This window comes from Paracoccus aerius (genome assembly GCF_014656455.1).
In the GTDB taxonomy this organism is placed as follows: domain Bacteria; phylum Pseudomonadota; class Alphaproteobacteria; order Rhodobacterales; family Rhodobacteraceae; genus Paracoccus; species Paracoccus aerius.
This window is the reverse complement of the sequence record NZ_BNCL01000020.1, coordinates 1-56,123: the sequence shown is the minus strand read 5'-3', so window position 1 is coordinate 56,123 and position 56,123 is coordinate 1. Positions and strand designations below refer to the sequence as shown.

Sequence of the window (56,123 nt, the reverse complement as noted above, 5' to 3'; positions counted from 1 at the left end):
TCCGGACGTCCTGATCCTTGACGAGGCGACGAATGCGCTGGATGCGATCACGGAACGCGCCGTCCGGCAAGTTTTGGAACAGGCGAACCGCCCGCGTGTGGTCATCGTCATCGCGCATCGGCGGGAAACCATCGGCTTTGCCGACCGGGTTCTGGTCCTTCGGGACGGGGTCCTGGTCCAGGAAGGGCGGCCACGGGATCTGGCGGCCGCGTCCGGGCTTTATGCTGAACTTTACGGGGGCGGCGCATGACGCGGACCTGGACATCGCGGGATCTGCGGGCGCCGTGGGCGATCATCGACCGCGAGATGACGCAGCCCTTGACGCCGCTGGACCTGGGCAAGGCCCATGGCGCCTATCTGCTGCTGCGTCACCAGGGACGTCCGGCGGGCCGGTTGCTGATCGGACGCTCTGCCTTCGGCAGCGGGATATCGGCTTCGCAGCTTGCGCCCCTTGTCCGCAAGGCAGGGGCATCGCTTGCCGCGGCTTACGCAGTCTATGACGCCCTGACCGCCCGATCCGGCGCACCCGCGCTGCCCCCGCTGACCATTGCAATCTGCACGCGCGACCGGCCGGCCCTTCTGCGTCGGACCTTGGCGGCCCTTGTTGCCTTGCGGGACGGCCGGTCGGGCGACGCCACGCCGTTCGACATCCTTGTCGTGGACAACGCCCCTCCTGATTCCTCGACCCGCATGGTCGTCGCTGGCTTTCCGGGCGTGCGCTATGCGATGGAACCGGTGCCAGGGCTGAACTTCGGTCGCAACCGGGCCTTGCGAGAAACCGACCGGGCCTATCTGGGCTTCATCGACGATGATGCCGTCCCGGACGGGGGCTGGCTGGACGGCCTTGCCGAAAGCCTCCGCAACCAGCCAGAGGCGGGCGCCTTCACCGGACCGGTGCTGCCACTGGCCCTGGAAACCGAGGCCCAGGTGCGCTTCGAGGCTGCGGGGGGATTCGGCGAAGGGATCGACTGGCAAAGCTATCGACAAGAGCGGTGGGACGATCCCTATTACCCTGCCGGCGCGGGAAGGCTGGGAACCGGCACCAACATGATCTTCAGCACCGAATGGTTGCGGTCCCTTGGCGGCTTTGACGAAGCCCTTGATACCGGCCCCCCGCTTCCGGGCGGCGGCGACCTGGACATCCTGTTCCGCCTGGTTCGGGCGGGCGTCCCGGTCGCCTACTCGCCCCGGCAGGCGGTCCATCACGAACACCGCCGCGACATCCCGGGGCTGCGCCGGCAGTTCCGGTCCTGGGGTCTGTCGATGGGCGCGCTGTCGCGCAAGAACAGGCGCCTCGATCCCGAAACGGCCGCGGCGCATCGTCGTGTCCTGGCATGGCTTCTGGTCCGGCGTTACGGACCGATGCTTGCGCGATATCCTTTGGGACGCGCCGCGCTTCCTCCGGGGATGGTCCTGGCCGAGCTTGGCGGCCTCGTCCAGGGGCTGGCCGGGGAATACGACCGTTCACGGCATCGCGTTGCCCTTCGTCGTCAGGAACATGGCAGATGAGACCCCCTGCACCTTGGGCGATCCTTCACATCGACCTTGAGCAGCTTCCCAAGCGTCTGGAGGCACCCGCCGGCGCCCGCGGGGTCGTCCTCTACTTCCGTCTTCGGGGCATGGTGCTGGGCCTTGCGCACGAACTGCCGAACGCCTTCCCCATGGCAAGGGGCGATCTTGCGCGCCGCGCCGCGCTGGCCACGGGCGACACCGTGGCCCTGTTGCTGGGCAGCGGGCTGCGTCCGATCCCGCCCTGTGAGGCTGGCAGGTACTGGACCTTATCCCCGGTTCCTGATGCCACGTCGCTGGATCGTCTGGCGCGTCTCATCACTGCCAGGCGCGCCGTGACAAGCAACCTAGAGGCAAGCATCGTGATCTGCACGCGCCGCCGGGCCGCGGATCTCGACGGCTGCCTGGCCAGCCTGTTGGGGGAAATCGCGAAAGGTCGCGATATTGTCGTTGTCGACAACGGTCCCGACCCCGAGACCGAGGCCGTCACGCGCAGGAATCCGGGCGTCCGCTATGTCCAGGAACCGCGGCCGGGGCTGAGCCGCGCGCGCAATGCGGGCATTGCCGTCGCGCGGGGCGATGTGGCCGTCTTCGTCGATGACGACGTGCGGCCCGAGCCGGGCTGGATCGAGCCGCTGCTGGCGGGTTTCGCCCCGGGGGTCGATGTCGTCTGCGGCCTGGTCCTTCCTGAAACCCTGGGGGCCGAGGCGCAGATCGCCTTCCAATATGATCTGGGCTTCGGGGGCATGGGGCATCTTCCCCTGATGTTCGACAGGGAATTTCTGGACAAGACCGCAGGCAGTCCTCCTGTCTGGGATATCGGCGCGGGTGCGAACATGGCCGTCCGCCGCCGCCGGGTGCTGGAACTGGGCGGCTTTGACGAGAGGGTCGGACCCGGGGCGGCGGGCGGCTGCGGGGATGACAGCGAATACTGGCACCGCGTGCTGCACGCCGGGGGCAGGATCGTCTATGAGCCAAGGTCCGTCGTCCGCCACCGGCACCGTGACAACTGGACCGACCTGAAGCGGCAAGCCTATGGCTATGGCTTTGGGCACATCGTCGCCCTTTTCGCGCAATATGGACGACAGCGGGACCGCCGCGACCTTCGCCGGGCGCTGCTGACCATGCCGCTGTGGCTTCTGGGGCGCGCGCTCAAGGCTCCTGTCCGCAGGCTTGCCGGCAAGCCGGACCGGCTGGCGGGATCGTGGCTGCGCGGCTATGCTGGCGCCTTGGCCCATCTGCCGCTGGCCTTTCGTGCGCCACCTGTATCGGACCACAGCTTGAAGGCAGGTGCCGACGATGTCTGACCCGGCCTATGACGCCATCTTCTACGCCGATCTTCACGAAGGAGCCCGCCGTTCCGCACGGCGCGTGCTGCCATTCGTTTTTGATCGCCTCCAACCGCGCACCGTGGTCGATTTCGGCTGCGGTTCAGGTGCATGGCTTGCCGAGGCGGAAGCCCTGGGCGCCGTCAGTCTCGGCCTCGACGGGCCTTGGGTGCCGCATGACGCGCTTGGGATTGCCGCGGATCGGTTCCAGGAAGCGGATCTGTCCAAGCCGATCGATCTGGGCCAGAGCTTCGATCTTGCCCTGTGCCTCGAGGTTGCCGAGCATCTGCCGGCCGAGGCCGCGGCGACGCTGGTTGGAACGCTGACCCGTCATGCGCCCGCCATTCTGTTTTCGGCTGCCATTCCGGGGCAGGGCGGGACAGGTCACCTCAACGAGGCCTGGCCGCAGGTTTGGTGCGATCTTTTCGCGGCTGCCGGCTTTGACTGCCTGGATGTGCTGCGCCGGGAAGTCTGGAACGATCCGCTGATCGAGCCATGGTATCGCCAGAACCTGCTTCTGTTTATGCGGCGCGACGGCAAACGGGGCGCCGACAAGGACATGGGTCGGACAGCGGTCCTGGCGCTGATCCATCCCGACATCTGGAGCGCCCGTGTTCAGGCTGATGAGATGCGCAAGGCAAGACTTGAGGCCGCCGAAGCCGAGGTCATTCGTCTTGGACAGGCCTGGCAAGCCTTGTCCGACGAGAAAGCGAAAGCAATCACCCATCTGGAAGCCGAACTGGCAGCAAGCCAAAGGGCCATGAACCGGATCCTCGGTTCCCGAAGCTGGCGCATGACCCGGCCCCTTCGCCGGCTGGTCAAGATCCTGCAGGGTGGGAACCATGGCAGAGGATAACCCGGACATGCGACCGCTCGTCTCTGTCATCATACCGGCCTACAATGCTGCGGACACGATCTTGGCCACCCTTGCTTCGGTCCAGGCACAAACCTACGCGCCCATCGAGATCCTGGTCGTCGATGACGGCTCGACCGATACGACCCGGCTGATCGTGGAAAGGATGGCTGCAAGGGAACCGCGCTTGCGGGTCATCTGCCAGCAAAATGCCGGCGTCGCGAGGGCGCGGAACCGGGGCCTTGCAGAGGCGCGGGGGGACTGGATCGCCACCCTGGACGCCGACGACATCTGGCATCCGGAAAAACTGGAACGCCAGATGGCGGTCGCGGTGACATCGCCCCTTGCCCCCGCCCTGGTCTATTCCTGGTGTCGCAGCATCGACGCCGAGGATCGTGTCATTGCCGATCAGGGTCAGCCGATGCACCGGGGCAAGGCCTTCGAACATCTTCTAGCGATCAACTTCATCAACAATGGCAGCAATGCCCTTGTCCGGACGGACGCCGCCCGGGCCGTCGGGGGCTTCGAGGAGGCCTTCCAGGCGTTCCGCGCTTTCGGAGCGGAGGATTTTGCCTTCTACCTTGCCATCGCGGAACGCTGGCCCGTCGCGCCCGCGCCGGGCTTTCTTGTGGGCTACCGCATCACGGGAAACAGCATGTCGGCCAATCCGGAACGGATGCGGATGTCGATCGAACTGGTGCTATTCCGCGTCGAGCAGCAACGACCCGATATATCGCCTTCGCTGATGGCGCTGTCCCGGACGTTCTTTGACACCTACGCGGCCTTGCTGGCGCTTCGATCAAGATTGTATGGCCCATTTGCGGCCTACCTGATCAAGGCAATGATACGCCGCCCAGGGATCACGTTTCTTTTCTGCATCTGCTACATCTTCTGGCGACATTCGGGAAAGCGTGCTGTCCGCAAAGGACGCCGCCCTTTCTTCTCGCTCCCCATCACCGAGCCGAGCCATCAACCCCCGTTCCGCGAGGCGTTTGAACGATATCGGACCTCTCGCGTAGCCTCTGCCATTGGATCCGGTGACCGTAAACGATGAGGCGGCTTCTTGCGGAAGCCGGGATCTCCAGTCCGACCCGCCAAGAAAAGTCCAGTGTCGCGCCCCCTGGGGGAAGACTAGGTTGTTCCCTCCGCGGATCGGCCCCGCCTCTCGGACCAACGGGACGTTTCTATTCCTCGACCTGGCGCAAGATCCGGCTCCACGAAACCATGCCTGCATCGTCGGGCAGATCCAGTATTGCCTTGTGCTGAGGTGCACAGGGCGTGTCCTTGGGCGCATGTCCGAACAGGGTGCGAAATGCGCGTGTCATCTGGCTTTGGCTTGAATAGCCGTATTTGTAGGAAAGCTGGCCAAGATGGTGGGGTCCCGGCTCGCAAAGTTCGCGCCTGATTGCCCTTAGTCTTCGTTCCCTGATGACCGCAGCAACGCCGTCGAAGGGCTCGAACAGGCGATAAAGCGAGGCGCGGGACAGGCCGAAGTCACGGCACAGCCGCTCTGAATTCAGCGTTGGGTCAAGCAGATGCTCGTTGATGTGTCGCAGAATGCGCCGACGCATCGCCAGTTCGATGGCGGGACGTCCCGCATCATCCAGTGGACCCGAGGCAGCCATTGCCCCCACCATCTGCAGGGTTGCCTCTGCGACACGAGCCGCATCGGCTACCGTCAGCGAAGGAAGCTCTCGCTCGAATGCCCGCAGATGGTCCGCAACAAGCTGGGCCAAGGGGCCGCGGGGCACGAACCCATGCAGTCGTCTCGCGTTTGGAAGAAGAGCATCCAGCCGATCCCGCCCGATCACGATCTGGGCAAAGGCGCCGGAACTGCCATGCATCTCATGAACGCGGGTAAGATCCGAGAAGGCGACCTGGCCCGAGGAGATGCTTTGGTATTGCCCATCCGAATGAAACCTGACCATCGTGGATTTCAGGGGGATCATCAGCCGGTAGCTGTCCGCCTGATGCTGGCGCAGCTTGCGCTGATCCCGCACGAGAATCCGCTCGGTCCCGAAGCCCGAGAAGAAGGCGAACGGGCCCGGCAGAAAGGCCCGAAGTGTCATCTGGAAGTCTTGCCCGGATTCCTCTGGCACGTGCAGGTCATGGACTTGCCGCAAGGTCTCTCGCGCGGCATCAAGTCCGTCCTTGGGCTTCAAACCTTCCGTCGTGAAAAGATCGAAAGGCAAAGCCGAGCCTTCGACCTGACTGAAGGGTTTGTCTTCATGCATGGGGGCTTACAATCGAAACAAGACGCTGCATGGATGGACCGCCGTGGATCCAGTCTCACTGCCGACCAGATATACCAAACTGGCGCAGTTTCCGTCATTCTTTCTTCTGTGCGGGCGTTCAGCGCGGGTTCACGGCTGAAAGAGTGGCCCACCCGTCATGGCTTCAGACTTCATCGCCCCGGCAGGCGAGATCCCTCGGCAGGCTTCACGGCGTTTCCGGGCATGGTCGGCGAGCCGGTCTCAGGGATGGTGGTCTTTCATGGAACCTGGTCCACCTGCGAAAGCACCAAAGATCCGGCTGTCCACATCCTGCTGCTAACTCCGCCGCAGGACGAAGGTGATCTGACACGCTGCCGATGTGGAAGTGCGGCTGGAAAGCCGCCCGGCTACCAGTTGGCGATCGTCCCGTCCGGCAGCACCGCATCCAGGGCGGGCACGATCTCTTGCTCGAAGGGGTGACGCGCGGCGGCGGCCTCGTTGATCTCGATGCCCAAGCCGGGGCCGCCTGGGATCGTCCAGCAACCGTCCTGAAGCCGCATCGGGTGATCGAAGATCTCGTCGAACCACGGCACGAGGCCCACGGCCTCTTCCTGGATCAGGAAGTTCGGGGTCGCCACGTCGAAATGCAGCGCCACGGTGCCGGCCACCGGCCCCATCGGGTTGTGCGGAGCGATGCCCATCTGCCCGGCTTCGGCGATGGCGGCGATACGGCGACCGCCGGTCAGTCCGCCGCAATGGCTGAGATCGGGCTGGACATGGGTGACGGCGCGCAGTTCGGCCAGTTCGGCGAATTCGCGTGGCGTGAACAGCCGCTCGCCCGTGGCTAGCGGGCAGGAAACGCGGCGGGACAGGTCCGCCATTGCGGCGGCGTTGCCGGGCTGGATCGGCTCCTCGACGAACAGGGGGCGGATGGGGGCAATGACTTCGATGAACGCGCGCGCGGCCTCGACGGAAGCCGGGCGGCCGTGGAAATCGGTCATGATCGCCACATCCGGGCCGACCCGCTCGCGCACGGCATGGGCGGCCTTTTCGACATGGAGGATGTCGCGCAGGTCGGCTTCATGGCCGCAATAGGGCACGAAACCCAGCTTGACGGCGTTGTAGCCCATCTCGACCGTTTCCTGCACCGCGTCGCAGAAGGCGCCGATATCCTCGGTCCCGACCTGCGCGCCGATCTTCGCGCGGCGCAAATGGGTGTAGACCCGCACCCGGTCGCGCACCTGCCCGCCCAGAAGCTGCCAGACCGGCACGCCCAGATCCTTGGCCTTGATGTCCCACAGTGCCTGGTCGATGGCCGACACCGCCGACAGCCCGATCGCGCCCAGCGGCCAGAAGCTGAAGCGCGTCATCTTGGCATAGACGTGCTCGATCCGGCGCGGGTCCTCGCCGATGACGAAGGGGGCAAGGTCCTCGACGGCGCCGCAGACGGCGCGGGTCTTCCATTCCAGCGTCGCCTCGCCCCAGCCATGAAGTCCCGGCTGGTCGGTCTGGACCTTCACGAAGACCCAGTTGCGGTGGATCGCGTTCACGACCGTGGTGGTGATGCCGGTGATCTTCATTGGGGTCGTTCCGTCAGTTGAGAAGGCTGGGGATGTAGGACGAGATGCCGGGCACGAGGCAGATGATCGCGATCGCGATCAGTTGCGCGACCAGGAAGGGCAGCAGCGCCCGCATCAGCGGCACCAGCCCGATCCGCCCGACGCGCATCACCACGAACAGCACGACGCCTACCGGCGGCGTGACCAGACCGACGGCCAGGGTCAGGATCATGACCATCGCGGCCTGCAGCGGGTCGATGCCAAGGTCGCGGACCACCGGCATCAACAGCGGCGCAAAGATCAGGATCGCCGCGCCAATATCAAGGAACGTGCCGAGGATCAGCATCAAGAGGGCGATGCCGAAGAGGAACAGGATCGGGCTGTCCTGGAAGATGCCGGCCGCGTCGGCCCCCCAGGAAGCGATCCCCAGAAGGTTCAGCGCATAGGACAGGATCGTCGCGGCGGCGACCAGCAGGTAGATGCTGGCCGAGGTGCGCGCGGCCCGCAGGAAGGCCAGCCACAGGCCCTGCAGCGTCATGGCGCGGAAGACGACAACCGACAGGAAGATGGCATAGACCACGGCGATGCCGCCGCCCTCGGTCGCGGTGTAGATGCCCGCAAGCATGCCGCCGACGATGATGACCGGCAGGGTGATGACGGCCAGCGCCTCGATCACCATCTTCAGCACGCTTTCGCCGTTCGGGACAGCGCTGCGGCGCGAGCGGGGGCGGGGCAGCCGGCCGCGAAACGCGTCAATGGCGACCACGGCGGCGCAGGCGCCCGCCATCAGCAGCCCCGGCCCGATCCCGGCCAGGAACAGGTCGATCACCGAAAGGCCCGTGACCGCGGCCATGATGATCGCCAGCCCCGAGGGCGGGATGATCGGCCCGACGATGGACGAGGCGGCGGTGACGGCGGCCGAATATTCCTTGGTATAACCTTCTTTCGGCATCTCCTCGATGAAGACGCGGCCAAGCGCGGCGGCATCGGCCACGGCCGAGCCCGAGATGCCGGCGAACATGACCGAGGCGCCGATATTGGCGTAAGCGGTCCCGCCCCGCATCCAGCCGGTGGCAATGGACGCGATCGAGATCAGCCGCGCGGTGATGCCGCCCTGGCTCATGATCTCGGCCGCCAGGATGTAGAAGGGCACCGCCAGGAAGACGAAGCTGTCCACCCCGGTGAAAAGTCGCGTCGCGGTGACGCTGAGGGGGATGCCCGTCAGCCAGACGCCCAGGATTCCGGCAAGGCCAAGCGCGAAGGCGACCGGCACGCCGATGAACAGAAGGCCAAGGCCAAGTCCGCCGACCCAGATCATTGCACGCCCCTTTCGCGGTCGCTGCCGACGGTCCTGACATCGCCGCCCCCGGTCTGATCGCCCTCGGGCTCGAAGCCCGACAGCCAGCTCAGCGCGATCTGCACCAGCATCAGCGCCGCGCCGACGGGCAGCGCCAGATAGGGAACGATCATGGAAATGCCGGATGCTGGCGCAACCTGGGACGCGTTCCGCATCGCCAGGGGCCAGCCATAGATCAGGATGACCACGCAGAAGATCGCGGCCACGGAATAAAGCGCCGACTTGACCAGCGGCACGCGGTCCGGCCTCACAAGCGTCTCGAGCGCCTCGATGCCCATATGCTCGACCCGGAAGATGCAGGCGACGCTGCCCAGCATCATCAGCCAGATCATCGAGTATCGCATCACCTCCTCGGTCCAGCTGAAGCCGGTGCTGAACAGGTATCGACCGCCGACCTGCGTCAGGTTCAGGGCCGTCACCGCGATCAGCAGAAGCGCGGCGATGATTTCGGTGCTGCAGGCCAGAAGCCGCGCGGCCAGGGTGGCTGCCTGCGTCATGGGGTCATCTTCGGAATGGGAAATGGGTCTCTGCCCGGCCGCGAGTGGCGGAGCCGGGCAGGGGGGAAGGTCACTCGGCGGCCGTCGTCTCGCCGCCGTAGAGGGTCGCCTTCGCGTCCTCGACGGTCGCCAGCAAATCGTCCACCAGTTCGTCCCCGACATTGCCGCGGATGAAGGACAAGACCGGCGGTTGCGCGATCTCGCGGAAGGCGGCCTTCTGCTCGGGGGTCGAGACGTGGATCTCCATGCCCAGTTCCTCGGACAGCTGCCGGCTGAAGCGCCAGTCGCCCTCGGTCTTCTGCAGGTTCTCGGTCCAGGCCATCAGCTTGGCCGCGTCCTTTATGACCTGCTGGTGGCCGGGTTCGAGCGACTGGAACCACTTTTCGTTGGCAATGATGACATGCAGCCCCAGCGTGTGTTCGTTCAGCGTGTAATAGCGCTGCACCTCGCCATGCCCGCCGGTATAGACGACGGCCGGGGGGTTCTCTTGCCCGTCGACGATGCCCTGCCGCAGCGCCATCACCACCTCGGCGCCGCTGATCGGCACCGCAGTCGCGCCCAATGCGCCCACCATTTCCATGTAGACCGGGCTTTCCATCGTGCGGATCTTCAGGCCCGCCATGTCGGCCGGCTCGATGATCGGGCGCACGTTGTTCGTGAAGGACCGGAACCCGTTCTGCGAAAAGGCAAGTGCGCGAATGCCGGTCTGCGCCAGGATGTCGTCGCGCATCCGGTCGGCGAAGTCGCTTTCCATCACTCGCCAGGCCACGGGCGCGGATTCAAACAGGTAGGGAATCGACCAGACCTGCATCGGCGGATAGAAGCCCGCCATCGCGCCGTCTGCCGGGAAGCTCAGTTCCAGGCTACCCTGCTGGACCATCTCGATCATCTCGCGCTCGCCGCCCAGCTGGTTGTTGGGGAACAGGCGCACGGTGATCTCGCCGTTGGTCTTGAACTCGACATATTCCTTGAATCGCACCAAGGCGTTGTATTCGGGCGAATCGCCCTCGGGCATGCCGATCCCGAACTTGATCTCCATCGCATCGGCCTCTGCCAGGCCGAAGACGCTGACGCTTGCGGCCAGTGCCGCCGCATAGAACGCGGTTCTGATTGTCATCCTGTCATCCTCCCTTGGGGCTCGGTTGATCCGGTTCTGGGTCCTCCACCCGCACCGGCCGTTGCCATGGCAGCCCACACGGGGCTACATAAGTCAGATGATGACGCGCTCTAGATCAGATGTAAAGACAGATTTGATGGACATCTCACAACGGGCCACTGGCGGGTCACGCCGCGTGCTGGACCTGAAGATCCCCAGCGAATTCGCCTCGTCCTTGCCGACGGGGGCGGCAAAGCAGGCGGTGGAGGCGCTTGGCAGGCGGATCGCGAGCGACATCTACCGCGAAGGCGAGGTCATGCCGACCGAGGGAGAGTTGGCCGAAAGCCTCGGCGTCAGCCGCGCCACCGTGCGGGACGCGGTGAAGGTCCTGTCGGGCAAGCGGCTTCTGCGGACCGCGCGGCGCTATGGCACCCGCGTGCGCCCGGTGGACGAGTGGAACCTGATCGACGCCGACGTGGTGGCCTGGCACGCGCCCGACCATCCCCGCATCCGCCGCATCTTCGCCGAAACGACCGAGCTGCGCACGATCATCGAGCCGGCCGCCGCCGCGCTTGCGGCCGAGCGGGCCTCGGCCCGCCAGATCGAGACGCTGCTGGCTGCCGCCCAGGCCATGCACCCGGCCGAGGAGGACGTCGAGGCGCTGTTCGCCGCCGACTGCCAGTTCCACGTCACGCTGTTCGACATGACCGGCAACGACGTGATGCGGCAGATGCGCCAGCTTATCCTGACAATGCTGCGCGTTTCCTACGAATTGGGCGTTGCCGACGAGCGCAACGAAAGGGTCAGCCGCGAAGGCCATATCGCGGTCGCCGAAGCGATCAGTGCGCGCGACCCCCACGCAGCCCGCGCGGCCATGGCCGCCATGCTTGAACTGAACCGCAACGTCGCCGAACGGCAGCGCCCACCGCTTTGAGGACTTTCATGGGTCCAGGATGTAACATTTCTGCCTGTGATCTTAGGGGCGCCGTGGATGGCTCCATCGCGGCAAGGCCTGTTCTGCCTGAGGCCACCAAAGCTTGCCGGTCAAGTTGAACATCAGGCCGCGGCTGGACCCCGATGATGCGGCCCTTGATCCACTCGCCGATCGCCCGGCCAAGGTCGCGAGAGTAGCAACAGGGGACGAGGTGGTATTCGGCGCGGTGCAGGTCCGGTGCTCTGGGTCCCGGCAAGCCACGTCTTCCCCCATCACCGGCTTCTCAAGGACGGCAATTGCGGACGAAAAACAGGGTCCCTGCTTTGCTTCTGGTTAGGCCGAAGTGTTGACACGATGCCGCGGAATGATCTGGGATATCTTCCCGACCCTGCCGCGTTGTCGGCTGAAATCCCTCCACGGCCCGAAGGGTATCCCATCTTCAACCTTTACGACCTGACCACCAACCAGCAGGCAATCCGCGATGTGGCGCGGGCGATGACAGACAGCCTTCCGTATTTGGCAGATCCTTTGCCTACTACCTGACCGATCTGCACGGGAAAGTTGGCAGGTTGTCCTGACCCTTGAGATCACGAGGCCATGATCGTCCGGACGAGGATGGCGCAACGGCCATTCTTCTCTGATCTTCCAGCACGGCCGACATACCAATGCCCAATCTGGGCACGCGACGCTTCGCTTGTTCGCCACAGCAGCACTGGGACCACCTTGACGTTACAACTGCCTGGCGAGCCTTCGTCCCTAGGCAAGAAGCCCGGCAGCCTTGAGAAACGACACTACCTTTTCGATCCGCTTCTCAAGTGGCGGGTGCAGGGGATCATCATCGTCTGGCAGATCTCCCAGCAAAGCACGCATCTGGTGGGGCACGAAAACGAGGTCGAGAAAGTAGCCTGCAACGAGACGAGCGCGATCCATGTCCTTCGGGTCGTCAGGATTGGCGATTGCAATCGAAACCGCGTGCAACGCTGCCTCGCGTCCCATTCGGTCGACTTCCCTGATGAGAGCGCCATGCCGAGGCGCCTCTGCGATATAGAGGCGCATGAGACCCAAAGGCACTGGCTGCATGGCGCCTTTGATCACCGCCCGCCCAACCTGGCTCAGGCGCTCTGCTGGCGAGGCTGCATTGGCGGCTATCTCGATCGGCGGCATTGCCGCAGCGACATTCGCTCGAATAACCGCGACGAAAAGCTCGGACTTATCCGCATAGCGCGCGTAAAGGGTTGGCTTGCTCACCGCTGCCGCCGTTGCGACAGCCTCTAGACTGGTCCCGTCAACACCGCGTTCGATGAACAGCGCTGCGGCAGCGGACAGGATGCGCGCATCTATCTCTGCCACGCGCTCATGCGAGGGCCGGCCGCTGCGACTCGTGGTAGGTTTCCGTTCGCGTGACATTACTGCCTCACACCCCTGAGCTTGACCAAAAATAAATACACGATACCGTTTAATTAAATCATGGCTGTGCCATATGCTTCCCAAGTCACGCGCACAAGGGCACCCCATCATGTCAGACGCAGTCAGATCATTCACCCTCGACATTCCTCAGCACCAGATCAAGGATCTCGGCGAGCGCCTGTCCCGCACCCGGTGGCCCGACCGGAGTCCCATCGAGGACGGACGCCAAGGCCCGCCTTTGGAAAAGCTGCGTGCCTTGGTCACACGCTGGCAGGACGGCTATGACTGGCGACGCTGCGAAGCCCTTCTGAATGGATGGAACCAGCACATCACGCAGATCGACGGCATCGACATCCACTTCCTGCACGTCCGTTCGGCGCACCCAAAGGCCATGCCGCTTCTCCTGACACATGGCTGGCCGGGTTCGGTTCTGGAATTCCGGCATGTCATCGATCCGTTGGTCAACCCGACTGCCCATGGCGGGACCGAGGGGGACGCGTTCCATCTTGTCATTCCGTCCCTGCCCGGCTTCGGCTTTTCAGGCAAGCCGACCGAGCCTGGCTGGACAGCCGCGCGCATTGCGGCTGCATGGGCGACGCTGATGACCAGGCTAGGATATGATCGCTGGGGAGCGCAGGGTGGCGACTGGGGCGCGATGGTCACCATGATCCTCGGGCACATGGCACCTGAATCGCTCGCCGGCATCCACCTTAACTTCGTCCCCTTCCAGCCCAGTCAGGCCGAGATTGCAAATGCCGATGCCGAGGAGCGGCAGATGCTTTCGGATGCGGCAGGCTATGATGCGGAATATTCCGCCTACATGAAACTCCAGGCCACGCGGCCGCAGTCGGTGGCTTTCGCCCTTGCGGACTCGCCCGTAGGTCTGGCGGCATGGATCTATGCGCTGTTCCAGGATGTCTCCGACAGCGGCGGCGACCCCGAAAGCGTCTTTGGCCTTGACGAGATGATCGACGACATCATGCTCTACTGGCTGCCCAACGCAGGGCCAAGTTCAGCGCGGCTTTACTGGGAAGGAATGAACGCCTTGCGGGCAGGCGGGATGCCGCAGGGCGCCATGAGGATCCCGGCTGGCATCTCGATGTTCCGTGGCGAGCAGGTTCGTCTTTCGCGCCGGTGGGCCGAGGCCCGGTTCGAACGTCTTGTCCACTTTGCCGAACATGCCCGAGGCGGGCATTTCGCAGCCCTCGAGCGCCCCGACGCGTTTGTCAAGGACTTGCGGTCAACCTTTGAAGTCTTGCGGTAAGGATCGACCTGCCCCCCCCCGAAGTTTCCTCGCCGGGATGTAGAGTCTGCCCCGTCTGAAGGAGGAAACCAGATGGGGAAGAGGGTTCCACCAAGGCGCAGCTTATCGAAATGATCAAAGAACAGTGGGCTGGTTTGCCCACTGCTGATCTTGCCGCGAACACGGGTCCAGCCCCGCAACCTTCTACAAGCTGAAGGCCAAATATGGCGGGATAGACCTGTCCGATGCCGTTCTCGATAACGTGGTGCTGACGGATTTTCCGGGATTGAAGCCACGGAAACGCCACTGATCCAAGGACCGTTGCTGGGCCCTGACGAAGCCAATGCAGCGGCGGGGCGCCGTTGCGCGGGCAGTGCGCGACCAGCCGATCCCACGACGCGGGGTCAGCGTCCTGATCGGTGCCGGTCCGAGGGTGGTGCAGCGCGAACGGCCGCCCGACACCCGAGGATCCGCAAGGAAATGCGCAAGATCGCCGATAAGCGTCGCCGCTTTTGCTATGGGCGCATGGGCATCATGCTTGAATGCAAGGGCATGGTGATGAACGAAAAGAAGCTCGACCGGGTTTGCTGCGAGGAAGGTCTGTTGGTGCCTGAAGTAGGCCAACGAAAACGGCCTGGAATGGCATTACATCGATCCCGGAAAGCCGCCGCAGGACGGCTACATCGAGTCATTCAACGGCAGCCCGGACGACAAGCGCCTGGACAAAGAGATCTTTGACAGCCTGCCGATGCCCGCCGCAATCCGGCGCCACGACCATGACCAGGTCAGGACGCAGTCTTCACTGGCATTAAGACACCTGCAGAACCGCGCCGCGCGCGAGCCGTGTGATGGCAAAGCACCCGGCGCGCTTGCCACACCCCAAACCAAAACCTATCAGCCCAAAGGGCTCTCAATGAACGTGTGACGACTGTGCGGCAGAGCACAGCACACAGGCAGATATTCAAAACCTAAAGATCATAAGTTTATTACTAAAAGCCATTGATCCTTATCTGAAGTCGATGGATGATAAAGAACAGGGGGGAAGGCAAGGATGCAGGAAAGTCTGAGAAGCGGTGCCAAGATCGCCGTGATCGGCGGTGGGCTGATCGGCACGAGTTGGGCTGCGCTGTTCCTTTCCTTCGGTTACGACGTCTCGTTGTTCGAACCAAACCCGGATTTGCGGTCATCCCTCGTCGACAAGCTGCGAAATCCGATGGCGCAGGTCGCTGAACTCTTTCCCGGCCTTCCTGCGGCTGGCCGGCTGGACCTGCCCGCGACACTCGAGGACACGGTGCGGCAGGCGGCCTGGGTTCAAGAGAACGCACCGGAAAGGACCTTGCTGAAGCGCAGCATCTATGCGGTGGTCGAAGATGTGGCACCGGCAGGCGTCACTGTCGCCTCCAGCACCTCGTCGCTGGTGTGGTCGGACCTGTCGGCCGGGATGGCCGACCCGTCGCGACTGATCACAGCCCATCCCTTCAACCCGCCGCATCTGATGCCGCTGGTCGAGCTTTTCGGTCACGACGTCGATCGCGTTCAGGCCGCAGCCGCGTTCTACCGCAGCCTGGGCCGGCATCCGGTCTTCCTGCGGCGCGAGGCCGTGGGCCATATCGCCAACCGCCTGTCCTCGGCCTTGTGGCGCGAGGCGGTCAACATGGTGGCCGAAGGCATCGCCGACGTCGACCAGATCGATGCCGCGCTTGTCCAAGGCCCCGGCCTGCGATGGTCCGTGGTGGGGGCGCACATGGCGTATCACCTGGGCGGCGGGGCGGGCGGGATCGGACACTATCTGGACCATCTGGGGCCCAGCCAGGAACGGCGTTGGCAGGATCTGGGGCAGCCGCGGCTGGACGCCGCCACCCGCGACAAGTTGGTGGAAGGCATCGCGGCCGAAGCCGGGGGCCGCAGCATCGCCGACCTGGAGGCCGAACGCGACGCAGGCCTGATCGCGGTCCAGCGGGCTTTGCACCGACGACGGGCCTGACCCGGTGCGTTTCTCGGGATGTTCGACTATCGGTTGGCCGGATAGACCGCCCGATCGACCAGGCGTTCTTCCGGCAGTGGCTGACCTCGGCAAGGTGACGCGGACATGAGCAAGGCGAATTCCCCGACCCCGCTTTATCATCGGATTTATGCGGTCATGCGAGAGCGGATCGTGAACGGCTATTATCCCGACGGCATCCCCGTGCCCAGCGAGGCCGAGCTGTCCGTCAGCTTCGGCGTCAGCCGCATCACCATGCGAAAGGCGATGGAGATGCTGTCGGCCGAAGGGCTGATCACCCGGATGCGCGGTCGCGGCACCTTTGTCACCGACCGCGCGCAGAAATCGGCCCTGACCCGGGCGGTGGTGTCCAACATCAACGGGCTGTTCAGCTATCTCAACACGGTGGGCCAAAGCACGCGGCTGAAGGTCGTCAGCCTCGACCGGGGCGAGGCGCCGCCCCGGATCTGCGCGCAGATGGGCATCGCGCCCACGGCCGAGCTGGTCAGATCGGTCCGGGTCCGCGATCTGGACAAGCGGCCCTATTCGCTGTCGATGGCCTATCTGCTGCCCGAGGTGGGCGCGGGGCTGACGCGCGACGATCTGGCGACGACGAACATGATCGACCTCGTGCAACGCGAAGGGGCGGTGGTCGAGCAGGTCGAACAGGTGTTGACCGCGACGCTTGCCGATGAATACGCGGCCCAGCTTTTGCAGGTGCCCATCGGCGCGCCGCTGATGCGTGTGAACCGCTTTTTCTTCAACGACCGGATGGTGGCCTTCTATGCCGCCGAGATCCTGTATTGCGCCGACCGCTATGAATACCGCGTCTCGCTGAAGCGCGAGCAGGGCAAGGATTTCCTGCTGGACGGTTCTCAGCCGGGCTAGGGCGCGAAGCCCCGGCCCAGCACGCGGCCGAGCTGCTGCGGCAAATCGGGGGGCGGCCTGTCCAGCAGGGCGACGATCCGGTGGAACGGATCGTCGTCGCCCCAGGCGGCCTGCATCAGCACCGCGGCCTTTGCTTGCACTTCGGCCCGGGTCAGCGGGCGGGCACTGTCGCCTTTGGGGGCCCTGACTTCGGCCTGCGCCTGGCTGCCGTCGGTCAGGTCAAGCGTGACGCGGGCCGGGCGGTTTTCGGGATAAAGCGCATCCAGTCGGGGATCCGTGACCAGCCGGACACGCGCCGCCATGGCTTGAACCTCGGGGCGTGCAAGCCGGTCAGGCGAGAAGCCGTCATGGCGCAGCGGGCCGAGGCACAGGGACAATGCTGCCGCATGACGAAAGCTGAACCGCGCGGCAAGATCGGTACGGGGGTCGGGGGAATCGTATTGCAGCGCCGTGGAATAGACTTCGATCGTGACGGCTGCGATCCGGTCGGGGTCCATCCCCTCGGGCCTGTCGCGCAGCGCCTCGATGCAGTCGAGCATCGACCCCAGATGGGCGCAGACCGGATGCCATTTCAGATAGGCCGAAAGTATCTCGGACCGTGACCAGCACCCGTCCGGGCCGATGCCTTGCGTCAGCAGGGCAGGGTCGAACCCTTCCCCGGCGCGCGGCCCGAAGAAGCGTTCCAGGGTTGCGGGTGACGGCGACAGACCGGCAAGCGCTGCGCGGGCGGCGGTGATGCCGTTCTGCGCACCAAGGCCAACGAACAGGTGATGCACCCCCGCGCCTTCAATGCAGGTGTCGCGAAACGGGAACAGCGCCACGGCGGCGGCATTGCCGATGGCGGCTTCGACCAGCTGGGCGCGTGCCGGATGTTCAAGGCCTCGTCCCAGAATGAACGCGGCGGCGACAGCCGCGCCGATGCAGCCGAAGGTGCCCGTGTCGTGCAGCAGCGGCTGCATCCCGCCAAGCGCCGCGCCGATGCGGGCCGAAACCTCGTAGCCCGCCACGACGGCGTTCAGGAACTCGCCGGTCGTGGCACCCGTTTCCTCGGCCACGGCAAGGGCGGCAGGCAGGACATGGCTCATCGGATGACCGCGTGCGCGGCGGTGGCCGTCCTGAAGCTGCAGCACCGTCATCGCCATGCCGTTGGCAAGGGCGGCGGTTCCTGCCGACGCACCCTGCGCAAATCCCATGACGGAGGCCGGCCCGACGCCGCCGGCAGCCACCAAGGCGCTGCGCGCGACGCTGACCGAGGGATGCGCGGCCCCTGCCGCCATGACGGCAAGGGTGTCGAGGATGAAGTCGCGCCAGACCGCCTGCTCCTGCTGGGGCAGGGCGCCGAAGTCGCTGCGCGCGGCGGCAAGCGACAGGATGCGCGCGGCGTCCGTCATATCAGCCCTTTGCCTGGGCTTCGGCCTGCGCGCCCGCCTTCATCATCGCCCGCAGCATGTCCAAGCGCGGTTCGACCGGCCCAGGGTATGCGGCGCGGCAATGGCGCAGGCCAAGCGCCAGAAAGGTCTCGACCAGCTTGTAGGTCAGGGGACCGGGGTTCACCACGGGAACCGGCAGGTTCGCGGCCAGGTATTCGCCCGCCTGATGCATGGTGATGGACCCCAGGCAGATCACCTCGGCCCCGTCCTCCTCGATGCAGCGCATGGCGACGTCGCGCATCCGGGGGAAGACCTGGTCCTCTTTCCCGCCCAGCAGGTTCGCGAAATCCGGCGGCTGATCGAAGCTGCGGACGGATGCGCATTGCCGGTCGAAGCCGTATTCGCGGATCGCCTTGCGATAGCGCGGCAAGGCCGGTTCCCATTGCGCCAGGACCGAGAACCGCCCGCCCAGGGTCAGCGCATACAGCATGGATGCCTTGCCCGCGCCTATCACCGGAATGTCCAGCACGGACCGCAGCATGACCATGCCGCTGTCCGACATGGTGTCGATGCAGACCGCGTCGAAGCCTTCGTCCTGGGCGGTGCAGCCCGCCTCGAAGATCGCCATGTCCATCAGCCCCCAGTCGTGGGGCGACATGAACGAGGTGGGTCCGCAGGTGACGGGGCGATAGGTCAGTTCCCAGTCGGCGGGCAGGGGGACGTAACCCGACTGCGCCTCCCGGTTGCGGATGCCCTCGGCGTCAAGGGCGAAGGGGACGATGACAAGGATGCGGGTCATGCGCGGTCCTCCAGGAAGGTGGCCCCGGCGGCGCCGATGGCGCGGATCATGGCGTGCTTGGGCGCCAGCGGCGCGGGCCAGGTGGCCTTGGAATGGGTCAGCCCCAGGTCAAGCGCGACCGAGGCCAGCATGTAGGTCAGCGGGCCGGGATTGATGACCGGCACGTCCAGGCGGCTTGCCAGCCAGTCATGCGCCTCGTGCATGGTGGTGGATCCCAGGATCAGCACCTGGGCGCCGTCCTTGTCGATGCATTTGCGCGCGGCGTCCAGCAGCAGCGGAAAGACCTGATCCTCTTTCCCCGACAGCAGCGCCTTGTTGTCGGGCGTCACGCCGATGGACCGCATCGAGGCGCATTTGTGCTCCATCCCCAACTCGCCCAGGGTCTTGGTGTAGAGCATCTTCCAGCGATCCCACATCATCAGGATCGAGAATTTCTCGCCCAGCATCTGCGCGACCAGCATCGAGTGCCGCCCCGGTGCGATGACCGGGATGTCCAGCACCGACCGCAGCATCGCCATGCCGCTGTCGGACATGGTGTCGATGCAGACGGCATCGAACCCCTGCGCCTGCGCGTCCAGTCCCGCGTCAAGGATCGAGAAGTCGGCAAGCGCCATGTCGTGCTGGCTGGAATAGTTCTTGGGTCCGATGCGCACCGGGCGGTAATGGAACTCGATCCCCGGACCCAGGTCCACGGCACCCATCTGCGCCTGCCGTCGGGCCAGATCCTCGTCGCCCATCGGGAAGGGGACGATCACCAGGACGTTCTTCATCGTCTTCTCCATTCGCCTCAGCCCCCTGCCGCGATGCGCGCGGCGGTGATGCCGGCCAGGCGCCCGAAGGCCGTGGCCGACAGCAGCCCGTTGCCGGACAGGTAGCCATAGTTGGAATCGCCGGACAGGCCGCGCGCCGCGCCACCCCCCGCCATCAGGTTCGGCAGCGGCGTGCCGTCGGTTCGCAAAACCCGCGCGTCGTGGTCGATGACCAGACCGCCCTGGGTGTGGAACAGCGCGCCGTTCACCTTGACCGTGCGATAGGGCGGGGCCAGCACCTGATCGGGTGCGAAGCTGCGGCCCAGCCGGTCGGGCGTGCCGTTGGCTGCTGCAGCGGAGATCCCGTCGAGTTCCGCCTGCAGCGCATCCAGCGGCAGGCCGGTCGCGGCGGCCAGATCCTCGACCGTGTCGGCGGACTTCACCGCGCCCAGCTTGCGGATCTCGCGATAGTCGTGGAAATCCAGCGCGGCTTCCTCGCAGCGGGCGTCGAAGATGTCCCAGGCAACATGGCCGGGCTGCGCCGCGACCTCGGCCCCGTGTTCGGAATAGCCGCGCATCTCGTTCGAAAAGCGGCGGCCGTCCGTGTTGACAAGGATGCCGCCCTGCGTGACGACCGCCCAGGTCAGCGGCAGCCCGTGCGGGTGAGCGACCGATCCGTGGCCCTGATACGCGCCCATGTCGGCCAGTTGCGCGCCCAATTCCGCGCCCCATTTCACCGCGTCGCCCGTGTTCGACAGGTGCCCGCAGCATTCGGCATCGGCGATTTCCGGGATGTGGCGGCGCACCATGTCCGCATCGCCCGCGAAGCCGCAACAGGCCAGGACCAGGGCCTTGCAACCCAGCGTTTCCATCGCGCCGTCTGGGCGGCGGAAGCGGACGCCGGTCACGCGGCCTGTCCCATCCACGAACAGATCCTCGACCGAGGCGCCGGTCAGCAGGTCGATGCCCGCCCGCGACACCGCCGACAGCAGCGCCTGTTCCAGGTCGGCCCCGGTGCGGCTGTCCGGCCCGTGCATCCGCATCCGCGAATGGCCGGGATAAAGAAAGCCCGTCACCAGCCGAAAGCCCACGCCGTGGCTGTCCATCAGCCAGTCGATCATCGGTCCCGAGATCCTTGCCGCCAGCAGCGCCATGTCCTGCGGGGCATGGCCGTGCGTCTTGGCCACGATGTCGGCGGCGAACAGGTCGGGATCGTCGTCGATCCCGGCCTCGCGCTGCAGCCTTGTGCCTGCCGCCGGGATCAGCCCGGCGGACAGCGAGGTCGAGCCTTGCGGATTGTCGTCGCGTTCCAGGATCATCACCTCCTGTCCCGCGTCGCGGGCGGCAAGCGCCGCGACCAGGCCGCAGGCACCCGCGCCGACGACCACGACCGGCACCTCGAAATCGAAATCCACGCCAGCGGCGGACAGAACGGCCATCAGATCTTTCCTTCGTTGGTCAATAGTCGGTGCGGCTGTTTTCCGGCGTGCCGTAGCGGGCTTCCAGTTCCTGGACCTCGGCCATGCGGGCGGTGTCGAAGAACTGCTTGAAGCTCATCACATGGGGGGCGACCGAGGCGATGGTTTCCTCGCGCTTCAGCACCTCGAGCGTCTGGCGCGCGGCTTCGCAGGCGGACAGCAACAGCCAGTTGGGATAGATGATCAGCTTGAAGCCCAAGGCCTCGATTTCCGAGCGCGTCAGGAACGGCGTCTTGCCCGAGGTCGCCATGTTGTAAAGCAGCGGGATGCCCGGAAAGCGCGGCGCGATGTGCGGCAGGTCGTCGGGCAGGGGGCTTTCGATGAAGATCACATCGGCGCCCGCCTCGCGATACATCTCGGCCCGGTCGAAGGCGGCGTTGCGGCCGTGCAGCGCCAGGGCGTCGGTGCGGGCGATGACCACGAAATCGGGGTCCACGCGGGCGTCCACGGCGGCCTTGACCTTGGCGACCATGTCTTCCGCGCTGATCAGCTGCTTGCCCGACAGGTGGCCGCAGCGCTTGGGCAGCACCTGGTCCTCAAGGTGGACCGCCGCGACCCCGCCGCGTTCGTAAAGCTGGATCGCCCGGCGCACGTTCAGCGGCCCGCCGAAGCCGTTGTCGGCGTCGGCGATCAACGGCAGGTCGGATGCATCGGCGATGCGGGTGGCATTGTCCACCATCTCGGTCATGGTCAGCAGGCCCACATCGGGATAGCCAAGACGCGTGGCCGAGGTGCCGGCCCCGGTCATGTACATGGCCTCGAATCCCGCCTCGGCGACAAGGCGGGCATACATGGCGTCAACCACCCCTGGGGCCATGACGGCCCGTTCGCCCGCCAAGGCCTGGCGCAGGCGGCGCGTGCGTGTCAGCGACATTTCTTCGTTCTCCGTTTGCGTCTGTTGTGCCGCCGGACGACGCGCGCCCGGCGGGCGGGTCGTCAAAGACCCAGATAGGCCTGGCGAAGCTGCGGGTCGGCCAGCATCCCGGCGGCATCCCCCTGCATCACCAGATGGCCCTGTTCGATCACATAGGCCCGGCTTGCGACGTTCAGCGACTGCATCACGTTCTGTTCGACCAGCAGCACCGCGCAGCCTTCGTCGTTGATGCGCCCGATCAGGCCGAACATCTCCTCGACCATCAGGGGGGACAAGCCCAGGGACGGCTCGTCCAGGATCAGCAGCTTGGGTTCGGACATCATGCCGCGCCCGATCGCCAGCATCTGCTGTTCGCCCCCCGACAGCGTGCCCGCAAGCTGGTCCAGCCGTTCGCGCAGGCGCGGGAAGATCGTGCAGATGCGGTCGAAGTTCTGCTTGCGGTTGGCCGTTGCACGGCGAAAGGCACCCAGTTCCAGGTTTTCCGCGACCGACAGGTTGGGGAAGATCTTGCGCCCTTCGGGCACCTGTGCGATGCCAAGCGCCACGATGTCGCGCGGCTTCATGCCGGTGATGCGCGTGCCGTCAAAGCGCACCTCGCCCGCCGTGGGGCGGATGAAGCCCGAGACGACGTTGTTCAGCGTGGTCTTGCCCACCCCGTTCGACCCCAGCAGGGCCACGATCTCGCCTGCCTCGACCCGCATGTCGATGCTCTGCAGCACGGCCATGGAGCCATAGCCCGCGCGGATGCCGGAAATCTCAAGCATGGTGTCCCTCCTGCAGGCGGGCGGCGGCGCCGTGGCCCAGATAGGCCTCGACCACGCCGGGATCCTGGACCAGTTCGCGGGGCGTGCCATGGGCGATCATCTTGCCGTGGTTCAGCACATAGGCGGTCTCGGCCAGGCTCATCACGGCCTGCATCACGTGTTCGATCATCAGGAAGGTATGCCCCTCGTCGCGGATCTGGCGGATGATGCCGACGATTTCCGACACTTCGGACGGGATCAGGCCCGCCATCACCTCGTCCAGCAGCAGCAGTTTCGCGCCGGTGGCAAGCGCACGGGCCAGTTCCAGCCGCTTGCGACCGGCGATGGTCAGGGACGACGCGGGGCGATCCAGCATCGCCCCCATGCCCAGCCGTTTGCCGACCTGGCGCGCCACGGCCATCGCCTCGGCCCGGTCATGGTGGTGCAGGTATGCGCCGACCGCGATGTTTTCCTGGACCGTCAGGCCCGCGAAGGGCTGCACGATCTGGAAGGTGCGGATCATGCCCATCGCGCAGATGCGGTGCGGGGGCAGGCCGGTAACGTCCTGACCGTTGAAGCGGACGCTGCCATGATCCGGCTTCGTAAAGCCTGCGATCATGGTGAAGCAGGTGGTCTTGCCCGCGCCATTCGGACCCAGCAGGCCCACGATGCCGCCTTCCGGCACATCCAGGGACGCATCGCTGACCGCCTTCAGGCCGCCGAAGCTCTTGGACAGGTTGCGGACCTCAAGCATTGTCGTCGTCCTTCTTGCGGAAGGTGCCGATGCGCGCGGCAAGCCCCATCAGGCCCTGCGGCAGGAAACGCAGCGCGCAGATCAGGACCACCGCGTAAAGAACGAAGTTCAGGCCCGGCGCGTTGTGCAGCAGGTGTTTCGCGCCCTCGCCCAGCAGGTGCAGGCCCAGGGTGCCGATCAGCGGCCCCCAAACGGTGCCCGCGCCGCCGATGATCGGGCCGATCAGCGCCTCAATCGAGACGGCGCTGCCATAGACGACGGCGCTGTCGATGAACAGCCAGACCTGCAGGTAAAGCACCCCCGCCAGCCCCGCGAAGGCGCCGGAAATCGCCATGGCCTTGACCTTGATGCGATAGGTGTCGATGCCAAGGGCGCGGGCCGCATCCTCGTTTTCGCGCACGGCGATCAGATAGGCGCCGAAGCGCGAATATTTCAGCCATGCGGTCAGCGCCATGACCAGGGCCACGATCACCAGCAGGATCGTATAGACCACGGCGCGCTCGTTGAACTGCAGCGTGGACAGCCCCGGTTCAAGGCGCAACTGCAGGCCGCTGCCGCCGCCGGTGATGGCGAATGACGACGCGCAGATCCGCAGCACCTCGGCAAAGGCCAGCGTGACAAGCGCGAAATACGACCCCTTCAGGCCATAGCGGAAGGCAAGCGCGCCGATGAAGGCGCCCATGGCCGCACCCGCCACGATCCCGGCCGCAAACGCGATCCAGGCATTGATGCCGTACTGCACCTGAAGGATGGCCGAGGCATAGGCGCCGGTCCCATACATCGCGGCATGGCCGAAGGACGCCATGCCCCCGAAGCCGCCGGTGATGTTCCAGGCAAGCGCCACGACCGCCACGATCAGCGCGTTGATGGTGAAGCCCATCCAGACGGGCGAGGACATGAAGTAGAGGCTGGCCAGATAGATCAGCGCCAGGCCGATTAGGACTGCCTGTCCCATCGATTGCGGTTTCATCACGCGGCCCTCCTGCCCAGAAGGCCCGAGGGCTTGAACAGCAGGATCAGGATAAAGGCGACAAAGATCCCGATCTGGCCCAGGCTTTCGCCCAGGAACAGTCCGCACAGGGATTCGATCACCCCCAGCAGCAGCCCCGCGATCAGCGCGCCGGGCAGGCTGCCCATGCCGCCCAGGACGACGGTGGTAAAGGCCACCAGCACGAAGGTGTAGCCTACCTGCGGCGTCACATAGAAGGTCGGCAGCAGCAGGCAGGCGGCAAGCGCCACGCAGGCCGTGCCGATGCCGAAGCAGATGGCATAGGTGTGGTTCACGTCGATGCCCACGATCTCGGCCCCGCGCTTTTCGATGGCGACGGCGCGGATGGCGGAACCGGTGCGGGTGCGGGTCATGAACAGCCACAGCAGGGGCGCGGCGGCAAGGGCCGCGAAAAAGGCGATCACCCGGCCCAGCGGCAGATAGGCGCCCAGGAACTCCACGGTGTTATAGGCATAGGGGATGTCCACGCTGCGCGTGTTGGACGTCCAGAAGTAAAGCGCCAGGTTGTCGATGATCAGCGCAAGCGCCAGCGTCACCAGCAGGACGTTCTGTTCCGACCCGCCGCTCATGGGGGCGATCACCCAGCGTTGCAGGACATAGCCCAGGCAGAAGAACGCCGGCAGCAGGATCGGGATCGCCAGATAAGGATCCAGGCCCATGTGGACGAACAGGAAATAGGCCGCATAGAGCGCCAGCATCAGCAGGCTGCCATGGGCGAAGTTGATGATGTGCAGGACACCGTAGATCAGGGTCAGGCCAAGCGCGACAAGCGCATAGATGGCCCCCATCGTCAGGCCGCTGAGCACGGCGGGCAGGATCAGGCTGGACATGGACTCTCGCTTGTCAGGGGTCGGCCGGTGGCCCCCGCCTGCCGGCGGGGGCCTGGTCGGATCAGCCTTCTTGCGGGACCGGGAAGACCGGCTCGGCGGTGGCGTATTCTTCGGGGAAGACCAACTCGATCTTTTCGCCGCGGATCTGGGTGTTCACCGGCTGCGAATTGACGTTGTCGCCGTTGACGAACTTGGTCGGGCCATAGGGCATGATCGAGCCGTCGAAGGTGGACGCGGCCAGCGTCTCGATCATCGCCTTGCGGTCGGTCGAGGCGCCGCGCTCCAGCGCGTCGGCAATGACCTGGATCGTGGCATAGGACACCATCACGTCATAGGTCAGGTCCAGGCCGGCCTGGGCTACGCTGGCGGCAAGCGCCTGCGATTCGGGCTTGTTGGGGTCGTACCAGTGGTTGCAGTCCATCACATACTGCGCCACGTCGTTGTTCTCGCGCACGAACTTGATGTTGGACGCGGCCCCGCCCAGGATCGAATAGATCGCCATCAGTTCCGCCCGCTGCTGGCGCAGGGCACGGGCCATCAGCGTGTATTCGTTCAGATAGTTCGACGGGATCAGGATGTTCGCGCCCGACGCCTTGACGCGCAGCGCGATGTTGTTGAAATCGCGATGCGGCGTGGGGTGGGAAATCGTCTCGACCACCTCGATGCCCTGCTGGGGAAGCTGCTCGGCCATGATCTTGGCCATGTTCGACCCGAAGGGGCCGTCCTCGTGGACGATGGCAGCGGTCTTGACCGGGTTACCGGCGGTCGCGTTCAACTGCTTGAGGTTCTCAAGCGCGACGCTGGTGCATTTGTTCACGCCAGGGGTGAAGCGGAAGACGTTGGGCAGCCCGCGTTCCACGATCGTCTCGGCGGTGCCGATCGAGAACACCTGCGCCAGGTCGTATTTCGCCGCCGCCTGCGACGATGCAAGGCCAAGGGCCGATGCGCTTGCGCCGGTGAAGGCCACCACGCCAGCCTCGGCCAGGGTGTCCACGGCGGAGGCCGCGATTTCGGGGCGGCTTTGGGCATCGACGACGACCAGTTCGATCTGCGCGCCGCCCATGCTCTTGATGCCGCCGGCGGCGTTGATCGCGTCGGCCGCGAACTTGGCGCCCGCCGCGCATTGCGTGCCGTTATAGGCCAGGTTGCCGGTCAACGGCTCCAGCACGCCGATCTTCACGGTCTGGCCCTGCGCCCGCAGGATCGAGGGCACGGACAGCCCGCTGACAAGGGCGGCCGCGCCCGACGCCTTCAGCAAGCCGCGGCGGTTGAGTGTATAAGTCATTGTCGTCTCCCTGCTTGTTATTGATATGACTCGGTAAAGGCTTTGGGCCGGGCGCGATCAGCGCCCTAGCCAGGGGTTCCGGGCCATCCTCTCGGCCTCGAAGGCCGCGATCCGGTCCATGTAGGTGAAGGTCATCTCGATCTCGTCCAGGCCCTGCAGAAGGCAGTCGCGGGCAAAGGCGTCGATGGTGATCGGGTGGGCGCCAAGATCGCCGGGCAGGATCACCTGTGCGGCTTCCAGGTCCACGGTGACGGTGGCTTGCGGGTCGGCGGCCAGGTGGTCCGCCACGGCTTCGCAAACCGCGGCGGGCAGGCGGACCGGGACGATACCGTTCTTCAGCGCGTTGTTGAAGAAGATGTCGCCGAAGCTGGGTGCCAGCAGCGCACGGATCCCCGCATCGGCCAGGGCATAGACCGCGCCTTCGCGGGACGACCCGCAGCCGAAGTTGTCCTCGACCAGCAGGATCCTGGCCCCCTGTGCGTCGGGACGGTTCAGCGGAAAGCGGGGGTCGAGGTTGCCGGCCGCGTCGCGGCGGATGTCGTGGAACAGGAACTTGTCGTAGCCCTCGGCGCGGTCGGCCTTGAGAAAGCGGCCGGGGATGATCTGGTCGGTGTCGCAGTTGACGCCGGGAACATAAGCGACGGTCGAGGTTTCGCGGGTGAAGGCCTTCATCGCATCCTCCTTACAGCCTGCGGACATCGGTCAGCCGCCCGGTGATGGCGGCGGCGGCGGCCATGGCGGGGCTGACCAGATGCGTGCGCGCGCCCGGTCCCTGCCGCCCCACGAAATTCCTGTTCGAGGTCGAGGCGCAGCGTTCGCCCGGCCCGACCACGTCGCCGTTCATCGCCGCGCACATGGAACAGCCCGACTGGCGCCATTCGAAGCCCGCCTCGCGGAAGATGCGGGCCAGGCCCTCGGCCTCGGCCTGTTCGCGCACCTGGGTGGAACCGGGGACGACGATGGCGGGAATGGCGGCCTTGCGGTCCTTGAGGATGGCTGCGGCGGCGCGCAGATCCTCGATCCGGCTGTTGGTGCAGGAGCCGATGAAGACCCGGTCGATGAGCAGGCCGTCCAGTTCGGTTCCCGGCGCGAGGTCCATGTATTCCAGCGACTTGGCGGCGGCCTTGCGCTTATCCGCGCTGGCAAAGCTGGCGGGGTCGGGGATGCGGCCGGTGATCGGCACGGCATCCTCGGGGCTTGTGCCCCAGGTCACCATGGGGGCGATGGCGCCGCCGTCCAGTTCCACCTCGCGGTCGAAGGTCGCGCCGTCGTCGGTCGGCAGCGCCCGCCACTGGGCCATCGCCAGATCCCATTCCTGGTCCGTCGGCGCGTAATGGCGTCCGGCGACATAGCGGAAGGTGGTTTCATCCGGGGCCACCATGCCCAGGCGGGCGGCGGCCTCGATCGACAGGTTGCACATGGTCAGCCGCGCCTCGATCGACATGTCGCGCACGACCTGGCCCGCATATTCGATGGCGTGCCCGCCCGCGCCCGCCGCCCCGATCCGGGCGATCAGCGCCAGCATCACGTCCTTGGCGGTGATGCCCTGGCCCAGCCGTCCGTCCACCGTCACCCGCATGGTCCTGGGCCGCATCTGCCACAGGGTCTGGGTGGCCAGCACATGGGCGTTTTCCGACTGCCCGATGCCGAAGGCGATCGCGCCAAGCGCGCCTTGGGTCGAGGTGTGGCTGTCCGAGCAGACGATGGTCAGGCCGGGCAGGGTGATGCCCTGTTCGGGCGCCACGACATGGACGATGCCCTGTTCGCGGCTGGCGATGCCGAAATGGCGCAACCCGCCCCATTCCATGTTTTCGTCGAAGGTGCGGATCATCCGGGCGATGGCCGGGCTTGCCGCGTCATCCGCGCTGCGCCCCAGCGTGGGCACGTAATGGTCGGCGATCCCGAAGATCTGCTGGGGGCGGCGCGGGCGCAGGTTCCGGCGCTTGAGGTCGGCGAAGGCGTGGAAGCTGCCTTCGTGGATCAGGTCGCGGTCGGTATACAGAAGCGACTGCCCGGAGGGGTGCCGCAGGATTTCATGCGCGTCCCAGATCTTGCCGAACAGGGTTCGCGGCGTCTTGTCGGATGCTGGCGTCATGGCGATCCGTTCCTTGTCAATGCAGGCCCGTCAGACCTGGCTTTCGGCCGCAGCGGCGATCTGGCCCACCGGGGCGGTCCAGACGCCGTCATGGCCCAGGATGTAGTCCAGCACCTCGCGCAGGTATTCGACGCGGTAGGGCATCCCCGACACCCAGGAATGCAGCGGCAGGCTCATTACCCGACCGCCGTAATCTGCGCTTTCGCGATACAGCACGTCGAAGCGGTCCTTGACCTGCTGGACCCATTCGGGTTCGGACTGGAAATATTCGTTGGCGACCACCCGGTCGTCGGTCTCATAGGCCAGCGGCATCGCCAGAAGCGCGCCTTCGGTGGTCCGCATCGGGTAGGGCAGGTCGTCATTGGCCCAGTCGAGGTTCCAGCGGATGCCGTTGCGGGTCAGCAATTCGGGCGTGTTGAAGCCCTGCGCGCGGCCCGGCGACAGCCAGCCCTCGACCGGCTGGCCGGTCGCGCCGCGCAGCAGGCGCAGCGTTTCGGCGATGATCGCATTCTCGTCATCAACGGACAGGCCCGAATGATGGACCTTGCCCATGTCCAGACCATGCGCCACGACCTCGTGCCCGCCCTCGACGACGGCCTTCAGCAGCGCGGGATAGCGGGTGGCGATGCAGCCGTTGACGGCAAAGCTGGTCTGCAGCCCCTTGTCCGCCAGCAGCCGCAGGATGCGGAACACGCCGATCCGGTTGCCATAGTCGCGGTTGGTGAAATAGCGGAAATCGGGATAGGGCATAGACAGCGCGCCCGGCGCCTTGAAGGGCTTGGCGGGCATGTCCAGCGGGAAATGCTGCACATGGGTGACGATGGACAGCGCGATCCGCGTGCCGCCGGGCCAGGCAATCGGCTTGCGCGCGAACATGTCGGACCAGTTGTAGCGGTCGTGGTCCATGCCGTATCGGCGGGCGGGATAGTCTAGGTAATTCTCGGGAAGCGACATCACCGGTCCCCCTGTGCGTGCCGGGCTGCGGCGGCACTCATCGCGTCATAGGCGCCACTGGCGTGATAGGCTTGGGCAATTTCGCGGCCCGTGGCCTGCCAGACGCCGTCATGGCTGGCGATATAGTCGATGGCCTCGGCGAATGCGTCGATGCGGTGCGGCTGGCCCACAAGATAGGGGTGCAGCGGGATGCACATGACCATGCCGCTTTCGTCTGATTCCCGGTAAAGCTGGTCGAACTGGCGGCGGATGATTTCGCCGTAATGGCGCGGCGTGACCTTCTGGCTGTTATACACGATCACGTCGTTCATCTCGAGCGAATAGGGCATCGAGATCAGCTTGCCCGACCTGACCTTCACCGGCATCGGCTGGTCGTCGTGGAACATGTCGCAGGTGTACTGGATCCCTGCCTCGGCCAGGATGTCCATGGTCCACAGGTTGTTCGACAGCGCGGGCGACAGCCATCCCGCCAACTCCTGCCCGGTATGCTTCCTGACCGTGTCGAAGGCGTCGCGGATGATCTCGCGTTCCTGGTCCACCGTCATGTTATAGACATAGCGGGTGTTGTAGATGCCGTGGGAAAAGAACTCCCACCCCCGGTCGGCGCAGGCGCGGATGATTTCCGGGTGGTGATCACAGAGCGCGACGTTCAGCGACACCGATCCGCGAAAGCCAGCCCGGTCCATCGCCGCCATCATCCGCTGCCACCCCGCGCGGTTGCCATAGTCCCGGTGCGAATATTGCAGCACGTCGGGGTTCGGGCGGCCCCAGGGGGTGCGGGTGGGATTGTTCGGCGGATCGTATTCGTAGAACTCGATATTGGGCGCGATCCAGACGGCCAGCTTCTTGCCGCCGGGCCAGGTGATCTTCGGCCGCCCGGGCCAGGGCAGGTAGTCGTAAAGCCCCAGGTCCGACTGCATCGGCTCCGCGCCCATCTCAGCGTGCTTCGGGCTGATAGGCGTCATACCAGGCGATCGCCTCGGCCACCGGGATCACGTCGCCATACTTGACCGAGATGTCGTAGAGGTTCGCGAAATGCGGGCTTTCGTGCTTGTCGGCCACGCATTCCTCGGGGACGATGACCCGATAGCCGCGAGAGATCGCGTCCACCACGCAGGCCCGCACGCAGCCCGAGGTGGACCCCCCCGTCAGCACCACCGTGTCGCAGCCGTGCCAGACCATCAGCGATTGCAGGTTCGTTTCATGGAAGGGGGATGCCATGCGCTTGTTGATGACGATGTCGCGGTCGTGGTCGATCTTCAGGCGCGGATCGAATTCCGCTCGGCGCGATCCCACCTTGATGTTCTGCAGCGAATCCGGCGTGTCGGTGCGGGTGCCCCAAACGCCGCAATCCTCGCCCGACTGCATATAGGCGACATAGGTCCAGGTGATTGGCAATCCCTTGGCGCGGGCCAGGTCGGCCAACTGGTTCACGTAGTCCAGTTGCCTGGGATCCGTTTCGTAAGCCGTCGCGAATTCGCCGACGCCGGTATAGGCCCGCTGGAGGTCGATGTTGATCAGCATCGGCTTTCTGCCAAATCCAAAGCGGCGGCGGGTGGGATTGGCTTTGGCATGTTCATAAATCTGCCGGGCCGTCAGCGACGACATTTCCATTCCTGGACCTCCTCTGCTGCGCCTGGGGATCGGGCCTCGGCAGGCCAGCAAGCCCGCCACCTCCATGCCGGATCCACGGCGGTGTTTCGTTTATTGTTATCTCTTTATGTCATTTGTAAAGAAAAACTTTCGAAGCAAAGTCAATGGAGTGATGGCTGTCGCGGGGGTTGATGTTTTCCATAGCACCTGAGACAGTCGGTGCCGGAATGCCGGCCGCTTTGTATGCGGAAGACCTTGATGAGTCGGAGATCGCCGATGTCTCGATCCGCCTGCCCGCCTTTGACTGATGCCGAATGGCCGGATTCCCTGGGCGACCTTCGGGATGGCTTTGCGGGTCAGTTGAACGTCTATCGCACCATGGCGCACCATCCTGCCCTGGTCAGGGCCTGGGGGCCATTGCGCCAGCATGTCGTCAAGGACACGGCGCTTGGACTTGAGCGATCAGAAGTGGTCATCCTGCGCACAGGCCTCAGGTTGGGATCCGCCTATGAATGGGCCCATCATGTCAGCCGCGCCAGAAAGCTTGGTCTCTCTGACAACCGGATTCGCGCCATCGCCGGCATGCCGGAAGGCGAGGACGGGTTGATCGTGCGTGCTGTCGATGCGCTGTTCGACCAGCATATGATCCCGCCTGAACTTGAGGCGGAACTGGCGGCAACCATCGGGCGGGCCGCAGTCTTCGACCTGATCGCAACGGTCGGTTTCTATTTCGTGCTGGGCGGTGTCCTGAAGACCTATGAAACGCCGATCGATGCGGCGATTGCAGATGAACTGGACCGGGATCCGATCTGATCTGGCTTTCGGCCGGTTGCAGCGGGCAGGATGACATTCGACTGCCGGGCCAGACCAGGCAACAGCCGCCGCGCACCAGATTGGCGACCTGCAGGAATGGCGGCAGACGCCCCTTCGCCCCTCTCTTGGCAGGCCAGGTGGTCGGGCGGAAGCGCCACTGCCAGGTGCGAGATTGCTGGAAAATTGATGGGATGCGCGTTTCAAAAGGCCCGATTGGCGCAGGAAATTGACCCGTTGGATCGATTTCAGGCCGGGCCCGAATGCGAAGGGTTCATCTTTCCCGGCTGTTGAGTTCCCTGGACCATCTTTCTTCCACTCGACCGTCGCATCCGTCGCGAACCTCATGTTCTTCGTGTGAACGGAAGAACGGCCTTGACCCCCAGCAACACCGGAATGAACCGCCCCGGAGGCAAGGCGGCCGACCTGCCGGATCCTCTCTCGGCGACAGGACCGTCCGACCGGCTTACCCGAAAGAACATTGACAAAATTCCGCGCTGTCACATTATCGAATGGTGCAGAGGGTTTGGTGTCGTGTGCCGCTGGTATCCGGTTGTTCTTGCTGCCTCAGCGTGTTTCTGGCTTGCCGGCGGGCCTTCCGGCGCGCAGGTGCCGGACGTGGATCTGCCCGGACGGGCACATGACTTGCGTCAGATCATCGCGGCCATGGAGGCCGAGGCGGCCGAACTGGAACCCAGGCTTGAAGCGGCACGGGGGCAGCTTGCGGATCTGAACCGCCAGATCACTGAAGCGGCCAGCCGGCTGGAAAGCAGCCGCAACGAACTGGCGGCGCTTGGCGAGAACAAGACCGAGGTCGAAGCAGCGATCGCGCAAGCCCGCACAGCGGCTCAGGACCAGCAGGCTGCATTGGATGCCATGAAATCGGAACTGGCCGAGGTCACCTCGCAGGTAGAAACTGCCCGCGCCGAGTTGGGCAGCATCGCCGACCAACGGGACGGGTTGCAAGCCCGCTCGAAGGAACTTGCCTCTCGGATCACCGAGCAGGAGAGCCAGTCGGACCAGATGGCGCAGGACATCAGCCGGATGAACGATGAACTGGCCGCGATCGCGCAAGCCCGGACCGAGGCTCAGGGCCAGCAGGCTGCTTTGGACAAGGCGAAATCGGAACTGGCCGAAGTCACCGCCCAGCTTGATGCCGCCCGCGCCGAACTGGGCGCCATCGCAGGCCAAGGGAATGCGCTGCAGGCGCAGTCTTCGGAACCTGCTCCGGCTATCGCCGAACAGGAACCGCAGCCGGGTCAGCTTGCCGGAAACTTCGAGCGATTGAGCAGCGAACTGGCGGCGATGGTCCGCGAACGGGGTGCCGCCGAGGCCCCGCCAGAGCCCGTAGCCCCCGCCGCGCCATCCGCGACAGCGGATGCCGGACCTGCGCCTCGGCCTGCCGACGACGGGGCGGGGCGACGGCGCGCCGCCGCATCCGTCGATGCCGCCTTGGCGCAGGCACCGGCCTTGCCGGAACCACCACTGCGCAACCGGTTGCGTGACCTGCTGATCGACGGTCACTGCACGACCGAGGCTCTGGCGCAGGTGCAGGATCCGATCAACCGCCAGACCCTCGTGGCTCTGGTCGGTCGGCTGGGGGGATGCTGAAACCGTTCATGGGGAGGAACAGGACGATGCGACAGTTCGGATCGGGAATGCGTCTGGCGATCGCGGCCTGGCTGGCCGCCCTGCTGGCGCTGCCTGTTCAGGCCCAGGAAGCGCAGCTCAGCATCATGACGGGCGCACCGACCGGAACCTATATCCAGATCGGCCGCGACCTGTCAGGCCTGATGGGGCAATGCGGCAAAAGCGTGGAGGTCGTGGAATCCGCAGGCTCGCTGGAAAATTTCCTTGCCGTGCGGCAGCGGCCGAACACGCAGTTCGGCATCGTGCAGAACGATGTCCTGGAATACATGCAGACCTTTGCGGGAAACGATCCTGCCATCGCCCGGGCCATCACCGGCGTCCGCATCGCCTTTCCTCTTTATGACGAGGAGGTGCATATCCTGGCGCGCCGCGACATTGCCACGCTTGACGATCTGGCGGGCAAGCGCGTCGCCATCGGGACCGAAAACAGCGGGACCTATCTGACCGCCTCGCTGATCTTGTCGCTCAGCGGGACGGAACCGGCCGAGAAACTGCTGCTGGCGCCCGCCGACGCGCTGCCGCAACTGAAGGCGGGGCAGATCGACGCCTTCTTCTATGTCGCCGGCGCCCCGGCCTCGCTTTATGCCGAAGGCGACATCGACGGCGAACGCTTTCATCTGCTGCCGATCCAGGATCCCACGCTGCAGGCCGTCTATACCCCGGCCAGCCTTCCGGCAGGCACCTATGCCTTTCAGCCTGATGCGGTCGAACTGGTCGCGGTCAAGGCCGTGCTGATGACCTATGAATACGACCCTTCGCACAACGCCTATCACCGATCCAGTTGCCAGGGCGTGTCGGACATGGCCTCGCTGATCCTGACGCGGATCGACAGCCTGCGGACGGAAGGCCATCCGAAATGGCAATCGGTCGATCTGACCGACATTCCGCCGGGCTGGCAGATCGGCGCCTGCGTCAACCGCGGCATCAGCCCCGATTATCAGGCCGATTGCGCCGCCCCCACGCCCCAAGCCATGCCTGACAGCGAGGCGAATGCCGCCTATCGCCGCAATATCTGCGCCGTGATCGGGTGCTGATCGGGAGGCCAAGGAAACGCGGCGCGTGACCATCGTTCCTATGGGTTTACCATGATGCCCAACAAAGGCTTGGCCGCTGCTTTCTGAAGGCAGGCATGGTAGAAGCCATTGGCAAGCCTGCATCGCCGTGCCACGGTAAGCCCACGCGTTCCATGACAGCAGATTGCTGACTGCTCGCAAGATATGCTTTGGCAGAACAAGGGCTCACCATGAACGAAGATCACCTCCAGAAGGTCCGCGAACGGGCTCATGCCTTGTGGGAGCGGGCCGGTCGTCCGCATGGGCAGGACGCCGAGCATTGGGCCCAGGCTGAGCGCGAGGTCGCTGCGGAAGAAGACGAACCGTCATCCGCTTCGGTTGGCGGGACCACCGGACCTCGGCGACGCAAACCGGGTCCGGGTGCGGATCAGGCGGCTGCCGGGGTTCCGGCAGCGAAGCGGGCGCGGGCCGGTGGCAGGGCGGATGACGTCGCGACGGATGGGCCCAAGGCAAAGCGCGGCCGCAAGCCGAAGGCAGGACCTGGGGAGGGCGCGGAAACGGTGAAAGCCGCCAGCAATGGACGGTCGAAGAAGACCTCCGGGGATGGAGCGGTTGTTCCCGCGGGGACCGCAAGCCGGAAGACATAGCCTGCTGCTGCGGGAAAGGGCTTGGGCTTGGCGATGACTCCGGGGGCAAAACGATGACAAGGCGGGTGCTGCCAAACCATGTCGGCTTTATTCCGGACGGCAACAGACGCTGGGCCGCCGGACAGGGACTGCCCAAGCAGTCAGGGTATCAGGCCGGCATCGAGCCGGGTCTGGCGCTTTATGAGATGTGCAAGAGCCGGGGCATCTCCGAGGTCTCTGTTTTCGGCTTCACTCAGGACAACACAAAAAGGCCGCCGGAGCAGATCCAGGCGTTCCGGTCGGCCTGCGTGGCCTTTGCCGCAGAGATCGTCCGCCGGGGCGCTGCCCTGCTGGTGGTCGGTGACGAAAGGTCGCCGCAGTTTCCCGAAGAACTTAAGGCTTTCCGGACACGTCAAGGGGAAGGCATCAAGGTCAATTTCCTGGTGAACTACCATTGGGAATGGGATCTCGACGGGTTGAAGAAGGGCCAACTCCGCTCGGAGCATGTATCCAGGCTCGATCTCATCGTCCGGTGGGGAGGCGGGAGGCGCCTGAGTGGCTTTCTTCCGGTCCAGTCGGTTTATGCCGACTTCTTTGTCGTCGATCAGCACTGGCCGGACTTCAGGCCGGAGCATTTCGAGGATGCGTTGGCCTGGTTCAAGGAGCAGGACCAGACGCTGGGCGGGTGAGCGCCCCTTCCACGGCGTTCGCCGCAAGCGGATCATGCCCGACCCTCCGGGCATCTGTCGGTCCATTCCTTTGCCATCTGCCGGCCCGGATCGACGATCATGGCGTTCCTGCAGAACGACAGGCGGCCACTTGCCGGGTCGTCCGGCGCAACCCGGGATGCGGCATTTCATCCAAAGGGACGGAAAAGATTTTCCTTCTCTTTCGCTTGTTCCGGCACTGCCGTAAGCCGGACGGGACCTTCCCATCAATCATCGGTTGAAATGCCATGAGCACCACCTTTCACCCCGGCCAGCATCTCCTCTCGGCCGCCATCAGCACGGCTAGCCGCCTCGCTGCCAAGACGGGTGAGCTGCCGCTTCTGAAAACGCTGGCAAAGGAACTTGGTGTCGAAAGGGATCTGCTCAAGCAGGTCATCTTTGATCGCGAGCATCTGCTTGTGGTGATGGCCGATGTGGCCCTGCAGCGGTTGCTGCACACCATCACGCAGGAAATAGCCCGGCGTTCATCACCCGTCGATCAGCTTGAGGCAATCGCCGTCGCCTATGTCGACTGGGCCCGTCTCTACCCGCACGAGTTCCGGCTTGTCGGTGAAATGCCTGCCCCTGTTTTCGAGCGGCACCCTCGTCTTCTGCAATATGAGCAATCCGTTCATGCCCTTGTCATGAAGATCCTGCAGCGCGCCCAAGAGGAAGGTTATCTTGATCCGGACGAAGACCTGGTGATGCTGCGGGCCATGAGCCATACCTACATGTATGGCGTCATTACCAAGATGCTGCTTGGCGATCTCGGCCGCTGGACGCCCGGCTCGACCGACGAGGATGCCGCACGGACGGCCGTGCAGGTGTTCAACAGAAAGCTGTTCAAGCCAGGCCCCTCAAATGGGGGATCGGCCCGGCTTGAGCCGCGAGCGCATCCTATCCCCGTATAAGCGGCGGCGAGAGCGTGAGGCCAAGGCAGCCTCATCCCGCGCAGCCTGCGATGATCCGCAGCAGGCCATGAAGACCTAACCCTTGGACGGCAGCCCAGGGCGGTCCGCGTGGCCTTGTCCCGGCGGAAGCAGGTCAGACGGGCAGGGGGTGGATCATGGCGCGGGGGCGGCCGGCCTCTTCCCAAAGGAAAGCCAGCGTGATCGGCAGGCGGAAGCGGCGGGGGCCGGCTGCGCCCGGGTTCAGCCAGAGCGTGCTGCCGGTCTCGTGGATGCCGGGCCTGTGGGAGTGGCCAGAGATCACGACGTCCCAACCCTCGGCTTCCGGATCGGCCTGCAAAGCCTTGCGGTCATGGATCATATGGATCCGCAGGCTGCCTATCGTGAGGCTTGCCGTTTCGGGCAGTGTCTTGGCCCAGTGGCCGCGGTCGATGTTGCCGCGGATGGCCGTGACCGGGGCGATGCGTGCCAGCATGTCAAGATGGCCCGGATTGCCGATATCGCCCGCGTGCAGGATGTGATCGACGCCTTCGAGGGCCTCAATTGCCTGTGGCCGGAGCAGGCCGTGGGTGTCGGAGATGACGCCGATGCGCGGTTCATGGGATGGCTGGCGAGATGGTGGCACAGGGCTGCTGGTCATCGCTTGCGGCTCGCCTCAGCCCGGCACCGTGACGACAATGGCGCCGCGACGGGTCGCCACAACGGTATGCTCGTATTGCACAACCGGCGCCGCCGGCGTGCTGTAAAGTGTCCAGTCGTCTCCGGCGCCTGAGGTGGCCCATCGTCCGCCACGCGACAGGAACGGCTCGACGGTCAGCACAAGGCCGTTGTGCATCCGGCGCTTGTCCCCCCTGGTGGGCCAGGTCGGAACCTCTTCGGGGGCTTCGTGCAAGGCTTTGCCGACCCCGTGGCTGGCCAGGTTCCGGATCAGCGTGTAGCCGCGCTTGGACGCGAAGGCACCGATGGCGTTGCCGATCGCGGCCAGCGGCTTGTCATGCCCCACCTGCGCGATGCCGATCTGCATGGCGCGCTTTCCATCGCGACAGAGGCGGTCAAGCGACGGCTGGACCGGCCCCAGGCAGAAGCTTGCCCCGGTATCGGCAAAAAAGCCGTTCAAGGACGCGGACACGTCGATGTTGACCAGATCCCCCGCTGCAAGCTTCCGTTCGCCGGGAATGCCATGGGCGATCTCCTCGTTGACGCTGATGCAGGTGGTGCCCGGGAAATCATAGGTGGCCCGAGGCGCCGACATGGCTCCCTCGCGCTCCAGCAACGCCTGGCCGATGCCGTCAAGCTCGCGCGTCGTCATGCCGGGCTCCATGGCCGCAGCCATCGACTGCATGGTGTTCGCGACGATCCGGCCGATCTTCTTCAGACCATCCAGTTCATCTTGCTGCGTGATCGTCATCTTGTGTCTCATCCGGGCTGCAGGAACGTCGGGGGGCACCAACACCGGTGCGGCAGCTTTGCAGCCCAGGGAGGCCAGGCAGTCGCTGCGTCAGGTCTTTGTCCCAGGGGACGGCCGGCCGATGGGGAACATATCCTCGCCGTAGTGGTGCAGCTTGACGTGGTGGCTGCGGCATAGCCAGCGCACGTTCAAGGGCTGATCATATCGGTCGTGATGGGCATCGGCCTTTGCAGCGCCGCAGACCTCGCAGCCCTGCTTTTCAAGTGCGCCGGAAATAAGCGCCCGCTGAACGGCAAGATGGGCCTGGTACTTCGGCAGGTTGGTGCGGCGCCAGTTCGTCTGGCGGGTCTCGCTTTTCAGCGATGGGGGCCGCGGGGGTTTTGGATCATCTGCCATCACGCCACCAACTTCCGGCTCAAGCGGCGACACACGGTCGGCCGCGAGATCGAAAACATCTCTGCCAAGTTGCTGTTGGGATACTCGTCAATGTCATACATGCGCCGCAACTCCTTGTGCTGGGGGTTCGACAGTTTCGGCTTCTTGCCGCGCAGCCGTTGGCGGGCGGCAGCCGGTTGAATTTCGGCATCTGTAACATTATCCGCCATGTAACAACAGACGCCCGTCTTGCCGAGGAATGGCGGATTGTTCATCCGAGGGTTTGGATGATCCGCAAGTGCCGACCCTTGATAGACCTTCTTGGCAGCCAGATCGAATGCCGGTGGACGATCATGTGATTTCCCAGGCAAGCTAGACTGGCAGGGTCTTCATTGCCTCGGGATGGAGGGAGAAGCAGACCTTCCTTGACCGCGCAGGACTGCCAGCCTGCCAACTACCGCTCCATGACCGTCGTCTGCTACCCCTTCAGATACGCGATCAGGGCTTGCAAGGGCGGCGGGACCTGGCGCCGGCTGGGGTGATAGAGGAAGGCGCCGGGATAGGGCTGGGACCAGTCGTCCAGCACCTGCTCCAGCAGGCCGGTGGCGATGTCCTCTGCGGCATCCTCGGCCATCGTCCAGCCTACGCCGCATCCCGCCCGAACCGCAGCGAGCGCAAGGTCCGAGGAATTGCAGACCAGCGGCCCGCGGACCTGAAGGCGCAGTTCCCGACCGTCCTTCTCGAACTCCCACGGCATCAGCGTGCCGCTGCCGAGGTTGCGATAGGTGATGCAGGGATGGGCCAGCAGATCTTTCGGGTGGTTCGGCCGGCCATGCCCGTCCCAATAGCCGGGCGTCGCCACCACGATCGTGTGCAGCGGCGGGCCAATCCGCACGGCGATCATGTCGCGCTCGACGCTTTCGCCCAGCCTGATGCCGGCGTCGAAGCCGAGGGCTACGATGTCGCGCAGGCCATCGTCCACGTTGACCTCGACGGTGATGCCGGGATGGCGGGCCAGGAACCCGGGCAGCCGACGGGACAGCAGCGTCGAGGCGATCCAGTGGAAGGTCGTCAGCCGCACCGTCCCCGCTGGCGCATCGCGCCAATCCGACAGCGCCTCCAGCCCCGCATCGATCTGCGCCAGTGCCGGCGCAAGGCGGCCCAGCAGCGCCGTCCCGGCCTCGGTCGGCGCGACCGAACGTGTGGTCCGGGCCAGCAACCGCAGGTCGAGCCGCGCTTCCAGCCCGCGCATCGCATGGCTCAGCGCCGAGGGCGATACGCCAAGCTCAGCCGCGGCGGCGGTGAAGCTGCGCGTCCGGGCGATGACTGCAAAGGCCGCCAGATCGTTGAGGTTCGCTCGCATCATTCGTGAATGATACTCACAGGCTCATGCCAGAGGAAGCGGCTAATCCTTCCGCCTTTCAGGGCGTAAGGTCACGGCATCATCGTATCGAGGAACTGATCCATGCAGATGACCACCTATCGGACCTTCGGAAATTCGGGGCTGATCGTCAGCCCGCTGACGCTTGGCACGATGACCTTCGGGGCCGGCCGGTGGGGCAGCGACATGGCGGCGGCGCGGGCGATCTTCGACGCCTATGTCACCGCAGGCGGAAACGTGGTCGACACGGCCGACGTTTATAGCGGTGGCGAGAGCGAGCGGATGCTGGGGCAGTTCCTGAAGGACAGCGCCCTGCGCGACCGGATGGTCGTGTCCACGAAATCCGGCTTTTCCCGCGCGCAGGGCCACCCCCTGCATGGTGGAAATGGCGCGATCAATATCCGCCTTGGGATCGAGGGGTCGCTGCGCCGCCTTGGGACGGACCGGATCGACCTCTACTGGATGCATGTCTGGGATCGCACCACCCCGCCCGAAGAAGTGCTGCGGACCCTTTCGGCGGCGGTGGCGCGGGGCGACATCCTTTATTACGGCTTCTCGAACACGCCGGCCTGGTATGTTGCAAAAGTCGCCACGCTGGCCGCGGCGCAGGGCCTGCCGGGGCCAATCGGGCTGCAGAACGCCTGGTCGCTGATCGATCGCGGGGTCGAGCTGGACCTGGCACCCATGGCCCGGCACTTCGGCCTCGGGATCATGCCTTGGAGCCCGCTGGCCGGCGGATTGCTGACCGGCAAGTATGGCCGCGAAATGCTGGCCGAGGCAGATCGCGCCGCAGCAATGCCGGATCGCGCCATGGATGTCGAAGCCGGCAAAAGCGACCGGCTGAACGGCGACAACCCCTATGGCGGCATGCTGTTCACCGAACGGAACTTCACGATCGTGGACGTTCTGCGCGACGTGGCATCCGAGCTGGGCGTCCCGATGGCGCAAGCGGCACTGGCTTGGGCGCTGGCACGGCAGGAAGTAAGCACGCTGCTGATCGGCGCCAGCCGACCCGAACAGCTGTCCGCGAATATCGCTGCCCTGCAGGTGACGCTGTCCCTCGAACAGCTTGCCCGGCTGGATGAGGTCAGCGCCCTGCCATCCCTGAACCCCTATTTCATCTTTCAACTGCCGCGAGAGGTGCTTTTCGGCGGGCAGTCGGTGACGCCCTGGTGATCCGCGCACAGGTTTGAGGCCGTCCCGATCCAGTGAGGCAGCAGGAAGAAGAGGTTGATCAGGCATCCTCCACCACCTCGGGGCGTGCTGGCGCAGCAGGATCGCGGAAAGACTGGAAGCTTTGCAGTGACAAGCTTACTTCGATGCCCGTTTGCATCGGCGACCAGCGTTCCACCACCCGTGCCCAAGACAATGCGGAAATGTCATTCCTGTGGTCGGCCAAGGTGCTGGCATCGCGGCGCGCAGCGCACGGCGGTTTGCCAGTGGCTCGTCCAGCAGCGCCGGAAGAACTGCCTGGTGGCGTGCAAGCGCAGCCAGCAGGCGCTTCCTGCCAGACAGATGCTCGTGCGATCTGCGAAGGCCGGAGGTCTTGCCAGGCCTTTTCCTGTCGGGAAGTAGAGGGGCTGTTTTGCTTGGTGGTCGGCCCCGGGCTGTGCCACGCGATGACGTCAATTTTCAGCAGAACACTATTCTCGCCCGCTCCGCGCANCGAGCCTACGGGCCGCTGAGCCAGCGGAGCGAGCGTTCAAGCGAGGCGGTCGCATCCGGCAGATTGGTCAGGGTTGGCGGCAGGATCAGCGCGGCGGGCCGGGCCGCGGCGTGGGGATGGCTGCTGAAGACGCACTGCATCGCGCCCGCGCCGCGCCCTTCGCAGCTCCAGTGGGTGACATGAAGCGGGGGGCCTTTGCGTTGTCCTGCGCCTGCATCAAAGGTTCCGGCGATGCGGAACAGATCGGTCAGGCCGTGAACCGCCGCCTGCTGGACGCCGGGATAGATGACAATCCCGATCTCGGCAGGCCTTCCGTCATGCGCACGCATTGTCACTTTCAGCCCATCTTATGACACGTCCGATCCTATCAGAAGCGCCTGCCTGCAGCCATCATTGCGGCGGATGCGGCCTTGTCCGGCCCCTGTCCGGCTCTGTTCTGCCAATCCTGCGGGCAGCAGGGGATCCGGAGGAGACGGCGACGCCATGCCGGAACCGGCGTCCCGGCCAGGGGGCATGGTCGCGGCCCATCCAGAACCACAAGGCGGATCAAGCAAACGGAGCATTGTTCATGAGTGTCTTCACGACCGCAGACGGAACCCGGATCTTCTACAAGGACTGGGGGCAGGGGCAGCCGATTGTCTTTTCCCATGGCTGGCCGCTGACCGCCGATGCCTGGGACGGGCAGCTGGATTTCTTCGGCAGGCAGGGCTTCCGGGTCATTGCCCATGACCGCCGCAGCCATGGCCGTTCCGACCAGACCTGGGACGGCAACGACATGGACAGCTATGCCGATGACCTGGCCGCGTTGATCGACATGCTGGACCTGCGCGATGCCGTGCTTGTCGGGCATTCGACCGGCGGCGGCGAAGTCGCGCGCTATGTCGGGCGCCATGGCACCGCGCGGGTCGCAAAGGTCGTGCTGGTGGGAGCCGTGCCGCCCCTGATGCTCAAGACCAAGGAAAATCCCGCCGGCCTGCCGATTGAGGTCTTCGACGCCATCCGCCAAGGCACCTATGACAACCGCGCGCAGTTCTTCCGCGACCTGACGCTGCCCTTCTACGGATACAACCGCGAAGGGGCCGCGATTTCCGAGGGCGTCCGGGACTCGTTCTGGCTGCAGGGCATGATGGGCGGCATCAAGGGCCAGATCGACTGCATCCGCGAGTTCTCGGAGGTTGATTATACCGCAGATCTGAAGCGGATCGACGTGCCGGTGCTGATCGTGCACGGCGACGACGACCAGATCGTGCCGATCGGCGCGTCGGGCCATATGGCTGCCCGGATCGTGCCGGGTGCCATCCTCAAGATCTACAAGGGCGGCGACCACGGCCTGCCAACCACCCACCAGGATGCGTTCAACGCCGACCTGTCGGCCTTCCTGCGGGACGAGCCCGTGGAAGGGGCGCAGCAGCAAAGGAGCCATGAAGATGCATGAGGAGGATTTCACCAGCACGGGCGGCGTCCGCATCCACATGCGGTCCTGGAACCCGGCAGGCGCGCCGCATGGCGTTCTTGTCATCTGCCACGGCGTCAACTCGCATGGCGGGCAACATGCCTGGACGGCCGAGCAGTTCGCGGCGCGCGGTCTTGCCGTCTTTGCGCTTGACCTGCGCGGCCGCGGCAAGTCCGAGGGCGAGCGTTTCTATGTCGAGGACATCGCCGACTATGTCGCCGACCTGCGCGGGCTGATCGCGATCGCCAAGAAGCGGCATCCGGGGCTTCCGGTCTTCCTTCTGGGCCACAGCGCGGGCGGCGTGGTGTCCTGCACCTACGCCCTGGACTACCAGGACGAGATCGACGGGTTGATCTGCGAAAGCTTTGCCTTCCAGGTGCCGGCCCCCGGCTTTGTCCTGACGGCGATCAAGGGTCTAAGCCACGTTGCCCCGAAACTGGGGGTGCTGACCCTGAAGATGAAGGATTTCACCCGCGACCCGCAGATCCTGGCCGTGCTGGAGGCCGATCCGCTGACCAAGGGCGAGAGTCAGCCGGCAGCGACGGTGGCGGCCCTTGTGCGCGCGGACGAGCGGCTCCAGGCGTCTTTCTCGCAGATCACCCTGCCGTTGCTGATCCTGCACGGCACCGCCGACCGTGCGACCGTCTGCCAGGGCAGCGAATATTTCCACGAACATGCCGGCTCGACCGACAAGACGCTCAGGCTCTATGAAGGCCACTACCATGACCTTCTCGCCGATCTGGGACGCGAGGAGGTGCTGTCGGACATCAGCCAGTGGATCGACGCGCGTATGGCCAGGCAAGCGAGCAGCGCGGAACCCTCTGCGGCCGAGTAGGAGGCAGGCAGGACCATCGCACCTGCAGGGCGGGTTAGCTGGCGCCGGGGGCATCTGAGCGGGCATCCGCAGGGCCCCGACATGATCCGCCTGCTGGACGGTGCCTAGCCGCTGAAGCCGAACTGCCAGACGGCCACGGGCACCGCCAGCAGCAGGATCAGCGACAGCGCGACCAATCCGCCGTCGCGGGTTAGAAGACCCGCCGCGAAAAGGGCGATGACGGCCGAGGCGATGGAGCCCGAGGTCGGGATCACCTCCATGAAGGGCATGAACAGCGTCAGCCCCAGGATCAGCACCTGGGGCAGATACAGCCAGGGGCGGTGCAGCAGCCATGTCAGGCGCTCTTTCAGGAAGCGTTCGACGAAACCCACGGGCTTGCGCAGCCAGCCGATCCCCTTGCACAGCTTGTCGGTGGGCAATTCGCGGCGAAGGATGAATTGCGGCAGCCAGACGCAGTTCCGCCCGGCGATCATCTGCAGCATCAGGATGAAGACGATCACCGCAACCGCGGCCGTTAGCCCCGGGATGGCGCTTGCCGGCGAGGTCGAGACAAGCGTGAAGATCAGGATAAGCGAGGCGAAGGACTTCTGGCCCAGCTTCCTGACGACCTCTTGCACGGTGATGCTGTCACCATGGGCGGCGGATTCCAGTTGATCCAGCACCGCGCTGAGCTTGTGGGATTGGTCCTCGGCCATGTGTCACCTTTGGGCTGATCGGATCGCCGGGCTGCGGAAAAATCGCAACCGGCTGTCTTGGAACAGATGTCCGCCACGGCTTGTTCCGACAAAAGGCGGCACGGCATGGCTGCCGATCTTGATGGGCGGCAGGAACAAAGCGCTGCCGAACGGGTTCCGGGACAAGGCCCGGGCGACAGCCGGTTCGGGCAAGTTGTGACCCTGAGGATACCATGCACCATCTTTTCCCGAACGTGCAGGGCGGCGTCGAGGTCTGGCGCCGCTGCGCCGGAAGATGCCGCAGGATGGCCGCCCGAGTGTCGTAGCACAGGGCCTGCGGCTGACGAACCCTTAGTGTGAAGGACATATCATGGACAGTGCATCACCCCCCGTCGATCTGCCCGAGGATCTTCGCCGCGGGCTCGACATCGCGGCAGGCGAGGCGGGCAAGACGCCTTCGGCCATCATCGTCGAGGCGCTGGAGCAGTTCGGCATCAAGCGGCTGAGCGAGGATCAGTTCCAGAAACGCCTGACCGGATCGCAGTGAATGCGCTTGATGGCATCCGTATGGCGCTGCGATCCACCAAGTCGCCTCATCCAAGTCTCGCCCGTGCCTGATGTCGGCCGTGCACGAAATGACGCTCGGACGGGGGCAGCAGCATGCGCAGGAAAGGAAAAAGGGCGCCACAAGGGCGCCCAATCGCGGAACCTCGACCGTGGGAACGGTCTGGCGCCAAGCGACCACAAGGTGTGAACAAAAACCGGCACTTCCCAGGATTGTGCCATACTGATGACTTAAGGTTAACCTTGTGACGATCCGCCTATAGGCCGGATCATGGCCGGTCATACGCCACATGGCGTATGGGTCTCACTTTTTCCGGCGGGCCATCGCGATGATCCTGTCTATGACAAGTCCGCTGCGCTGATAAAGGATCAGTTCAGCCGCGTCGGGCACAGGTTCGACCGTGATCTTCGGGTTCAGCTTGTGAAGCCTGTGGCAGGCAGCAAGGTCAATTCCCGGATCGTCGAGCGGAGCCAGATAAAGCAAGGGGACCGCCAGATCCCGCAGCGCCCCGTCGATCGGATGGTGGGTCAGCTGCAATTCGCGAACAAAGGTGACATGGCCCTGCTTGAGCGCGTGTTCGCAGGCGTTGCGGATCAGCGCGGTCCAGTCGGGGTTGCGCAGCGTGACCTGGTTGATCGGGTTGGTGCGAAAGGCGCGCTCCAGATACCAGTCGAGGCCGTGCTGCCGCATCATCCGGTGCCCCGACTTCGCCATCAGTTCGGCGACCCAGGGTGCGCTTCCGGCCAGTTGCAGCATGACCCTCTGGATCTTCGGAAGCCGTTGGAGGCCGGGAATGTCGAAGCCCCCCGCATATCCGACGGCGATGAGGCCGTGGAAACGGTTGGGATGCGCGGCAGCTTCGGCCACAAGCGGCAGGACCCCGTCCGCCTGTCCCACCCCCAGGCAGGGCCGGCCCACGATCCGGTCCAGAAACTCGCGCAGCGCGACGATGTTGTCCTCCATGACATCAAGCGAGGCGTCCATCGTGCTGTTGCCATAGCCCGGCCGGGACGGCAGATACAGGCAGATCCCGGCCTCCTTCAGCCGGGCCTCGCATTCGGCCGGCAGAAGATAGGTCATCGTCATCCCGCGCGACATGACGACGGGCAGCCCGTGCCGGTCGCCCATCCAGGTCCAGGCGATCTTGCGCCCCCGGGCCGTATGGATGATGCTTTCGCGGCTCAGGGGGTCGTGCCAGACCGGCGCGGCCCCCGTCAGCCCGACCTGTTCGCGGCTTGCCACCATGGCAAGAAGACGCATCAGCTCGATGTTCGAGGGCGCGCCCATCTTGCCCATGATCGTCTTGATCTGGGTCCGGATCGTCAGCAAGGACACGCGGCGCTTTTCGGCAACGGCCTCGAGGTTCCGGAGCTGGAAGAACAACTGGGCCACGTCGCATTCCGCCTGCGTCAGTCCAAAGGCTTGTTGCAGCCTGTCCCCGGCACGCGGCGCCCACGCGATTTCAAGCGAACGGATCGCGATATGGGCACGGTTCTGGCCCGCCGCCCGAAGAAGAAAGGCTTCTGCCAGCAAGGTCTGGCCGTAATCCTCGGCGGCCGGCAGGATCGTGAGAATGGCTTGTGCCCCGTTGGAATGGGCGCCAGAGGCCCGCAACAAGGCCTCGTAGTCGTCGCGCGACCCTGGGGCGATCAGCGCCGGGTCGATCTGCGCGCCCTGCCTGACCCCGAAGGCACGCTCTCCGGCGATGTTGATGCTGGCCACCCGCCCATTGGGCGAAATCACGACGGCGGGGCCGGGAACCTCGGAAACCGCGACCTTCAACGGGTCGCTGGTCGCCGGAGCGCCAAGATTGTCGAGCGTCTCGCGAAAGGTCACCAGCTGGCCGAACAGACGCCGAGACAGCCGGGTCTGCGAGGTTCCGACATCCGAGATCGTGAGCTTTCTTTCCCAGCCCGATATCATGTCGTCGAAGGCCGACTCGTCCAGGACCGAGCGATAGGTGCTGGCAAGCAGGTCCAGATCGGTGCCGTCTTCCGCATCCTCGTCGTTATCAAGCTGCGGCGACAGAAACATGTGCTGATCGGCAAGGGGGGTCTTCGGTTTTCGATCTGGCACAGCGGTTCCTCATGGGATGGGGCAGAAAACCGTAAACATTCCTGCGCGGCCCGATCAACTGAAACGGAACAGGAAGATTCAGATTTCCTGTCCTGGTTGATCGTCGTCGAAGATCACCAGCCGACGCCTCTGCCGATCGGAAGGGAGACGCCTTTGGTTCGCCGGATCAGGCCATTGGGGCAGCATCGAAATCCGGGAATTGACGACGCGCCTTGCAACCGTCACGTTCCGCAAACCTGCCCGCAGGCCGTGCAGGATTGGAACCCCAAGCGAGACCCAGATGCCGGACCTGTCCTTCCAACAAGTCGATGTGTTTTCTTCCAAGCCGTTCAAGGGAAATCCGGTGGCGGTGGTGATCGGCGCGGATGATCTGTCCGAGCGCCAGATGGCCGACTTCGCGAAATGGACCAACCTTAGCGAGACGACCTTTCTTCTGGCGCCGACCACGCCCCAGGCGGACTATCGCCTCCGCATCTTCACGCCTTCAGGCGAGCTTCCCTTTGCCGGTCATCCGACGCTGGGGACCTGCCACGCCTGGCTGACCAGCGGCGGGCGGCCACGCAGCGAGGTGATCGTGCAGGAATGCGGGGTGGGACTTGTGGCGGTGCGCCGCCATGAAGGCCGGCTGGCCTTTGCCGCACCGAAGCTGCTGCGAACCGGCCCTGTCGAGGAAGCCTTGCTGGACCGCATCGCAAGCGGGCTGAAGATCGCCAGAAGCGCCATCCTTGATGCCCAATGGGCCGACAACGGCCCCGGCTGGGTCGCTGTTCAACTCGGCTCGAGGGCCGAGGTTCTCTCGCTTGATCCCGACCATGCCGCGCTTGGCGATCTCAAGCTTGGCGTGGTCGGGGCCTGGGACGAAGCGCAGGACGGGACAGAGGCGCAGTTCGAGGTCCGGGCCTTTGCCATGGGTGTCGGCGTGAAGGAGGATCCGGTCACCGGCAGCCTGAATGCCGGCCTTGCACAGTGGCTGATCGGAAACGGCCGTGCACCCCGATCCTATGTCGCCAGCCAGGGAACGGCGCTTGGCCGGGCCGGTCGGGTTCATGTCGATCAGATCGGGGATGACATCTGGATCGGCGGGGACACCATGACCAACATCAGCGGGACCGTGAGCTTCTAACCCCAACGCGTCACGAGAAGCAGTGTGGGCGCAGCCGGCGCTTCCACTCGGAAGGACACAGCCTGCTTATGCTGAGACTGCTTTCTGGCGGGATTGCGGGTCCGTGCTAGCGCCTGCGGGGCGGATGCGCAGGGCGCGCAGGGCGTTCAGGATCACGGCCACGTCGATCGCTTCCTGGATAAGCGCCCCCTGTACGGGGTTCAGATAGCCGAAGGCGGCGGCGATCATGCCCCCGATCGACAGGCCGATGCCCGCCACGACGCTTTCAAGCGCGATGCGGCGGGACCGCAGGGCGATTTCCATCCCCGGGCCGATTCGGTCCAGGCGGTCGACCAGCAGAACGACGTCGGCGGCCTCGGCACTTGCGGCGGCGCCGCGCGCGCCCATTGCCACGCCCACATCGGCGGCGGCCAGGGCGGGGGCATCATTGACGCCGTCGCCCACCATCATCACAGGCCCGTGCTTGTGTTCGGCCAGGACCAGCAGCACCTTCTGGTCGGGGGTAAGGCCCGCGCGGATGCCGTCGAGGCCCAGCCCCCGGGTCACGCGGCGGGCGACCTCGGCCCGGTCGCCGGTCGCCAGCAGGATCCGCTCGATCCCCTGGCGACGCAGGCCCGCGAGCATCTCGGCCGCGCCCTCGCGAAGGGGGTCCATCATCACCAGATGCCCCGCCATGCGGCCGTCCACCCCAACCGCCACCATGACTGAACCCGCGGCCTGTTCCGGATGATTGCCCGCATAGCCCACCTGCCCGGCCACGAAGCCGTTTCCGCCGACGATCACCTGCCGCCCTTCGACGATCGCGACCACGCCTTCGCCGGGGGTTTCGACCATGTCCTGCGGCACCGGCAGATCCAGCCCCCGCGCCTTGGCCGCAGCGACGATTGCCTGGGCGACGGGATGCCTTGATGCCTGGTCGGCCGCTGCGGCCAGGCGCAGGACTTCGTCCTTGGCCATGCCGGCGCTGTCGATGGACTGGATCCGGGGCCGCCCGTCCGTCAAGGTGCCGGTCTTGTCCAGGATCAGGGTGCGAATGCGGGCCATCGCCTCCAGCGGCCGGGCGCCCTTGACCAGCACGCCGAAATGGGCGGCCCGCGACAGGCCCGCGACCAGTGCCACGGGAACGGCCAGGATCAGCGGGCAGGGGGTCGCCACGACCAGCACGGCCACCGCGCGGATCGGATCGCGGGTGAACCACCAAGCGGCGCCCGCAATCAGCAGCGTGACGGCCAGGAAGCCCAGCGACCAGCGGTCGGCCAGCCGCGCCATGGGCGCGCGGGACCGCTGCGCTTCCTCGACCAGTCGGACGATGCCGGCATAGGTGCTGTCGCGGGCATCATGGGTGGCACGCAGGTCGAAAGCCTCGCCCGCGTTCATCGACCCGCTCATCGCTTCGGCACCTTTGACAAGGCGAACCGGCAGCGACTCTCCGGTCAGGGCAGAGGTATCGAGGAATGCGGTCGCGGATTCGACATATCCGTCCACCGGCACCACGTCGCCTTGCCGGATCAGCAACCGGTCGCCGGGCTGCAGCGCGTTAAGGGGCACGTCTTCAAGTCGGCCGTCGCGATGACGGGTCGCGGTGCGGGGGACGCGGGACAGAAGGTCGCGCATCTCGCGTCGTGCACGGCCTTCAGCGAAACTTTCAAGAAAGGTGCCGCCGGAATACATCACGGCGACCACCGCCGCGGCCAGCGTTTCGCCAAAGAACAAGGCCGCTGACATCGACAGCGCCGCCACGATGTCCAGGCCGACCTCGCCTCGCGCAAGGCTGCGCAGGATCTCGATCAAGAGGGAAGCCAGGACCGGCAGGACGCCGGCTGCCCAGGCCAGCCGCGCCAGATCGGGCCGTACCCCCAGGTGCAGCGCCAGTCCCGCCGCCAGCCCCGCAAGCGCCATGATCAGAAGCAGAGTCTTGAGCCCGTCCGTCTGTCTGTGGTCCACGCCTGTCCCCCGCGGCGTCCGCGAACTTGCATGGCGACCGGCGCCCCGCTGGCCTTGCCCGCAAGCTCCCATGACCATTGCGCAGAAAGAACATCGCGTCGAGGTGGTTATGTCTTAGCCCAGCAGAGACACTAGCGCTTAGAAAACCCCTGCCGATCAGGCGAAGGTAAAGTCGGCCTCAACCAGGCCCGTGACATCCAGAAGCGTCACAGCGTTGACACCCGCAGCCCGAAGACAGGCGGCCCCGATATCGATGACGGTGTCAGTGCCGTTACTGCTGACATAGGCATCGCCATCGCCAAGCGAACCGGACCTGTTCGTGTCAAGCTGGCGCCAGGACAAGCCAGTGCCCAACAGCAGGATGCAGTCACCGTCAATCTGGCGGAAGTCCATCACGGTATCGAGTCCGCCCCTTGGCCCGAAGACGAAGGTATCGGCGCCGCCGGTCAGGCTGTCCACGCCGACGGACGATGGCGTGATGATCCCGTCGCCCCAAAGGGCGTCATCGCCTGCCCCGCCGTGCAACGTATCATTGCCGCCGACCAGTGTCGCACCCGATCCCGAAGCGGAGCCATCGCCGTAAATCCTGTCCTGCCCGTCGCCGCCGAACAGCAGATCGTCCCCGCCGATCAGGCTGGCGGAAAAGCCACCCGCCACGACGGAGCCGTCACCCCACAGGATGTTGTCGCCCGTTCCGCCTCGCAGCGTGTCATGCCCACCGGTCAGAACCCCCGGCCCGATATACACGACGCCCACCTCTCCATCCCCGAACAGGGTGTCGCGGCCGGCCCCGCTCAGCAACAGGTCATTGCCCCCCGACAATGTGGGATAGGCCAGCCCGTCGCCCATCATCAGTTCATCGCCATCGCCTCCATGAAGCGTGTCATGACCGCCTGTCACGGATTGCGCCCGCCCGTCCCCATAAAGCGTATCGTTGCCCGCGCCGCCCTTCAGAAGATCGCGTCCCCCGACAAGAGAGCTTGTCGTGCGCCCGAAGCCGGCGTCCCCATCGCCCCAGAGCATGTCATTTCCGCGCCCGCCGTCCAGGACGTCATTGCCCCCGAACAGATCGCCGCGCGCAAAAGCACCGCCCGCCCGTCCGTCGCCATACATCACATCATTGCCCGACCCGCCTGTCAGGGCGTCGCGCCCGCCCGTCAGGACTGCCGTGCCACCGCTGTCTGCAAGGGCCGCGCCGTCGCCGTACAGGGTGTCATTGCCGGCACCGCCAAGGACGGCGTCGTCCCCACCCTTCAGAAGGGATGTGCCCCCAAGGCCGCTTGTCACGCTGCCATCACCATAGATCAGGTCATCGCCGTCGCCGCCATCCAGAAGATCGGCCGCACCTGTCAGCGAAGCAGGCTCAGAACTGTCCAGAATGACCGGCCCGTCGCCACCGATCGTATCTGCGCCATTCAATCCCATGATCCAGTCGCGGCGAAGCGTGCCGTGCAGCAGATCGGGTCCAGTCGTGCCCGAAATTAATCTCAATCCCGCTGTAAGCTTCATGTGCTTTTCTCCGAGCCGCTGAAGGTTTCAGGATCGTGGTCGATTAGTCAGTTCACGATGAGCTTCAATTCCGCAGTATATCGCAGTTTTGGTTCTTATGACTGATTCTTTGCAAGAACATCCATAATCTTCGCCAGAAAATTGAATGCTCGGCATTGGGGGGATTTGGAGGAAAACATGGTTCATGCAGAAAAGGGTATCTGGTAGTAATATTGGATTCGATGACATGAAGTTTTCGTCGCAGCCAGTATCACCTCGCGGGTGACGTTAAGCCGTTGGAATGAAGGGCGGCAGGCGAACCGTCTTGCATGATGCGTTCTTGCTGATGATTTCATCGAAGACAGCCACAACCTGTCTTGTCGATCCTGCTCATGAGCCAACTGGAACATCTCGCCCAGCTCTTGTTTGCAAGCTCGGACGCCCTGGGTTCTATGAATAAAGTTGATGACAAAACACAACATCTGGAAAGCAGTAGATCGTCATTCTCATTCTGAAATAAGGCGACCGTCCATAATTGAATAAAGCTGATGATTGGATTATGATAATTGAGTCGAAGTTATGAAGACAGATCGATTTGTTTTTTCTCGCTCTGGAAGAGCGAGGCAATATTTTTTACGGCTGCGCCATATGCCCGGTGACGTTTCCCGTTTTGGACAAACCGTTCAGGAATGAACAAGGGCACAGGGAGTTCTTTCAATGACCACGCGTTATGATCCCGCCCTTGGGGCGCATGTTACTGTCAATTCGGACGGAAGGGTTCAAAGCATAAGGCACAGTCAGGCCTATATAGAGACGGGCGAGGCGATCCCCCGCGTTTCTGCCGAAAGCTATCTGCGCCAGTTCGCGGGGCCGTTGCAGATTCCGGCCAGCCAGCTTGCCCATCTTGAACGGAAGGTATCCTTCTTCAACCCGCAGGAAGCGCCGCCCGAGTTTCAGATCCACGACGAGAAACAGTCAATGGACGGAACGACGGTCGACTTCTACCAGACCTTTCATAACACGCCGGTATGGCGGCGCGGGGTGGCGGTCCACATCAAGCAGAACCCGGACCGGGTGATCAAGTCGACCCGCAACATCGAAGAGGAGCTGGAGGGAAAGCTTCCCGACCAGGAGGTGATCGACCATTTCCGTCGCCAATTCGCCGAGCTTCAGGTCAATCGTGCTCAACGCGAGGCGCTTCACAGAAGCGGGCTTCCTTCTGTCGAACCGCAAGGCGAGGATGGGGATCGTGAAGCCGAACTGGTGGGGATGGTGCGTCAGGCCCTCAAGCGTCCACAGGGAAAGGGGCGTGGCGAACGCGACGAAGATTCGATCTTTCGCAGGGGTGCAGTCACCCGCCTTCTGAACGGCCGTTTCTTCATTTACAAATACCGGCCCGAACTTCGCCTTGGCGGTAAGCCACAGCAAGACCCCGTTCTCCGCGAAGATCCGTCCGAAGAACAGGCAGAGCCGCCCTTGCCGCGCCTTCCGCCGGTTGATGAGCGCATTCGGCCGGGGATCGCCTATCTCGTCGCCGAGATCATCTTCGAGATCGATCATGTCGTCTGGCTTGTGCTGCTAGAGGTCGAGACGCGCTCGATCCTCTACATCGAACGCATGACCTGTGGCGTCAACGGTCTGGTGTATCGCCGCGATCCGATCAACAAGACGGGCGATCTGACGGTTACATCGAACCTCAACAACGCGCAGTTGAACCCCCATCGTGACGATGTGTTCCTTAACGATCTGGGGGCGCCGTCAGGCGGAAACCAGGCCCTGACGGGAACCTATGTCACCGTCGCCAATGTAGAAGCCCCGAACATCGCTTCACCGACCCGTCCAGCAGGCTCGGATTTCGACTATGATGTCCGCAGCGACAACTTCTCGGCAGTGAATGCCTATTACCATCAGACGGAACTCTTCCGGACCATCGAGAGCATGGGCTTCCCTCGGTCGACCTACTTCGATGGGACGACCTTCCCGACACGGGTCGATCATCGCGGCCTGGGGGGCACGGGACTGGACATCAATGCGCACTGGTCCCCGAACGGGACCGGCGGGACGGATCACCAATGCTATGGCCTGGGCGACGTGACGGACACGGCAAATCCGCTTGGTCGAGCCGTTGATCCCTACGTCCACTGGCACGAGATGGGCGGCCACGGCACACTGGGGGATCATGTCGGCTCGGGCAATCTGGGATTTGCCCACAGCCATGGCGACGGTCTTGCCGCCATCCAGAACGATCCGGAATCGGCGCTTCGCGCGACGGCCGATCGGTTCCGCTACGCCCCGTTCCGGCCCAGCTTGACGCGTCGCTTCGATCGCGCCGTGGGTGCGGGCTGGGCATGGGGCGGCGTCAATGATGATGGAGGCTACGGGTCCGAGGAGATCCTGGCCACCTCGCACTTCCGCATCTACCGATCGCTGGGGGGTGACTCGGATGATCTTGCCCGGCGCCAGCATGCGGCGCGGATGACGACCTATCTGATCCTGCGCACCACCGGCGAACTCACGCCCGGGACGAACCCGTCAAGCGACGAGCTTTGGTGCGAGGAAATGCAGGCCGCCGATCTTCTGAACTGGACCAGCGAGGGATTGTCGGGCGGGGCCTATAACAAGGTCGTCCGCTGGGCCTTCGAGAAGCAGGGAAGCTTCCAGCCGGCGGGCGCCCCCAGCCCTGTGACGACGGAAGGCCAGCCGCCGGCCGTCGATGTCTATATCGATGATGGCCGCGGCGGCGAATACCCTTACCAGGCTGTCCACTGGCAGAACGGCTCGGTCTGGAACCGCAACGCCTCGGACAACATCTTCGGACACCAGAACGCCATCGACGGCGCCACGAACTATGCTTACGCCCGCGTGCGCAATCGCGGCACCCAGGCCTCGGGCCCGATCACGGTTCGTGCCTTTCATTCGCTTCCGGGCGCGGGACTTGTCTGGCCGAACGATTTCGTCGAGATGAGCCCCGTGGGCGGCGTTACGGTGGCATCCTTGGCAGGACGAAGCCTGGAAGAGGTGACAGCCGGCCCCTTTTCATGGGAGCCGAACATCAACGCCTATGGCCATGACTGCCTGCTGATCATCGCAACGGCAGCAGGCGACCCGAGCAATATCGACAACTTCTCGCCGACCGAGACGATCCAGGAATGGCGGCTCGTCCCCCATGACAACAACATCGCCCAACGCAATGTCAGCGTCGTGCCAGGCGGCGGCGGACCCGAGGCCTTCATTGCCAGTCTGGACGGCGCCTTCTTCATGGCGGGCAACAATCTCAATCGCCGGGCCACGATGGAGCTGAGGCTGAACATGCCCCCTGCCTTGCGGGAACGGGGCTGGGGGATCGCCTTTGACGGCATCGGCGCCGGCAACAAGTTCACGCTGAGGGCTGGCGAGAAGCGCAAGATCGTTCTTCGCGTGAAGCCGGGCACGTCCTTTGGCGCATCGGCCTTTGCCGGCACAGCCAACAGCGGCATCGAGATCGAGCTTTTGGCCGATGGCATCCTGATCGGGGGCATGTCCTACCACATTGACCCTGAGCTGACGCAGGTCTCGGGTGGCAAGAAGCCGAAAGATCACCCATGCCAAGGTCCGGGGCAGGACCTGCTGGATTGCCTCCAGGTCAGCGGCGGCCGGAAGGTCAAGAAGGTCTGCGTCCGCAAGGTGTCGCTTGATATCGAGCTTGACGGCGATTGCGACTGCTGAGTGTCTGTGGCCTGCTGCGCGTTTCATGGGCAGCAGGCCAGCATCCAGTTCTTGACGTTCAAGCCATGCGCAGGCGGCAAGCCCCGACCACAGAGAATACCCACACCGCAGGGATAACTCCGCCCACGGCGACTGCTGATCTTGCGCCAGCGGGTGCAAATAACGACCGGGTGCCGATCATCACGGGACGCCCCAGCAGGACGGCTGACCAAACTTCAGCCACTGCGCCCGCTTCTTAGTCGGCTCTGAACAACCTTATCCGCCAGCCAATGCTTCGCGTTGATGGGGCGTTTCGGGCCAGATCATCGGCCCGATCAG

53 protein-coding genes and 1 pseudogene (1 of these 54 running past the window's edge) are annotated in these 56,123 nt (G+C 64.8%); 23 read left to right on the top strand and 31 right to left on the bottom strand.

Annotated elements, in window-relative coordinates; all coding sequences use genetic code 11:
• The 5 genes in view from IE224_RS17425 to IE224_RS17405 are tightly spaced (at most 7 nt apart) and all read left to right on the top strand, a layout consistent with a single transcriptional unit that may run on beyond the window.
• A protein-coding gene (locus IE224_RS17425; protein ID WP_191312278.1) for an ABC transporter ATP-binding protein crosses the window boundary here: on the top strand, positions 1–250 show its end. The gene continues 1,517 nt to the left of window position 1, outside the view; only the last 250 of its 1,767 coding nucleotides appear in the window; its start codon lies beyond the left edge, outside the window; its stop codon occupies positions 248–250.
• Positions 247–1,509 carry a glycosyltransferase family 2 protein gene (locus IE224_RS17420; protein WP_191312276.1) on the top strand — a complete coding sequence of 421 codons (1,263 nt, stop codon included), beginning with the start codon at positions 247–249 and terminating at the stop codon, positions 1,507–1,509. The genes IE224_RS17425 and IE224_RS17420 overlap by 4 nt, the downstream gene beginning before the upstream one ends.
• Positions 1,506–2,816, top strand: a complete 1,311-nt coding sequence (locus IE224_RS17415; protein ID WP_191312274.1) for a glycosyltransferase family 2 protein — start codon at positions 1,506–1,508, stop codon at positions 2,814–2,816. The genes IE224_RS17420 and IE224_RS17415 overlap by 4 nt, the downstream gene beginning before the upstream one ends.
• Positions 2,809–3,693 (top strand): methyltransferase domain-containing protein, encoded by an 885-nt coding sequence (locus IE224_RS17410; protein WP_191312272.1) that lies wholly within the window; start codon positions 2,809–2,811, stop codon positions 3,691–3,693. The genes IE224_RS17415 and IE224_RS17410 overlap by 8 nt, the downstream gene beginning before the upstream one ends.
• A gap of 7 nt (positions 3,694–3,700) precedes the next feature.
• A complete protein-coding gene (locus tag IE224_RS17405) occupies positions 3,701–4,744 on the top strand; it encodes a glycosyltransferase family 2 protein (RefSeq protein ID WP_191312270.1) in 1,044 nt (347 codons plus the stop codon).
• Positions 4,745–4,874: 130 nt separating this feature from the next.
• Here IE224_RS17405 and IE224_RS17400 read toward each other — a convergent pair whose 3' ends face one another.
• Positions 4,875–5,690: a helix-turn-helix domain-containing protein gene (locus IE224_RS17400; protein ID WP_191312268.1), complete on the bottom strand. Its 816-nt coding sequence runs from the start codon at positions 5,688–5,690 to the stop codon at positions 4,875–4,877.
• Here IE224_RS17400 and IE224_RS17395 point away from each other — a divergent pair.
• Positions 5,661–6,383: a hypothetical protein gene (locus IE224_RS17395; protein WP_191312266.1), complete on the top strand. Its 723-nt coding sequence runs from the start codon at positions 5,661–5,663 to the stop codon at positions 6,381–6,383. The two genes, IE224_RS17400 and IE224_RS17395, sit on opposite strands and share 30 nt — an antisense overlap.
• Here IE224_RS17395 and dgoD read toward each other — a convergent pair.
• From dgoD to IE224_RS17375, 4 genes are all read right to left on the bottom strand, one after another.
• Positions 6,311–7,483 carry a galactonate dehydratase gene (dgoD, locus tag IE224_RS17390; protein ID WP_191312264.1) on the bottom strand — a complete coding sequence of 391 codons (1,173 nt, stop codon included), beginning with the start codon at positions 7,481–7,483 and terminating at the stop codon, positions 6,311–6,313. The genes IE224_RS17395 and dgoD overlap by 73 nt on opposite strands.
• A gap of 13 nt (positions 7,484–7,496) precedes the next feature.
• On the bottom strand, positions 7,497–8,780 hold the full coding sequence (locus IE224_RS17385; RefSeq protein WP_191312262.1) for a TRAP transporter large permease: 1,284 nt from the start codon (positions 8,778–8,780) through the stop codon (positions 7,497–7,499).
• The gene (locus IE224_RS17380; protein WP_191312260.1) at positions 8,777–9,316 is read right to left on the bottom strand and encodes a TRAP transporter small permease; all 540 of its coding nucleotides are present in this window, start codon (positions 9,314–9,316) and stop codon (positions 8,777–8,779) included. Before IE224_RS17380 ends, IE224_RS17385 begins: the two co-directional genes overlap by 4 nt.
• Positions 9,317–9,386: 70 nt before the next feature.
• Positions 9,387–10,433 (bottom strand): TRAP transporter substrate-binding protein, encoded by a 1,047-nt coding sequence (locus IE224_RS17375; protein WP_191312258.1) that lies wholly within the window; start codon positions 10,431–10,433, stop codon positions 9,387–9,389.
• 136 nt (positions 10,434–10,569) lie between these two features.
• Here IE224_RS17375 and IE224_RS17370 point away from each other — a divergent pair, with 136 nt between their 5' ends.
• Positions 10,570–11,346 carry a FadR/GntR family transcriptional regulator gene (locus IE224_RS17370; protein WP_191312256.1) on the top strand — a complete coding sequence of 259 codons (777 nt, stop codon included), beginning with the start codon at positions 10,570–10,572 and terminating at the stop codon, positions 11,344–11,346.
• 756 nt (positions 11,347–12,102) lie between these two features.
• Here IE224_RS17370 and IE224_RS17365 read toward each other — a convergent pair.
• A complete protein-coding gene (locus IE224_RS17365) occupies positions 12,103–12,696 on the bottom strand; it encodes a TetR/AcrR family transcriptional regulator (RefSeq protein WP_191312254.1) in 594 nt (197 codons plus the stop codon).
• A gap of 166 nt (positions 12,697–12,862) precedes the next feature.
• On the opposite strand from IE224_RS17365, the gene IE224_RS17360 reads away from it, so the two are divergent.
• From IE224_RS17360 to IE224_RS17345, 4 genes and pseudogenes are all read left to right on the top strand, one after another.
• Entirely contained in the window at positions 12,863–14,017 is a 1,155-nt protein-coding gene (locus IE224_RS17360) for an epoxide hydrolase family protein (protein WP_191312252.1), read from the top strand.
• 110 nt (positions 14,018–14,127) lie between these two features.
• Positions 14,128–14,921, top strand: a pseudogene (locus IE224_RS21425) (integrase core domain-containing protein).
• 126 nt (positions 14,922–15,047) lie between these two features.
• Positions 15,048–15,980, top strand: a complete 933-nt coding sequence (locus tag IE224_RS17350) for a 3-hydroxyacyl-CoA dehydrogenase NAD-binding domain-containing protein (protein WP_191312250.1) — start codon at positions 15,048–15,050, stop codon at positions 15,978–15,980.
• A 105-nt stretch (positions 15,981–16,085) separates the two neighbouring features.
• Positions 16,086–16,865 carry a GntR family transcriptional regulator gene (locus tag IE224_RS17345; RefSeq protein WP_191312248.1) on the top strand — a complete coding sequence of 260 codons (780 nt, stop codon included), beginning with the start codon at positions 16,086–16,088 and terminating at the stop codon, positions 16,863–16,865.
• Here IE224_RS17345 and IE224_RS17340 read toward each other — a convergent pair.
• From IE224_RS17340 to IE224_RS17270, 15 genes are all read right to left on the bottom strand, one after another.
• On the bottom strand, positions 16,862–18,256 hold the full coding sequence (locus IE224_RS17340; protein WP_191312246.1) for an MmgE/PrpD family protein: 1,395 nt from the start codon (positions 18,254–18,256) through the stop codon (positions 16,862–16,864). The genes IE224_RS17345 and IE224_RS17340 overlap by 4 nt on opposite strands.
• A gap of 1 nt (position 18,257) precedes the next feature.
• Positions 18,258–19,034 carry an aspartate/glutamate racemase family protein gene (locus tag IE224_RS17335; protein ID WP_191312244.1) on the bottom strand — a complete coding sequence of 259 codons (777 nt, stop codon included), beginning with the start codon at positions 19,032–19,034 and terminating at the stop codon, positions 18,258–18,260.
• Positions 19,031–19,804 carry an aspartate/glutamate racemase family protein gene (locus tag IE224_RS17330; protein WP_191312241.1) on the bottom strand — a complete coding sequence of 258 codons (774 nt, stop codon included), beginning with the start codon at positions 19,802–19,804 and terminating at the stop codon, positions 19,031–19,033. Before IE224_RS17330 ends, IE224_RS17335 begins: the two co-directional genes overlap by 4 nt.
• A gap of 17 nt (positions 19,805–19,821) precedes the next feature.
• Entirely contained in the window at positions 19,822–21,222 is a 1,401-nt protein-coding gene (locus tag IE224_RS17325; RefSeq protein ID WP_191312239.1) for an FAD-dependent oxidoreductase, read from the bottom strand.
• Between the two features lie 19 nt (positions 21,223–21,241).
• A complete protein-coding gene (locus IE224_RS17320) occupies positions 21,242–22,135 on the bottom strand; it encodes an isocitrate lyase/PEP mutase family protein (protein WP_191312237.1) in 894 nt (297 codons plus the stop codon).
• A gap of 62 nt (positions 22,136–22,197) precedes the next feature.
• The gene (locus IE224_RS17315) at positions 22,198–22,899 is read right to left on the bottom strand and encodes an ABC transporter ATP-binding protein (protein ID WP_191312235.1); all 702 of its coding nucleotides are present in this window, start codon (positions 22,897–22,899) and stop codon (positions 22,198–22,200) included.
• Positions 22,892–23,632 carry an ABC transporter ATP-binding protein gene (locus tag IE224_RS17310; RefSeq protein WP_191312233.1) on the bottom strand — a complete coding sequence of 247 codons (741 nt, stop codon included), beginning with the start codon at positions 23,630–23,632 and terminating at the stop codon, positions 22,892–22,894. Before IE224_RS17310 ends, IE224_RS17315 begins: the two co-directional genes overlap by 8 nt.
• Positions 23,625–24,602 carry a branched-chain amino acid ABC transporter permease gene (locus IE224_RS17305; protein ID WP_202380134.1) on the bottom strand — a complete coding sequence of 326 codons (978 nt, stop codon included), beginning with the start codon at positions 24,600–24,602 and terminating at the stop codon, positions 23,625–23,627. The genes IE224_RS17310 and IE224_RS17305 overlap by 8 nt, the downstream gene beginning before the upstream one ends.
• Entirely contained in the window at positions 24,602–25,471 is an 870-nt protein-coding gene (locus tag IE224_RS17300) for a branched-chain amino acid ABC transporter permease (RefSeq protein ID WP_191312231.1), read from the bottom strand. Before IE224_RS17300 ends, IE224_RS17305 begins: the two co-directional genes overlap by 1 nt.
• A gap of 61 nt (positions 25,472–25,532) precedes the next feature.
• A complete protein-coding gene (locus tag IE224_RS17295) occupies positions 25,533–26,756 on the bottom strand; it encodes an ABC transporter substrate-binding protein (RefSeq protein ID WP_191312229.1) in 1,224 nt (407 codons plus the stop codon).
• Between the two features lie 57 nt (positions 26,757–26,813).
• A complete protein-coding gene (gene leuD / locus IE224_RS17290; RefSeq protein WP_191312228.1) occupies positions 26,814–27,428 on the bottom strand; it encodes a 3-isopropylmalate dehydratase small subunit in 615 nt (204 codons plus the stop codon).
• A 10-nt stretch (positions 27,429–27,438) separates the two neighbouring features.
• On the bottom strand, positions 27,439–28,851 hold the full coding sequence (leuC, locus tag IE224_RS17285) for a 3-isopropylmalate dehydratase large subunit (protein ID WP_191312226.1): 1,413 nt from the start codon (positions 28,849–28,851) through the stop codon (positions 27,439–27,441).
• A gap of 30 nt (positions 28,852–28,881) precedes the next feature.
• Complete coding sequence (locus tag IE224_RS17280; protein WP_191312223.1) at positions 28,882–29,805, bottom strand: polysaccharide deacetylase family protein; 924 nt, start codon at positions 29,803–29,805, stop codon at positions 28,882–28,884.
• On the bottom strand, positions 29,805–30,740 hold the full coding sequence (locus IE224_RS17275; protein ID WP_202380133.1) for a polysaccharide deacetylase family protein: 936 nt from the start codon (positions 30,738–30,740) through the stop codon (positions 29,805–29,807). The genes IE224_RS17280 and IE224_RS17275 overlap by 1 nt, the downstream gene beginning before the upstream one ends.
• A gap of 1 nt (position 30,741) precedes the next feature.
• Positions 30,742–31,419 (bottom strand): isochorismatase family protein, encoded by a 678-nt coding sequence (locus IE224_RS17270; protein WP_191312220.1) that lies wholly within the window; start codon positions 31,417–31,419, stop codon positions 30,742–30,744.
• Between the two features lie 255 nt (positions 31,420–31,674).
• Between IE224_RS17270 and IE224_RS17265 the strand changes: the two genes are divergently transcribed.
• From IE224_RS17265 to IE224_RS17240, 6 genes are all read left to right on the top strand, one after another.
• Entirely contained in the window at positions 31,675–32,211 is a 537-nt protein-coding gene (locus IE224_RS17265; RefSeq protein WP_191312218.1) for a carboxymuconolactone decarboxylase family protein, read from the top strand.
• 642 nt (positions 32,212–32,853) lie between these two features.
• Entirely contained in the window at positions 32,854–33,819 is a 966-nt protein-coding gene (locus tag IE224_RS17260) for a hypothetical protein (RefSeq protein WP_191312216.1), read from the top strand.
• 26 nt (positions 33,820–33,845) lie between these two features.
• Positions 33,846–34,892 (top strand): TAXI family TRAP transporter solute-binding subunit, encoded by a 1,047-nt coding sequence (locus IE224_RS17255; RefSeq protein WP_229849433.1) that lies wholly within the window; start codon positions 33,846–33,848, stop codon positions 34,890–34,892.
• Between the two features lie 209 nt (positions 34,893–35,101).
• Positions 35,102–35,518 (top strand): DUF2934 domain-containing protein, encoded by a 417-nt coding sequence (locus tag IE224_RS21420; protein ID WP_191312214.1) that lies wholly within the window; start codon positions 35,102–35,104, stop codon positions 35,516–35,518.
• A 53-nt stretch (positions 35,519–35,571) separates the two neighbouring features.
• Positions 35,572–36,186 carry an undecaprenyl diphosphate synthase family protein gene (locus tag IE224_RS17245; protein WP_191312213.1) on the top strand — a complete coding sequence of 205 codons (615 nt, stop codon included), beginning with the start codon at positions 35,572–35,574 and terminating at the stop codon, positions 36,184–36,186.
• 266 nt (positions 36,187–36,452) lie between these two features.
• Complete coding sequence (locus IE224_RS17240) at positions 36,453–37,115, top strand: TetR-like C-terminal domain-containing protein (RefSeq protein WP_191312210.1); 663 nt, start codon at positions 36,453–36,455, stop codon at positions 37,113–37,115.
• Positions 37,116–37,248: 133 nt separating this feature from the next.
• Here the strand turns inward: IE224_RS17240 and IE224_RS17235 are convergent, their stop codons facing one another.
• The 5 genes from IE224_RS17235 to IE224_RS17215 form a co-directional block, all read right to left on the bottom strand.
• Positions 37,249–37,752, bottom strand: a complete 504-nt coding sequence (locus IE224_RS17235; protein WP_191312208.1) for a metallophosphoesterase family protein — start codon at positions 37,750–37,752, stop codon at positions 37,249–37,251.
• A gap of 15 nt (positions 37,753–37,767) precedes the next feature.
• The gene (map, locus tag IE224_RS17230) at positions 37,768–38,520 is read right to left on the bottom strand and encodes a type I methionyl aminopeptidase (RefSeq protein ID WP_191312206.1); all 753 of its coding nucleotides are present in this window, start codon (positions 38,518–38,520) and stop codon (positions 37,768–37,770) included.
• A 90-nt stretch (positions 38,521–38,610) separates the two neighbouring features.
• On the bottom strand, positions 38,611–38,916 hold the full coding sequence (locus IE224_RS17225) for a hypothetical protein (RefSeq protein WP_191312204.1): 306 nt from the start codon (positions 38,914–38,916) through the stop codon (positions 38,611–38,613).
• The gene (locus tag IE224_RS17220) at positions 38,916–39,125 is read right to left on the bottom strand and encodes a helix-turn-helix domain-containing protein (RefSeq protein ID WP_191312202.1); all 210 of its coding nucleotides are present in this window, start codon (positions 39,123–39,125) and stop codon (positions 38,916–38,918) included. Before IE224_RS17220 ends, IE224_RS17225 begins: the two co-directional genes overlap by 1 nt.
• Before the next feature lie 248 nt (positions 39,126–39,373).
• Entirely contained in the window at positions 39,374–40,261 is an 888-nt protein-coding gene (locus tag IE224_RS17215) for a LysR family transcriptional regulator (protein WP_191312200.1), read from the bottom strand.
• 99 nt (positions 40,262–40,360) lie between these two features.
• On the opposite strand from IE224_RS17215, the gene IE224_RS17210 reads away from it, so the two are divergent.
• On the top strand, positions 40,361–41,452 hold the full coding sequence (locus IE224_RS17210; protein WP_191312198.1) for an aldo/keto reductase: 1,092 nt from the start codon (positions 40,361–40,363) through the stop codon (positions 41,450–41,452).
• Between the two features lie 495 nt (positions 41,453–41,947).
• Here IE224_RS17210 and IE224_RS21125 read toward each other — a convergent pair whose 3' ends face one another.
• Positions 41,948–42,271: a type 1 glutamine amidotransferase family protein gene (locus tag IE224_RS21125; RefSeq protein WP_202380131.1), complete on the bottom strand. Its 324-nt coding sequence runs from the start codon at positions 42,269–42,271 to the stop codon at positions 41,948–41,950.
• Positions 42,272–42,510: 239 nt separating this feature from the next.
• Between IE224_RS21125 and IE224_RS17200 the strand changes: the two genes are divergently transcribed.
• Positions 42,511–43,377: an alpha/beta fold hydrolase gene (locus tag IE224_RS17200; protein WP_191312196.1), complete on the top strand. Its 867-nt coding sequence runs from the start codon at positions 42,511–42,513 to the stop codon at positions 43,375–43,377.
• Entirely contained in the window at positions 43,364–44,230 is an 867-nt protein-coding gene (locus IE224_RS17195) for an alpha/beta hydrolase (protein WP_191312194.1), read from the top strand. Before IE224_RS17200 ends, IE224_RS17195 begins: the two co-directional genes overlap by 14 nt.
• 104 nt (positions 44,231–44,334) lie before the next feature.
• Here IE224_RS17195 and IE224_RS17190 read toward each other — a convergent pair whose 3' ends face one another.
• Positions 44,335–44,925, bottom strand: a complete 591-nt coding sequence (locus IE224_RS17190; protein ID WP_167624139.1) for an exopolysaccharide biosynthesis protein — start codon at positions 44,923–44,925, stop codon at positions 44,335–44,337.
• Positions 44,926–45,274: 349 nt separating this feature from the next.
• Here IE224_RS17190 and IE224_RS17185 point away from each other — a divergent pair, with 349 nt between their 5' ends.
• A complete protein-coding gene (locus tag IE224_RS17185; protein WP_191312192.1) occupies positions 45,275–45,451 on the top strand; it encodes a hypothetical protein in 177 nt (58 codons plus the stop codon).
• 321 nt (positions 45,452–45,772) lie between these two features.
• Here the strand turns inward: IE224_RS17185 and IE224_RS17180 are convergent, their stop codons facing one another.
• The gene (locus tag IE224_RS17180; protein ID WP_191312190.1) at positions 45,773–47,545 is read right to left on the bottom strand and encodes a bifunctional helix-turn-helix transcriptional regulator/alpha/beta hydrolase; all 1,773 of its coding nucleotides are present in this window, start codon (positions 47,543–47,545) and stop codon (positions 45,773–45,775) included.
• A 280-nt stretch (positions 47,546–47,825) separates the two neighbouring features.
• On the opposite strand from IE224_RS17180, the gene IE224_RS17175 reads away from it, so the two are divergent.
• Positions 47,826–48,668: a PhzF family phenazine biosynthesis protein gene (locus tag IE224_RS17175; protein WP_191312188.1), complete on the top strand. Its 843-nt coding sequence runs from the start codon at positions 47,826–47,828 to the stop codon at positions 48,666–48,668.
• A 66-nt stretch (positions 48,669–48,734) separates the two neighbouring features.
• Here the strand turns inward: IE224_RS17175 and IE224_RS17170 are convergent, their stop codons facing one another.
• Positions 48,735–50,567, bottom strand: coding sequence for a heavy metal translocating P-type ATPase (locus tag IE224_RS17170; RefSeq protein ID WP_235986243.1), 1,833 nt, complete (start codon positions 50,565–50,567; stop codon positions 48,735–48,737).
• 201 nt (positions 50,568–50,768) lie between these two features.
• Positions 50,769–52,121 (bottom strand): calcium-binding protein, encoded by a 1,353-nt coding sequence (locus IE224_RS17165; RefSeq protein WP_191312184.1) that lies wholly within the window; start codon positions 52,119–52,121, stop codon positions 50,769–50,771.
• A 696-nt stretch (positions 52,122–52,817) separates the two neighbouring features.
• Here IE224_RS17165 and IE224_RS17160 point away from each other — a divergent pair.
• Positions 52,818–55,805, top strand: a complete 2,988-nt coding sequence (locus IE224_RS17160) for a hypothetical protein (RefSeq protein WP_191312182.1) — start codon at positions 52,818–52,820, stop codon at positions 55,803–55,805.
• Positions 55,806–56,123: the final 318 nt, after the last annotated feature.

What these genes read in the sequence shown, in the direction of transcription:
- IE224_RS17420 (WP_191312276.1), top strand. Translation starts at nt 247, where the DNA reads ATGACGCGGACCTGGACATCGCGGGATCTGCGGGCGCCGTGGGCGATC.
- IE224_RS17415 (WP_191312274.1), top strand. Translation starts at nt 1,506, where the DNA reads ATGAGACCCCCTGCACCTTGGGCGATCCTTCACATCGACCTTGAGCAG.
- IE224_RS17410 (WP_191312272.1), top strand. Translation starts at nt 2,809, where the DNA reads ATGTCTGACCCGGCCTATGACGCCATCTTCTACGCCGATCTTCACGAA.
- IE224_RS17405 (WP_191312270.1), top strand. Translation starts at nt 3,701, where the DNA reads ATGCGACCGCTCGTCTCTGTCATCATACCGGCCTACAATGCTGCGGAC.
- IE224_RS17395 (WP_191312266.1), top strand. Translation starts at nt 5,661, where the DNA reads ATGCTGGCGCAGCTTGCGCTGATCCCGCACGAGAATCCGCTCGGTCCC.
- dgoD (WP_191312264.1), bottom strand. Translation starts at nt 7,483, where the DNA reads ATGAAGATCACCGGCATCACCACCACGGTCGTGAACGCGATCCACCGC.
- IE224_RS17385 (WP_191312262.1), bottom strand. Translation starts at nt 8,780, where the DNA reads ATGATCTGGGTCGGCGGACTTGGCCTTGGCCTTCTGTTCATCGGCGTG.
- IE224_RS17380 (WP_191312260.1), bottom strand. Translation starts at nt 9,316, where the DNA reads ATGACGCAGGCAGCCACCCTGGCCGCGCGGCTTCTGGCCTGCAGCACC.
- IE224_RS17375 (WP_191312258.1), bottom strand. Translation starts at nt 10,433, where the DNA reads ATGACAATCAGAACCGCGTTCTATGCGGCGGCACTGGCCGCAAGCGTC.
- IE224_RS17370 (WP_191312256.1), top strand. Translation starts at nt 10,570, where the DNA reads ATGGACATCTCACAACGGGCCACTGGCGGGTCACGCCGCGTGCTGGAC.
- IE224_RS17360 (WP_191312252.1), top strand. Translation starts at nt 12,863, where the DNA reads ATGTCAGACGCAGTCAGATCATTCACCCTCGACATTCCTCAGCACCAG.
- IE224_RS17350 (WP_191312250.1), top strand. Translation starts at nt 15,048, where the DNA reads ATGCAGGAAAGTCTGAGAAGCGGTGCCAAGATCGCCGTGATCGGCGGT.
- IE224_RS17345 (WP_191312248.1), top strand. Translation starts at nt 16,086, where the DNA reads ATGAGCAAGGCGAATTCCCCGACCCCGCTTTATCATCGGATTTATGCG.
- IE224_RS17340 (WP_191312246.1), bottom strand. Translation starts at nt 18,256, where the DNA reads ATGACGGACGCCGCGCGCATCCTGTCGCTTGCCGCCGCGCGCAGCGAC.
- IE224_RS17335 (WP_191312244.1), bottom strand. Translation starts at nt 19,034, where the DNA reads ATGACCCGCATCCTTGTCATCGTCCCCTTCGCCCTTGACGCCGAGGGC.
- IE224_RS17330 (WP_191312241.1), bottom strand. Translation starts at nt 19,804, where the DNA reads ATGAAGAACGTCCTGGTGATCGTCCCCTTCCCGATGGGCGACGAGGAT.
- IE224_RS17325 (WP_191312239.1), bottom strand. Translation starts at nt 21,222, where the DNA reads ATGGCCGTTCTGTCCGCCGCTGGCGTGGATTTCGATTTCGAGGTGCCG.
- IE224_RS17320 (WP_191312237.1), bottom strand. Translation starts at nt 22,135, where the DNA reads ATGTCGCTGACACGCACGCGCCGCCTGCGCCAGGCCTTGGCGGGCGAA.
- IE224_RS17315 (WP_191312235.1), bottom strand. Translation starts at nt 22,899, where the DNA reads ATGCTTGAGATTTCCGGCATCCGCGCGGGCTATGGCTCCATGGCCGTG.
- IE224_RS17310 (WP_191312233.1), bottom strand. Translation starts at nt 23,632, where the DNA reads ATGCTTGAGGTCCGCAACCTGTCCAAGAGCTTCGGCGGCCTGAAGGCG.
- IE224_RS17305 (WP_202380134.1), bottom strand. Translation starts at nt 24,602, where the DNA reads ATGAAACCGCAATCGATGGGACAGGCAGTCCTAATCGGCCTGGCGCTG.
- IE224_RS17300 (WP_191312231.1), bottom strand. Translation starts at nt 25,471, where the DNA reads ATGTCCAGCCTGATCCTGCCCGCCGTGCTCAGCGGCCTGACGATGGGG.
- IE224_RS17295 (WP_191312229.1), bottom strand. Translation starts at nt 26,756, where the DNA reads ATGACTTATACACTCAACCGCCGCGGCTTGCTGAAGGCGTCGGGCGCG.
- leuD (WP_191312228.1), bottom strand. Translation starts at nt 27,428, where the DNA reads ATGAAGGCCTTCACCCGCGAAACCTCGACCGTCGCTTATGTTCCCGGC.
- leuC (WP_191312226.1), bottom strand. Translation starts at nt 28,851, where the DNA reads ATGACGCCAGCATCCGACAAGACGCCGCGAACCCTGTTCGGCAAGATC.
- IE224_RS17280 (WP_191312223.1), bottom strand. Translation starts at nt 29,805, where the DNA reads ATGTCGCTTCCCGAGAATTACCTAGACTATCCCGCCCGCCGATACGGC.
- IE224_RS17275 (WP_202380133.1), bottom strand. Translation starts at nt 30,740, where the DNA reads ATGGGCGCGGAGCCGATGCAGTCGGACCTGGGGCTTTACGACTACCTG.
- IE224_RS17270 (WP_191312220.1), bottom strand. Translation starts at nt 31,419, where the DNA reads ATGGAAATGTCGTCGCTGACGGCCCGGCAGATTTATGAACATGCCAAA.
- IE224_RS17265 (WP_191312218.1), top strand. Translation starts at nt 31,675, where the DNA reads ATGTCTCGATCCGCCTGCCCGCCTTTGACTGATGCCGAATGGCCGGAT.
- IE224_RS17255 (WP_229849433.1), top strand. Translation starts at nt 33,846, where the DNA reads ATGCGACAGTTCGGATCGGGAATGCGTCTGGCGATCGCGGCCTGGCTG.
- IE224_RS21420 (WP_191312214.1), top strand. Translation starts at nt 35,102, where the DNA reads ATGAACGAAGATCACCTCCAGAAGGTCCGCGAACGGGCTCATGCCTTG.
- IE224_RS17245 (WP_191312213.1), top strand. Translation starts at nt 35,572, where the DNA reads ATGACAAGGCGGGTGCTGCCAAACCATGTCGGCTTTATTCCGGACGGC.
- IE224_RS17240 (WP_191312210.1), top strand. Translation starts at nt 36,453, where the DNA reads ATGAGCACCACCTTTCACCCCGGCCAGCATCTCCTCTCGGCCGCCATC.
- IE224_RS17235 (WP_191312208.1), bottom strand. Translation starts at nt 37,752, where the DNA reads ATGACCAGCAGCCCTGTGCCACCATCTCGCCAGCCATCCCATGAACCG.
- map (WP_191312206.1), bottom strand. Translation starts at nt 38,520, where the DNA reads ATGACGATCACGCAGCAAGATGAACTGGATGGTCTGAAGAAGATCGGC.
- IE224_RS17225 (WP_191312204.1), bottom strand. Translation starts at nt 38,916, where the DNA reads ATGGCAGATGATCCAAAACCCCCGCGGCCCCCATCGCTGAAAAGCGAG.
- IE224_RS17220 (WP_191312202.1), bottom strand. Translation starts at nt 39,125, where the DNA reads ATGGCGGATAATGTTACAGATGCCGAAATTCAACCGGCTGCCGCCCGC.
- IE224_RS17215 (WP_191312200.1), bottom strand. Translation starts at nt 40,261, where the DNA reads ATGATGCGAGCGAACCTCAACGATCTGGCGGCCTTTGCAGTCATCGCC.
- IE224_RS17210 (WP_191312198.1), top strand. Translation starts at nt 40,361, where the DNA reads ATGCAGATGACCACCTATCGGACCTTCGGAAATTCGGGGCTGATCGTC.
- IE224_RS21125 (WP_202380131.1), bottom strand. Translation starts at nt 42,271, where the DNA reads ATGCGTGCGCATGACGGAAGGCCTGCCGAGATCGGGATTGTCATCTAT.
- IE224_RS17200 (WP_191312196.1), top strand. Translation starts at nt 42,511, where the DNA reads ATGAGTGTCTTCACGACCGCAGACGGAACCCGGATCTTCTACAAGGAC.
- IE224_RS17195 (WP_191312194.1), top strand. Translation starts at nt 43,364, where the DNA reads ATGAAGATGCATGAGGAGGATTTCACCAGCACGGGCGGCGTCCGCATC.
- IE224_RS17190 (WP_167624139.1), bottom strand. Translation starts at nt 44,925, where the DNA reads ATGGCCGAGGACCAATCCCACAAGCTCAGCGCGGTGCTGGATCAACTG.
- IE224_RS17185 (WP_191312192.1), top strand. Translation starts at nt 45,275, where the DNA reads ATGGACAGTGCATCACCCCCCGTCGATCTGCCCGAGGATCTTCGCCGC.
- IE224_RS17175 (WP_191312188.1), top strand. Translation starts at nt 47,826, where the DNA reads ATGCCGGACCTGTCCTTCCAACAAGTCGATGTGTTTTCTTCCAAGCCG.
- IE224_RS17170 (WP_235986243.1), bottom strand. Translation starts at nt 50,567, where the DNA reads ATGGCGCTTGCGGGGCTGGCGGCGGGACTGGCGCTGCACCTGGGGGTA.
- IE224_RS17165 (WP_191312184.1), bottom strand. Translation starts at nt 52,121, where the DNA reads ATGAAGCTTACAGCGGGATTGAGATTAATTTCGGGCACGACTGGACCC.
- IE224_RS17160 (WP_191312182.1), top strand. Translation starts at nt 52,818, where the DNA reads ATGACCACGCGTTATGATCCCGCCCTTGGGGCGCATGTTACTGTCAAT.